General features: G+C 59.6%; 57 protein-coding genes (1 of these 57 only partly in view). 36 read left to right on the forward strand and 21 right to left on the reverse strand.

The genetic code is table 11. The features are described from left to right. The 6 genes in view from J7394_RS10180 to J7394_RS10205 are tightly spaced (at most 15 nt apart) and all read left to right on the forward strand, a layout consistent with a single transcriptional unit that may run on beyond the window. A protein-coding gene (locus J7394_RS10180) for a flagellar biosynthetic protein FliQ (RefSeq protein ID WP_209252788.1) crosses the window boundary here: on the forward strand, positions 1 to 4 show its end. The gene continues 269 nt to the left of window position 1, outside the view; the window shows 4 of its 273 coding nt (coding positions 270–273); the start codon falls outside the window, past its left edge; its stop codon occupies positions 2 to 4. Beyond that, positions 4 to 714 carry a flagellar hook-basal body complex protein gene (locus tag J7394_RS10185; RefSeq protein ID WP_170463001.1) on the forward strand — a complete coding sequence of 237 codons (711 nt, stop codon included), beginning with the start codon at positions 4 to 6 and terminating at the stop codon, positions 712 to 714. Before J7394_RS10180 ends, J7394_RS10185 begins: the two co-directional genes overlap by 1 nt. Positions 715 to 729: 15 nt before the next feature. After that, positions 730 to 1,515: a flagellar basal-body rod protein FlgG gene (flgG, locus tag J7394_RS10190; RefSeq protein ID WP_209252790.1), complete on the forward strand. Its 786-nt coding sequence runs from the start codon at positions 730 to 732 to the stop codon at positions 1,513 to 1,515. Beyond that, on the forward strand, positions 1,515 to 1,931 hold the full coding sequence (flgA, locus tag J7394_RS10195) for a flagellar basal body P-ring formation chaperone FlgA (protein ID WP_209252792.1): 417 nt from the start codon (positions 1,515 to 1,517) through the stop codon (positions 1,929 to 1,931). The genes flgG and flgA overlap by 1 nt, the downstream gene beginning before the upstream one ends. Beyond that, complete coding sequence (gene flgH / locus J7394_RS10200) at positions 1,931 to 2,662, forward strand: flagellar basal body L-ring protein FlgH (RefSeq protein ID WP_209252794.1); 732 nt, start codon at positions 1,931 to 1,933, stop codon at positions 2,660 to 2,662. The genes flgA and flgH overlap by 1 nt, the downstream gene beginning before the upstream one ends. A gap of 9 nt (positions 2,663 to 2,671) precedes the next feature. After that, positions 2,672 to 3,193 (forward strand): flagellar basal body-associated protein FliL, encoded by a 522-nt coding sequence (locus tag J7394_RS10205; RefSeq protein ID WP_209252796.1) that lies wholly within the window; start codon positions 2,672 to 2,674, stop codon positions 3,191 to 3,193. A gap of 5 nt (positions 3,194 to 3,198) precedes the next feature. On the opposite strand, the gene J7394_RS10210 is transcribed toward J7394_RS10205, so the two are convergent. The 8 genes from J7394_RS10210 to J7394_RS10245 all read right to left on the reverse strand — a co-directional run bounded on the left by J7394_RS10210 (position 3,199) and on the right by J7394_RS10245 (position 10,247). Continuing rightward, positions 3,199 to 3,579, reverse strand: coding sequence for a hypothetical protein (locus tag J7394_RS10210; protein ID WP_170491458.1), 381 nt, complete (start codon positions 3,577 to 3,579; stop codon positions 3,199 to 3,201). After that, the gene (gene flhB / locus J7394_RS10215; RefSeq protein WP_209252797.1) at positions 3,576 to 4,661 is read right to left on the reverse strand and encodes a flagellar type III secretion system protein FlhB; all 1,086 of its coding nucleotides are present in this window, start codon (positions 4,659 to 4,661) and stop codon (positions 3,576 to 3,578) included. Before flhB ends, J7394_RS10210 begins: the two co-directional genes overlap by 4 nt. After that, positions 4,658 to 5,431: a flagellar biosynthetic protein FliR gene (locus tag J7394_RS10220; protein ID WP_209252798.1), complete on the reverse strand. Its 774-nt coding sequence runs from the start codon at positions 5,429 to 5,431 to the stop codon at positions 4,658 to 4,660. The genes flhB and J7394_RS10220 overlap by 4 nt, the downstream gene beginning before the upstream one ends. After that, the gene (gene flhA, locus J7394_RS10225) at positions 5,428 to 7,455 is read right to left on the reverse strand and encodes a flagellar biosynthesis protein FlhA (protein ID WP_247748164.1); all 2,028 of its coding nucleotides are present in this window, start codon (positions 7,453 to 7,455) and stop codon (positions 5,428 to 5,430) included. The genes J7394_RS10220 and flhA overlap by 4 nt, the downstream gene beginning before the upstream one ends. A gap of 69 nt (positions 7,456 to 7,524) precedes the next feature. Continuing rightward, on the reverse strand, positions 7,525 to 8,223 hold the full coding sequence (locus J7394_RS10230; RefSeq protein WP_371811995.1) for a lytic transglycosylase domain-containing protein: 699 nt from the start codon (positions 8,221 to 8,223) through the stop codon (positions 7,525 to 7,527). A gap of 73 nt (positions 8,224 to 8,296) precedes the next feature. Then, the gene (locus J7394_RS10235; RefSeq protein WP_209252800.1) at positions 8,297 to 8,725 is read right to left on the reverse strand and encodes an Lrp/AsnC family transcriptional regulator; all 429 of its coding nucleotides are present in this window, start codon (positions 8,723 to 8,725) and stop codon (positions 8,297 to 8,299) included. Between the two features lie 49 nt (positions 8,726 to 8,774). Beyond that, entirely contained in the window at positions 8,775 to 9,989 is a 1,215-nt protein-coding gene (locus J7394_RS10240; RefSeq protein ID WP_209252801.1) for an MFS transporter, read from the reverse strand. Between the two features lie 3 nt (positions 9,990 to 9,992). Next, positions 9,993 to 10,247, reverse strand: a complete 255-nt coding sequence (locus J7394_RS10245; protein WP_209252802.1) for a metal-sensing transcriptional repressor — start codon at positions 10,245 to 10,247, stop codon at positions 9,993 to 9,995. A 133-nt stretch (positions 10,248 to 10,380) separates the two neighbouring features. Between J7394_RS10245 and J7394_RS10250 the strand changes: the two genes are divergently transcribed. The 7 genes from J7394_RS10250 (at position 10,381) to J7394_RS10280 (ending at position 15,159) form a co-directional block, all read left to right on the forward strand. Continuing rightward, complete coding sequence (locus tag J7394_RS10250) at positions 10,381 to 10,995, forward strand: ribonuclease D (RefSeq protein ID WP_209252804.1); 615 nt, start codon at positions 10,381 to 10,383, stop codon at positions 10,993 to 10,995. Continuing rightward, positions 10,992 to 11,954, forward strand: coding sequence for an SIS domain-containing protein (locus tag J7394_RS10255; RefSeq protein WP_209252806.1), 963 nt, complete (start codon positions 10,992 to 10,994; stop codon positions 11,952 to 11,954). The genes J7394_RS10250 and J7394_RS10255 overlap by 4 nt, the downstream gene beginning before the upstream one ends. Before the next feature lie 11 nt (positions 11,955 to 11,965). Further along, on the forward strand, positions 11,966 to 12,565 hold the full coding sequence (lptC, locus tag J7394_RS10260; protein ID WP_170720846.1) for an LPS export ABC transporter periplasmic protein LptC: 600 nt from the start codon (positions 11,966 to 11,968) through the stop codon (positions 12,563 to 12,565). Positions 12,566 to 12,598: 33 nt separating this feature from the next. Then, positions 12,599 to 13,063, forward strand: coding sequence for an LptA/OstA family protein (locus J7394_RS10265; RefSeq protein WP_209252807.1), 465 nt, complete (start codon positions 12,599 to 12,601; stop codon positions 13,061 to 13,063). After that, positions 13,063 to 13,821 carry an LPS export ABC transporter ATP-binding protein gene (gene lptB, locus J7394_RS10270; protein WP_170379956.1) on the forward strand — a complete coding sequence of 253 codons (759 nt, stop codon included), beginning with the start codon at positions 13,063 to 13,065 and terminating at the stop codon, positions 13,819 to 13,821. The genes J7394_RS10265 and lptB overlap by 1 nt, the downstream gene beginning before the upstream one ends. Before the next feature lie 252 nt (positions 13,822 to 14,073). Beyond that, positions 14,074 to 14,637 (forward strand): ribosome hibernation-promoting factor, HPF/YfiA family, encoded by a 564-nt coding sequence (gene hpf, locus J7394_RS10275; RefSeq protein WP_170379957.1) that lies wholly within the window; start codon positions 14,074 to 14,076, stop codon positions 14,635 to 14,637. 57 nt (positions 14,638 to 14,694) lie between these two features. Beyond that, positions 14,695 to 15,159: a PTS sugar transporter subunit IIA gene (locus tag J7394_RS10280; protein WP_170463062.1), complete on the forward strand. Its 465-nt coding sequence runs from the start codon at positions 14,695 to 14,697 to the stop codon at positions 15,157 to 15,159. Positions 15,160 to 15,228: 69 nt separating this feature from the next. Here J7394_RS10280 and J7394_RS10285 read toward each other — a convergent pair whose 3' ends face one another. Then, the gene (locus J7394_RS10285; protein ID WP_209252808.1) at positions 15,229 to 15,744 is read right to left on the reverse strand and encodes a CAP domain-containing protein; all 516 of its coding nucleotides are present in this window, start codon (positions 15,742 to 15,744) and stop codon (positions 15,229 to 15,231) included. A gap of 169 nt (positions 15,745 to 15,913) precedes the next feature. Here J7394_RS10285 and J7394_RS10290 point away from each other — a divergent pair, with 169 nt between their 5' ends. After that, positions 15,914 to 16,513, forward strand: a complete 600-nt coding sequence (locus J7394_RS10290) for a L,D-transpeptidase (protein ID WP_209252809.1) — start codon at positions 15,914 to 15,916, stop codon at positions 16,511 to 16,513. A 140-nt stretch (positions 16,514 to 16,653) separates the two neighbouring features. Beyond that, the gene (locus J7394_RS10295) at positions 16,654 to 16,836 is read left to right on the forward strand and encodes a hypothetical protein (RefSeq protein ID WP_209252810.1); all 183 of its coding nucleotides are present in this window, start codon (positions 16,654 to 16,656) and stop codon (positions 16,834 to 16,836) included. A gap of 177 nt (positions 16,837 to 17,013) precedes the next feature. On the opposite strand, the gene hemH is transcribed toward J7394_RS10295, so the two are convergent. Both hemH and J7394_RS10305 read right to left on the reverse strand, forming a co-directional pair. Further along, complete coding sequence (gene hemH / locus J7394_RS10300; RefSeq protein ID WP_209252811.1) at positions 17,014 to 18,063, reverse strand: ferrochelatase; 1,050 nt, start codon at positions 18,061 to 18,063, stop codon at positions 17,014 to 17,016. 56 nt (positions 18,064 to 18,119) lie between these two features. After that, positions 18,120 to 18,950, reverse strand: coding sequence for a class I SAM-dependent methyltransferase (locus J7394_RS10305; protein WP_209252812.1), 831 nt, complete (start codon positions 18,948 to 18,950; stop codon positions 18,120 to 18,122). Between J7394_RS10305 and J7394_RS10310 the strand changes: the two genes are divergently transcribed. The 5 genes from J7394_RS10310 to J7394_RS10330 all read left to right on the forward strand — a co-directional run bounded on the left by J7394_RS10310 (position 18,931) and on the right by J7394_RS10330 (position 22,018). Next, positions 18,931 to 19,695 carry a ComF family protein gene (locus J7394_RS10310; RefSeq protein ID WP_256439811.1) on the forward strand — a complete coding sequence of 255 codons (765 nt, stop codon included), beginning with the start codon at positions 18,931 to 18,933 and terminating at the stop codon, positions 19,693 to 19,695. The genes J7394_RS10305 and J7394_RS10310 overlap by 20 nt on opposite strands. A 38-nt stretch (positions 19,696 to 19,733) precedes the next feature. Then, complete coding sequence (grxC, locus tag J7394_RS10315) at positions 19,734 to 19,991, forward strand: glutaredoxin 3 (protein WP_170455778.1); 258 nt, start codon at positions 19,734 to 19,736, stop codon at positions 19,989 to 19,991. Next, entirely contained in the window at positions 19,991 to 20,821 is an 831-nt protein-coding gene (locus J7394_RS10320) for a carbon-nitrogen hydrolase family protein (RefSeq protein WP_209252816.1), read from the forward strand. Before grxC ends, J7394_RS10320 begins: the two co-directional genes overlap by 1 nt. 14 nt (positions 20,822 to 20,835) lie before the next feature. Next, entirely contained in the window at positions 20,836 to 21,276 is a 441-nt protein-coding gene (locus tag J7394_RS10325; protein WP_170379967.1) for a MarR family winged helix-turn-helix transcriptional regulator, read from the forward strand. A 130-nt stretch (positions 21,277 to 21,406) separates the two neighbouring features. Further along, positions 21,407 to 22,018, forward strand: coding sequence for an imm11 family protein (locus J7394_RS10330; RefSeq protein ID WP_209252818.1), 612 nt, complete (start codon positions 21,407 to 21,409; stop codon positions 22,016 to 22,018). Between the two features lie 28 nt (positions 22,019 to 22,046). Here J7394_RS10330 and ubiG read toward each other — a convergent pair whose 3' ends face one another. Further along, positions 22,047 to 22,793, reverse strand: a complete 747-nt coding sequence (gene ubiG, locus J7394_RS10335) for a bifunctional 2-polyprenyl-6-hydroxyphenol methylase/3-demethylubiquinol 3-O-methyltransferase UbiG (RefSeq protein ID WP_209252820.1) — start codon at positions 22,791 to 22,793, stop codon at positions 22,047 to 22,049. Between the two features lie 49 nt (positions 22,794 to 22,842). Between ubiG and pip the strand changes: the two genes are divergently transcribed. From pip to J7394_RS10370, 7 genes are all read left to right on the forward strand, one after another. Next, on the forward strand, positions 22,843 to 23,820 hold the full coding sequence (gene pip, locus J7394_RS10340; RefSeq protein WP_170470976.1) for a prolyl aminopeptidase: 978 nt from the start codon (positions 22,843 to 22,845) through the stop codon (positions 23,818 to 23,820). After that, positions 23,817 to 24,635 carry an ABC transporter substrate-binding protein gene (locus tag J7394_RS10345; protein ID WP_209252822.1) on the forward strand — a complete coding sequence of 273 codons (819 nt, stop codon included), beginning with the start codon at positions 23,817 to 23,819 and terminating at the stop codon, positions 24,633 to 24,635. The genes pip and J7394_RS10345 overlap by 4 nt, the downstream gene beginning before the upstream one ends. Before the next feature lie 160 nt (positions 24,636 to 24,795). Then, positions 24,796 to 25,386 carry a ribosome maturation factor RimP gene (rimP, locus tag J7394_RS10350; protein ID WP_170386826.1) on the forward strand — a complete coding sequence of 197 codons (591 nt, stop codon included), beginning with the start codon at positions 24,796 to 24,798 and terminating at the stop codon, positions 25,384 to 25,386. Continuing rightward, positions 25,386 to 26,996, forward strand: coding sequence for a transcription termination factor NusA (nusA, locus tag J7394_RS10355; protein ID WP_170463030.1), 1,611 nt, complete (start codon positions 25,386 to 25,388; stop codon positions 26,994 to 26,996). The genes rimP and nusA overlap by 1 nt, the downstream gene beginning before the upstream one ends. Positions 26,997 to 27,019: 23 nt before the next feature. Then, positions 27,020 to 27,643 (forward strand): RNA-binding protein, encoded by a 624-nt coding sequence (locus tag J7394_RS10360; RefSeq protein ID WP_170689643.1) that lies wholly within the window; start codon positions 27,020 to 27,022, stop codon positions 27,641 to 27,643. Positions 27,644 to 27,651: 8 nt separating this feature from the next. Further along, positions 27,652 to 30,126, forward strand: a complete 2,475-nt coding sequence (infB, locus tag J7394_RS10365) for a translation initiation factor IF-2 (RefSeq protein ID WP_209252824.1) — start codon at positions 27,652 to 27,654, stop codon at positions 30,124 to 30,126. 256 nt (positions 30,127 to 30,382) lie between these two features. Further along, positions 30,383 to 31,147, forward strand: coding sequence for a caspase family protein (locus J7394_RS10370; protein WP_209252826.1), 765 nt, complete (start codon positions 30,383 to 30,385; stop codon positions 31,145 to 31,147). 30 nt (positions 31,148 to 31,177) lie between these two features. Here J7394_RS10370 and J7394_RS10375 read toward each other — a convergent pair whose 3' ends face one another. The 6 genes from J7394_RS10375 to J7394_RS10400 all read right to left on the reverse strand — a co-directional run bounded on the left by J7394_RS10375 (position 31,178) and on the right by J7394_RS10400 (position 36,803). Further along, positions 31,178 to 32,017, reverse strand: coding sequence for an alpha/beta hydrolase (locus J7394_RS10375; RefSeq protein WP_209252828.1), 840 nt, complete (start codon positions 32,015 to 32,017; stop codon positions 31,178 to 31,180). Continuing rightward, positions 32,017 to 32,892 (reverse strand): tryptophan 2,3-dioxygenase, encoded by an 876-nt coding sequence (locus J7394_RS10380; protein ID WP_209252830.1) that lies wholly within the window; start codon positions 32,890 to 32,892, stop codon positions 32,017 to 32,019. Before J7394_RS10380 ends, J7394_RS10375 begins: the two co-directional genes overlap by 1 nt. 64 nt (positions 32,893 to 32,956) lie before the next feature. Then, positions 32,957 to 33,985: an L-threonine 3-dehydrogenase gene (tdh, locus tag J7394_RS10385; RefSeq protein WP_209252859.1), complete on the reverse strand. Its 1,029-nt coding sequence runs from the start codon at positions 33,983 to 33,985 to the stop codon at positions 32,957 to 32,959. Between the two features lie 19 nt (positions 33,986 to 34,004). Beyond that, positions 34,005 to 34,955 carry a PLP-dependent cysteine synthase family protein gene (locus tag J7394_RS10390; RefSeq protein ID WP_209252832.1) on the reverse strand — a complete coding sequence of 317 codons (951 nt, stop codon included), beginning with the start codon at positions 34,953 to 34,955 and terminating at the stop codon, positions 34,005 to 34,007. Continuing rightward, positions 34,952 to 36,139, reverse strand: a complete 1,188-nt coding sequence (locus J7394_RS10395; RefSeq protein ID WP_209252834.1) for a glycine C-acetyltransferase — start codon at positions 36,137 to 36,139, stop codon at positions 34,952 to 34,954. Before J7394_RS10395 ends, J7394_RS10390 begins: the two co-directional genes overlap by 4 nt. A 100-nt stretch (positions 36,140 to 36,239) precedes the next feature. Continuing rightward, positions 36,240 to 36,803: a helix-turn-helix domain-containing protein gene (locus J7394_RS10400; protein WP_170641901.1), complete on the reverse strand. Its 564-nt coding sequence runs from the start codon at positions 36,801 to 36,803 to the stop codon at positions 36,240 to 36,242. Between the two features lie 118 nt (positions 36,804 to 36,921). On the opposite strand from J7394_RS10400, the gene J7394_RS10405 reads away from it, so the two are divergent. Continuing rightward, the gene (locus tag J7394_RS10405; protein WP_209252836.1) at positions 36,922 to 38,097 is read left to right on the forward strand and encodes an acetyl-CoA C-acyltransferase family protein; all 1,176 of its coding nucleotides are present in this window, start codon (positions 36,922 to 36,924) and stop codon (positions 38,095 to 38,097) included. A 97-nt stretch (positions 38,098 to 38,194) separates the two neighbouring features. Here the strand turns inward: J7394_RS10405 and ubiB are convergent, their stop codons facing one another. Together ubiB and ubiE are read right to left on the reverse strand one after the other, a co-directional pair. After that, complete coding sequence (gene ubiB, locus J7394_RS10410; RefSeq protein ID WP_209252838.1) at positions 38,195 to 39,724, reverse strand: 2-polyprenylphenol 6-hydroxylase; 1,530 nt, start codon at positions 39,722 to 39,724, stop codon at positions 38,195 to 38,197. Next, entirely contained in the window at positions 39,725 to 40,477 is a 753-nt protein-coding gene (ubiE, locus tag J7394_RS10415; protein ID WP_170660828.1) for a bifunctional demethylmenaquinone methyltransferase/2-methoxy-6-polyprenyl-1,4-benzoquinol methylase UbiE, read from the reverse strand. It abuts the gene before it with no gap. An 86-nt stretch (positions 40,478 to 40,563) separates the two neighbouring features. Between ubiE and mutM the strand changes: the two genes are divergently transcribed. The 6 genes from mutM (at position 40,564) to recF (ending at position 47,158) form a co-directional block, all read left to right on the forward strand. Then, complete coding sequence (mutM, locus tag J7394_RS10420) at positions 40,564 to 41,415, forward strand: bifunctional DNA-formamidopyrimidine glycosylase/DNA-(apurinic or apyrimidinic site) lyase (protein WP_209252839.1); 852 nt, start codon at positions 40,564 to 40,566, stop codon at positions 41,413 to 41,415. A gap of 66 nt (positions 41,416 to 41,481) precedes the next feature. Then, positions 41,482 to 42,258: an enoyl-CoA hydratase gene (locus tag J7394_RS10425; protein ID WP_209252840.1), complete on the forward strand. Its 777-nt coding sequence runs from the start codon at positions 41,482 to 41,484 to the stop codon at positions 42,256 to 42,258. Positions 42,259 to 42,484: 226 nt separating this feature from the next. After that, positions 42,485 to 42,748, forward strand: coding sequence for a 30S ribosomal protein S20 (gene rpsT / locus J7394_RS10430; protein ID WP_142638226.1), 264 nt, complete (start codon positions 42,485 to 42,487; stop codon positions 42,746 to 42,748). A gap of 530 nt (positions 42,749 to 43,278) precedes the next feature. Then, the gene (gene dnaA, locus J7394_RS10435) at positions 43,279 to 44,655 is read left to right on the forward strand and encodes a chromosomal replication initiator protein DnaA (protein WP_247748146.1); all 1,377 of its coding nucleotides are present in this window, start codon (positions 43,279 to 43,281) and stop codon (positions 44,653 to 44,655) included. A 224-nt stretch (positions 44,656 to 44,879) separates the two neighbouring features. Beyond that, positions 44,880 to 46,001 carry a DNA polymerase III subunit beta gene (gene dnaN / locus J7394_RS10440; protein ID WP_170351930.1) on the forward strand — a complete coding sequence of 374 codons (1,122 nt, stop codon included), beginning with the start codon at positions 44,880 to 44,882 and terminating at the stop codon, positions 45,999 to 46,001. Between the two features lie 59 nt (positions 46,002 to 46,060). Further along, positions 46,061 to 47,158, forward strand: a complete 1,098-nt coding sequence (recF, locus tag J7394_RS10445) for a DNA replication/repair protein RecF (protein WP_209252842.1) — start codon at positions 46,061 to 46,063, stop codon at positions 47,156 to 47,158. On the opposite strand, the gene J7394_RS10450 is transcribed toward recF, so the two are convergent. Continuing rightward, positions 47,155 to 47,721: a carboxymuconolactone decarboxylase family protein gene (locus J7394_RS10450; RefSeq protein ID WP_209252843.1), complete on the reverse strand. Its 567-nt coding sequence runs from the start codon at positions 47,719 to 47,721 to the stop codon at positions 47,155 to 47,157. The two genes, recF and J7394_RS10450, sit on opposite strands and share 4 nt — an antisense overlap. A 100-nt stretch (positions 47,722 to 47,821) precedes the next feature. On the opposite strand from J7394_RS10450, the gene J7394_RS10455 reads away from it, so the two are divergent. Both J7394_RS10455 and gyrB read left to right on the forward strand, forming a co-directional pair. Beyond that, positions 47,822 to 48,394, forward strand: coding sequence for a TetR/AcrR family transcriptional regulator (locus J7394_RS10455; protein WP_209252844.1), 573 nt, complete (start codon positions 47,822 to 47,824; stop codon positions 48,392 to 48,394). Between the two features lie 102 nt (positions 48,395 to 48,496). Beyond that, positions 48,497 to 50,914 carry a DNA topoisomerase (ATP-hydrolyzing) subunit B gene (gene gyrB, locus J7394_RS10460; protein WP_170643552.1) on the forward strand — a complete coding sequence of 806 codons (2,418 nt, stop codon included), beginning with the start codon at positions 48,497 to 48,499 and terminating at the stop codon, positions 50,912 to 50,914. Positions 50,915 to 51,403 lie beyond the last annotated feature (489 nt).

Genomic DNA, 51,403 nt, shown 5'->3' on the forward strand with positions numbered 1-51,403 from the left:
CTGATGGATACCGCCTATGTCACCCTGTCCCGCCAATCCGGGCTGATGAATGAAATGCGGCTGGTGGCGAATAACATCGCCAATGCTAACACCACCGGCTACCGCGCGCAGGGGCTGGTGTTCTCGGAGTTCGTCCGCGACATGCCGGGCAATCCGTCTCTGTCCATGAGCCGGGCCGAGGCGCGCAATACCTCTCAGCAGCAAGGGGTCCTGACCGAAACCGGGGGGCAGTTCGACTTTGCCATCGAAGGCGATGGCTTCTTCATGGTGGAAACACCGGAAGGCAACCGCCTGACCCGTGCGGGCAGCTTCTCCCCCAATGCCGAGGGCGATTTGGTCGCCCCGGATGGCGCGCGGGTGTTGGACAGCAATGGCTCGCCGGTTTTCATCCCGCCGGATGCAGCCTCGATTGATGTGGGCAGCGACGGGACGCTCAGCGTCGAGGGGCAATTGCTGGGTCAGATCGGGGTGTACCGGGTCGAAGACCTCAAGGATTTGGTGCGCGAGGGCAATACGCGGTTCAGCGCGACAGGCAATATAGACCCTGTTGATGAGCCCGTTGTCCTGCACCGATTTCTCGAAGGTTCGAATGTCAACGCCATCGCTCAGGTGACCCGGCTGATCGAAATCCAGCGCGCCTACGAATTGGGTCAGAGCTTTCTCGAAACCGAACATGAACGGGTGCGCGGCGCGCTCAAAGCGCTGATGCGCTAAGAAAGGAGACATCCCATGCGGGCATTGAAAATCGCAGCGACAGGTATGACCGCGCAGCAAATGCGTGTCGAGACGATCTCGAACAACCTCGCGAATATGAACACCACCGGATACAACGCGCGCCGGGCCGAGTTCGCGGACCTGCACTACCAACAGATGGCGCGGGCCGGCGCGGTCAATGCCTCAGACGGGACGGTGCTGCCAACGGGTATTCAGCTGGGTCTGGGCGTGCGCCCTGCCGCTGTGACGGTGCAGCTGGCACAAGGGGCCGTGTCGGCGACGGGGAATGATCTGGACGTGGCCATCGAAGGACGCGGCTATCTTGAGGTGACGCTGCCAAACGGTCAGGCCGCCTTTACGCGCGATGGCAGCCTTAAACGCTCGGCCGAAGGGCTGATCGTGACATCGGACGGGTTCGCCGTGTCACCCGAGATCACAATTCCCGACGATGCGCGGTCCATCTCGATCAACGAGTCGGGCGAGGTCTACGCCTATTTCGACGATGCGCCCGAAGGCCAACGCCTGGGTGAGTTCACCTTGACCAGTTTCTCTAACGCCAAGGGTCTGGAGGCCATTGGCAACAATCTCTTCAAAGAGACCGAGGCCTCTGGTGCGCCGGTGCAGGGCGTACCGGGCGAGGACGGTTTGGGCACGTTGCGGCAGGGGTATCTTGAGGACAGCTCGGTCGATGCCGTGCGCGAGGTGACCGAACTGATCGAGGCCCAGCGGGGCTATGAAATGAACGCCAAGGTCATCACCGCCGTCGATCAGATGATGAGCGCAACGACGCAGGTGCGCTGATGCGTATGTTGCTGCTTGGTCTGACCCTGATAGCCCCGGTTGGGGCCTTTGCCGAGATTGTGGTGCCGACCCGGACGATCCGCGCGAAAGAGATCATCTCGCAAGCGGATCTTGAGACAAAGCCCCGTGACCTGCCGGGGGCTGTGACCGATCCGAGTGCGTTGATCGGGCAGGAGGCCCGCGTTGCGCTCTATCCTGGCCGCCCCATTCGCGCAGCGGATGTTGGTCCACCTGCGCTTGTGGATCGCAATGATCTGGTCGTTTTGGTGTTTATCAGCCAACCGCTGTCGATCACAACCGAAGGTCGTGCGTTGGGCCGGGGCGCGGTGGGGGACCGAATTCGCGTAATGAACCTGTCCTCGCGGACAACAGTGACGGGCCGGATACGGTCTGATGGTCAAATCGAGGTAAAATGATGTCTGGATTGTCAAAACCCCTTCTTCTTGCGGTACTTGCGATTTCGGCCTGCGGGCGATTGGATCACCTGGGCAAACCGCCCAGCTTCACCCCGACCGAGGATTCGCCGGAACAGGTAGCGATGCTGTGGCCGGGCCTTCCCTTACATACTCAACCGCAACGCACGGTGGATCGATCGTCGCTCTGGAGCGGCGGACAGCAGTCCCTGCTGGGTGACCAAAGGGCCATCAAGAAAGGCGATATCCTGACCGTCGTGATTGAGCTGGATGAAGAGGCCGAGATCTCCAACAACACCAACAGGTCGCGGTCAGGATCTGAAAACCTGTCCGTGCCGAACTTGCTTGGACTACCGCAAAGGGCACAGGACAAACTGCCCGAAGGGGCCTCGTTCGACGAGGCCGTTGGGATCGAATCTGAGGCCTCAAGTTCCGGCCGCGGATCGGTGCGGCGGAATGAGAAACTGACCCTGCGCGTGGCCGCAACGGTGATTGACGTGCTGCCGAACGGAGTTCTGTCGATCTCGGGCGCGCAAGAACTGCGCGTGAATTTCGAACTGCGAGAGCTGCTGGTGGCAGGTTATGTGCGCCCACAGGATATCTCGCGCAAGAATGAGATCACATATGACAAGATCGCCTCTGCACGGGTGTCCTATGGTGGTCGCGGGCAGATCACGGATGTGCAACAGCCGCGCTACGGCCAGCAGATCCTCGATACCGTTTTGCCGTTCTAAGGGGTTCTCATGATCAAGAAACTGCTTCCCGTGATCTTTCTGGTCATTGGCACCGGGGCTGGCATCGGCGCTGGGAAATTCCTTGGCGGTGGCGAGGCGAAGGTCGGGTTTGACAAGACCGAAAAGGTTGAAAAGACGGACAAAGAAACAAAAGAAAAACCCGCCAAATCAAAGGAAAAGGACAAGGGGAAAAAAAGTGAGGGGGGAGGCTTTGAATACCTGAAGCTCACCAAGCAATTTGTCGTGCCGATTGTGGAGGATGAGGAGATCTCAGCCCTCGTCACCATGTCCCTGAGCCTTGAGGCGAACTCGGCCATCACCGAAACCTTCTATGCGATCGAGCCAAAGCTACGGGACGGTTTTCTGCAAGTGTTATTCGATCACGCCAACACCGGTGGATTTGACGGAGCGTTCACGCATTCCGACAACCTAAGCACCTTGCGAAAGTCTCTGCTTGAGGTGGCGAAGAAAGACCTAGGCGATGATGTCTCGAAGGTCCTGATCATGAGTGTCAGTCGCCAGGATACCTGAGGCCGTCACGGTTTTGGCCGTGACCGCGCGCGCTTCTGTTCGGCCTTGAGGGTGTCATTCAAACGTTCAACCGCTTGTTTGCGCCCGAAGGCCTGACGCAGTTGCTGCATGGCTGCAAGTTTCTGTGCCCGGCATCGCGCCAGTTCCATGTTCAATTGCCGCCGAGTGGCGGCCTCCCACCCATTCCACAAAACATCGGTTCCGGTGATCTGATACCCATCGGTCACCGCACTGTCCTGGCGGGTCTGCACAACCTGAGCGTCAAGACGCGCCAACTGAGCCTGCACACGTGCTTCGGCCTCCAACACGGGGCGCAGTTTTTGATATTCGCTTTGATAGACCGCTTCGGTGACTGATTTCAGGGCGGGCAGTTCGTGGCGTTTCATCCAATCTGTCCTTTTGCGCGCTTTCGCATGGCTTCGGCAAAACGGATCGCAGCAGCGACCGGGCGATAGTGTTCTTCGGCGATCTCCTGCCCGATCTCGACGGTCGCGTGAATAGCGCGCGCCGTTGGCGGGTCCGAATGGATGGGAACGCCCGCCTCGCCGGCAGCCGACCGGATCGCGGCGGCTACCTCGTCGACACCCTTGGCCACACAGACGGGTGCCGCCCCAGCTGTCCGGGACCATTTCAAAGCGACTGCATAGTGGGTCGGGTTCACGATCACGACGTCGGCTTTCGGCACATCGGCCATCATCGGATTGGTCGCTATCTCCTGCGCCCGCGCGCGGCGCTGTTGTTTGACATGCGGGTCGCCTTCGGCGTCCTTGGTCTCATCCTGGATTTCCTTGCGTGACATCCGGTTCTTGCGCATGTGTTCGGCATATTGCCAAACGTAGTCGACGACCCCGATCGCAAGCGCGATGGCGATTACGATGAACAGAAAGCGAAACAGCAGGTTCATCATCAGCAGGATCGACCCATGGACCGGAGCAGCGCTGGCGGAAACGATCTCGGTCAAGTTGGCCTTGAGGAACAGGGCCAGACAGGTGCCGTAGATCAGCAGTTTGGCAAAGCTCTTGGCGAATTCGAACAGCCCGCCCCTCCCGAACTTGTTTTTGGCGTTGGATAGGAGCGAGATCCGCGAGAGTTTGGGTTGCAACTTGGTGGGCGCAAAAATCAACGCGCGCTGGGCGATGAGGCTCAGCAGAACCGCCGCCGTGGGAAGTGCAAACAGAAGGGCCACCGGCAAAAGTGCGCCCTTCAGCATTCCGGCGACCGGTGCTGTTGCAGGCCCCGATGTAACAAGCTGCGCGATGTCATCCGACTGGTCGATCAGAACCACAAACAATGTGCCCATCTGATCGACTGAAAACTTTCCGACCGTCAGTAGCGCGATCAGCAAACCGGTATAGGCGGCAACGACGGACAGATCGTTGGACTTTGCAACCTCACCTTTTTCGCGCGCTTTCTGCAGCTTCTGCGGCGTTGGATCAAAGGACTTTTCACTGTCGTCATCGGTACTCATCGACCGGAGTCCAGCGGGTTGAGGGTGAATGAAAACAGCGCGTCCGCCCAAATGGACAGGATCAGAGGTGCTCCGGCGAATAGCAGGAACAGCCCGGCAAAGGTGATCGCGGGGGCGCCGACAAAGGCAACCATCAACTGTGGCATCGCCCTGTTGATGACCCCAAGGGCGAGGTTGTAGATTAATGAGGCGATCACGAACGGAGTGGCCAGCGCAAAAGCCAACCCAAAGCTGTGGGCGATCTGCCTGACGCCCCATTGCGACAGATCAGGGGCCGAGAGGGTCTGGCCCATCGGGAACATCGCGTAGCTGTGGATCAGAAACTCGGCAACGCGGATGTGCAGTCCCATCAGCACCGCAAGGGCCAGCCCGGCCAAGGTTAGAAACATCCCCAAGGCAGGGGCCGGGTCAGCGGCCGCGCCTCCCAGAAGCTGAGACAGCGAGGTCGATTGCGCCGCGATTGACCCGGCGGTCTGCAAGGCCAGCACAAACAGGCGCAGCCCTATGCCCAAAACCATGCCGATCAGAACCTCGGTGCCGACCAGACGCGCCAGCGGCAGCAGGCCCGGATTGGATTGCGGGGAGGGCACCGCTGGCAGCACGATCAGGGTAAAGGCCACGGCGACCGCAAGCTTGACCCGGACCGGGATGCTGCGTTCGCCAAAAGCGGGCAAGAGGGTGACCACAGCGGACACCCTCAGAAAAACGGCAAACACATGCCACAGCCCCGTGCCGAGTTGTCCCAACAGCTCGGGCGGCAGGGCGATCATGCGGGTACGGTTCCGACCAGGGCGGGGCGAGCCTCAAGACCGATTTCTTCGAAGGAGAGAACCGGATTGGACACCCCGCGCGCCTGCATGATCGAGCGCAACAGGCGGCGCCGGCGGGTCGAGGTCACGACGGCCGGAAACAACCCGTGATCGGCGGATTGTGCGACGCTGTCTACCACACCGTCGGCGAGCTTGTTGAACAGATTGGGGGGCAGCGCCACGTCCAGCCCGGCGGCGGGGCCGTCGATCTGGTAGCTGGCAAACGTATCCTCCCATTCGGGGGCCAGTTGGATCAGCGGGATTGAGCCATCCTCACGTTTCATCTCGGCCACCAGTTGAAAGCCCAGCCGTTGGCGGACCAGCTCGCAAATGCCTTCGGGCTGGGTGGTGGTCAGACGCGCTTCGGCCACGCTTTCAAGGATCAGGGCCATGTTACGGATCGAAACACGCTCATCCAGCAGTAGCCTAAGAACCGCGTGCAGCGTGTCGATCGGCACCTTGTCGGGGATCAGTTCATCCAGCAGCTTGCGGTTTGCCTCGGCCCGGACAGGATCGCTGAGGCGGGTCATTTCGGACAACAGACGGCGCAGGGATTTCAATGTTAGCAGGCGTGAGAAGTTCTGCTTGATGATCTCCAGCAGATGGGTCGCCAGAATCTCTGGCGGTGAGACGATGGTCGCGCCGTTCAGGGCGGCATCCTCTTGATCTTTCGGCAGAATCCAGCGTGCGGGGGCACCGTAGACAGGCTCGGTCACGTCATTGCCTTCGGGCAGAAATTCGTGCCCGTCCTGCACCAGCGCCAATACCAGATCGGGGTTCAGCACGCCGCGCGCCTGTTCGACGCCCTGCACCTTGATGACATAGGTGCCGGTGGGCAGATCGGCGCGGTCGGTCAAGCGAATCTCGGGCAGGATGAGGCCAAAGGTCGAGGCCACATAGGTCCGCATATTCGCAATGCGCGCGTCCAGCCCGGTTCCGGGGTTCAGCACCATGCTGACAAGGTCGGGCGCGAACTCCAGATGCACGTCGTCCAGATCCAGAATATCGCCAATGGCTTGCGAAACAGGGGTTTCCGCCTCGGGGGCTGGGGTTTGGGCCTGAAGCGTCTCGGGCTTTTGTTTTTGATGGACCCTGTAGGCCGCGTATCCCAACACGCCCGCGCCCAGAATGAAGGGCAGGAAGGGCAGACCAGGGACGAGGGCGAAGAGAACCATCAACACAGCCACGGTGCCCAGCGCAGCCGGGTGCTTGCCCAGTTGCGAGAAGATGGCGTTGTCGGTCGCGCCCTGTGTGCCGCCGCGCGCCAGCAATAGCGCCGAAGCGATGGAGATGATCACCGCCGGGATTTGTGAGACCAGACCATCGCCCACGGTCAGAATAGCGTAGGTTTCAAAGGCGGATGTGACCGGCATGCCATGCACGATCACGCCCATGACCAGCCCCATCACAAGGTTCAGCAGCGTGATCAGCAGCCCGGCAACCGCATCGCCTTTGACGAATTTCGACGCGCCGTCGAGCGAGCCGAAAAAGGTCGTCTCTTGCTGTTCGCGTTCGCGCCGCTCTTTGGCTTGCTGGTGGTCGATGGCCCCGGCGGACATGTCGCTGTCGATGGCCAGTTGTTTGCCCGGCATTCCATCCAGAGCAAAGCGCGCGCCGACCTCGGCCATCCGCGCGGCGCCCTTGGTGATCACCATGAAGTTCACGATCAGCAGGACGCAGAACACCACGAGACCCAGAAAGATACTGCCGCCCATCACGAAATTGGCGAAGCCTTCGATGACGTTGCCTGCCGCATTTGGCCCGGTATGGCCCTGACCGATGATCAGTTTGGTCGATGAGACGTTGAGCGACAGCCTCAGCATCAGCGAGGCCAGCAGTATCGTCGGGAAGGATGAGAAATCCAGCGGGCGTTCGATGAACAGGGTCAGGGTGAAAATCAAAATGGCCAGCGCGAAGGAGGCGGCCAGCCCTACATCCAGCACCCAGGCCGGCATCGGCAGGATCATCATCACGATGACGGTCATCAGCGCCAGTGCCAACAGGACAGTGGGTGAGAACAGGGACCGGGCGTTTATGGTGGGCACGCTGACCTCCTAGTTGAATGCGATGAAGGCGGTGGCAGCACCCGCCGCTGGAACCAGAGACCCCAGAGACCCGCCTTTGGATTCAACCGGTTGTACCGGGATCAGCGGGGCTGCTGCGCCGGTGAAAGGGTCCCGCGATGCCACATGGGTATGCGGCGGAACGGACCCGTCCAGCTGGGCCAGAACGGTCTGGAACCGACCGCGATAGGCCTCGGCCAAAGAAGGCGTGCGCGAATGATAGGCCCCTGCGGCAGCGGGCCAGGATCCAAGCTCGGCATAGAGGTCTTTGAGAAACTTTGCGGCGTAGGTGGCGTTCTCCTGCGGGTCGAACATTGCGTCGATCGAGCGGAAGGCTTTGCCGTGCCAGCGGTAGTTGATTTGAAAGCACCCGATGTCAAAGCTGCGCTTGCCGGCTTTGAAAATCCGGAAAACATAGGTTTTGGCCTCAACCTCGGAGGTGAACCAATAGCCCTGCCCTTCGACATTGATAGTCCAGGGCCAGGGTTGCAACCGCCCGTCATGAGTTCGCCCCGTCTCAACCCGTGAAATGGCGCGCAGGATGTCCAGTGGTACGCCTTCGGACAGCGCGGCGCGGCGTGCGGCCTGATCGCAGATATCACCCGCTCGGGCATCCGGCATGGCACGCCCGGCCTGCGCAATCAGCGCAAGCGTCAGCACAAAGACAATCGAGACGAAACGATGGGGCATTCTGCCGGTCCGGGATTCGGGTCATTCCGGGCCAAGCTAGCCAGTCATCAGTTTACAGAGGGTTATCGCCCTATCATTTTCGGTCGATCCGACGCCCGAACACGACGCTGGTATTGGTGCGCAGAACACCGGGGATTTTGGCCAGTTCATCGACCAGAATATCCAGATCCTCGATCCGGGGAGCCTCGGCGGATAGCAGCAGGTCAAACTCGCCATTGATCGACAGGCAGCGTTTGACCTCGGGATAGGCCTCAAGCCGTTTGATGATGCGGGTGGTTTCCTTTTGCTGGACCTCAAGCATCACGATCACCTGCACGCGCGGGGTATCGTCACTGGCGTGCAATTGAACGGAATAGCCCGCGATCACGCCACGCTCTTCCATGCGCTTGATCCGCTCATGCACGGTAGTGCGGGCTACACCCAGCTTGGCCGCGATATTCGTGGTCGACTCACGGGCATTGTGCTGCAGCGCGGTGATGATGCGGCGGTCGAGCTGATCCATGGGGCCTCCGGCAGGGTCGCTTTGGTTTACGGTAGAAGCGCCCGGAGGCTCAAGGCTTCTGCGCCGAGGGGGCTTTGTCGGATCGCGGCCAGATGATCAGTGCAGCAGCGATCCCCAATGCGGAAGCGCAAGTTATCGTGGTCATGACCACGGTTGCGCCGAAACGGGTCATCAGCCACCCCGATAGCGGATAGAGGACCAGCCAGCAGGCATGGGACAGGGTGAACTGGGCGGCAAAAACGGCAGGTCGGTCCTCGGGCCGGGCCGAGCGGGTCAAAAGGCGGCCCGAAGGGGTCAGGGTCATCGAATAGCCAAAGCCCACGCAGGCCCAGAAGGCCGTAAGAAGCGGTAGGGAGAGTGCGCCGGATGTCAGGGCGGCTCCGGCCATACCCAACGTGCCGATGGTCGCCCCGGTCAGCATAACCCGGCGGTCCTCGACCCGATCCAGCAGAGAGGGCAGCAGGAAGGCCGCGATCATCGAGCCGCCTCCGAACCCGGCCAACGCAATGGCGACCGCACTTTCGGACAGGCCCAGATCCGCGCGCACGAGGACCACCGTATTGACGATCACCATGGAACTCAGCGAGGCGGCGGACCAGCTAAGCGCCAGCAAACCGCGCAACCGTGTGGTCGACAGATAGAGACGGATGCCCCGTGTCGTCCGGTCATAGATACCCCGTCGCGCTGCGGGTTTGGGTGAGGGCAGAATGACAGACACCACCAGCAAGGCCGAGGCGACAAAACCGGCGCTGGTGCCCCAGAACAGCGTGTCGAAGCTGACGAATAGCAGCAGTGCCGCCGCCAGCATCGGGCTGAGCAGGCTTTCCAGATCGACCGCCAACCGCGAGAGTGACAAGGCGCGGGTATAGTCGCGCTCATCCGTCAGGACGTCGGGAATCGTGGCCTGAAACGCGGGTGTGAACCCGGCGGAGGCCGATTGCAGGACGAAGATCAGCACATAGACCTGCCAGACCTCGGACACGAAGGGCAGGCACAGGGCGACCGCAGCCCGTATCAGATCCAGCACCACCAGCATCCTGCGCCGGTCGAGCTGTTCTGCAAACGCTGCCGCCAGTGGCGCAATCCCCACATAGGCGACCATCTTGATCGTCAGAGCCGTGCCCAACACCATCCCCGCAGCCTCGCCCGCCAGATCATACGCCAATAGGCCCAGCGCGATCGTCGCCAGCCCGGTCCCCGTCAACGCGACGACCTGAGCTGCCAGAAGGTGGCGGTAGGTGCGGTTTTGAAGGATGCTCAGCATGGGTCAGAGGTACTTTGTGATGGTTTTGAAATCTTCGATGGCCGATCCGTCCTCGGATGTCAGGCAATGGTCGATGTGATCGTGGATCAGAACCCGTTTGGCATTGGTGATTGCTTTTTCGACGGCGAACAGTTGCTGGGCAACGTCGGAGCAGGGCGCGTGATCTTCGAGCATGGCAATGACTTTCGCCAGATGCCCATGCGCCCGTTTCAGGCGGGCGGTGATTTGCGGGTGCGATTCATGCGTGAGATCGGTCATGATATATCCTTATCCCCCCCATGAGGATAATATCAAGCCCACCCAGCGACAGAATGCCCAGCTACAGGGTCAGCGTTGAGTTTGCCGGATAAACCGCCTATCTCGGGGTCGAGACCGCACAAAGGAAACCTCTGTGGCAAACCACCTGTATAAAAACGACCTGCCTGACGGGCTGGACCTTGGGCCGATCGTGGCCATTGACTGTGAAACCATGGGGCTGAATCCGCATCGGGATCGCTTGTGCGTGATCCAGATGTCTGGCGGCGACGGAAACAGCCATATCGTTCAGGTTGAAAAGGGGCAGACCGAGGCTCCGAACCTTTGCGCCATGTTGGAAGACCCCAACGTGCTGAAACTGTTCCATTTCGGGCGTTTCGATATCGCCGCTATGTACCACACCTTTGGGGCATTGGCTGCACCGGTGTATTGTACCAAGATCGCCAGCCGCCTTGTGCGCACCTATACCGACCGCCACGGGCTGAAAAACCTGTGTCAGGAGTTGATCGGCGTCGATATCTCGAAGCAACAGCAGATGAGCGATTGGGGGGCCGAGACCCTGTCTGAGGCCCAACTGGAATACGCGGCTTCGGACGTGTTGTACCTGCACCGCCTGCGGGATGAGCTGAACAAGCGGCTGGCCCGCGAAGGCCGGACCGAGATGGCGCAGGCCTGTTTTGACTTCCTGCCGATGCGTGCGAAACTCGACCTCGCAGGCTGGCCCGAAACTGATATTTTTGCGCACTCATGACCGATACCGAAGCATTCCTGAAAACCGCCCGTCAGGTTGTCACCGATGAGGCTCGCGCGCTGGACGCCCTGGCCGAAAGCCTGAACGAGGATTTTGCCGAAGCGGTGCAGCTGATCCTGCAGGCCACCGGTCGCATCATCATCAGCGGCATCGGCAAGTCGGGCCATATCGGCCACAAGATCGCGGCCACATTGGCCTCGACCGGCACGCCCGCCTATTTCGTCCACCCCGCCGAGGCGAGCCACGGTGATCTGGGCATGGTGTCCAAGGGCGATGTGGTTCTGGCGATCTCGAACTCCGGCGAGGCGCCGGAGCTGGTCAACCTGCTGGCCTTTACGCGCCGCTTTGGCATTCCGCTGATCGGCCTGTCCAGCAAGCCGGAAAGCACGCTGATGAAACAGGCCGACGTGCATCTGCTGATCCCTTCTTTGGGTGAGGCCTGCGGGTTCGGCATGGTGCCCTCGATCTCGACCACGCTGACGCTGGCCATGGGCGATGCGCTGGCGATCGCGCTGATGAAACACCGCGATTTCAAGCCCGAGGACTTCCGCGCCTTCCACCCAGGCGGCAAACTCGGCGCGCAGCTGTCCACGGTCCGCGACCTCATGCATGCTGATCTGCCCGTGGTGCGGTCTGGAACCTCCATGAGCGAGGCGCTGCTGGTCATGAGCCAGAAGAGCTTTGGTGTGGTGGGTGTGACAGATGATGCGGATCGCCTTTTGGGCATCGTCACCGATGGCGACTTGCGCCGCAATATGGACGGGCTTTTGAACAAGACCACGGATGAGGTCATGACCCGCGATCCTCTGACCATCGCACCCAACGCCATGGCGGAAGAGGCAGTCGGCATCATGAACGACCGCAAGATCACATCGCTGTTCGTGGTTGATCCCGACGCGGATGGGCAGGCGCAGGGTCTGCTGCATATCCACGACTGCCTGCGCGTCGGTCTGGGTTAGGGAGTGAAACGGTGGACCGCTATTCCCGCATGGTTCAGTTCCTCAAGGTGCTGTTGCCTCTGACGGCGATTGTCTTGCTGTCCACCGTTTTCCTTCTGTCGCGCAGCATCGAGACTGATGTCTCAGTGCCCTTCTCGCAGGAGGATATCGAAGATCGCCTGGCCGGGCAGGTTATTACGCAACCCAACTACCGCGGCACTACCAAAAAGGGCGAAGAGGTCCAGATTGAGTCGACCAGGGTGACCCAAGGGTCCGAAGGCGAAGAGCCGACGGCAGCGCAGTTTCGCGGGCGGTTCGGGATGCTGAACGGCGGTGAGATCAAGCTGGATTCCAACTCTGGCCTGATCCGGCCCGACAAGGGGACGGCGACCTTTGTTGGCGATGTGGTGATTACCACCTCGGACGGCATTCAGGTCACGACCGATCTGCTGAATACATCGCTGGAAGAAATACGTGGCGACACCCCCGGTCAGGTCGATGGCACCGGCGTCATTGGCACATTCTCGGCCGGTCGTATGCAATTTGGCACTGAAAAAAAGGACGGTCCGGTCCATATTCTTTTTACAGACGGCGTGAAGTTGGTATATGAGCCAACAAAAGCAGAAAGATAACCTGTGATCTATTTTCGATTTCTCTTTGTTTGCATGGCTCTGTTGACGGGTCCGGTTTCTGCCAACGCACAGGAAGCGCAGGTTGCATTTGGTTCGGTCAAGGCCGACCCCAGCCTGCCGGTCGAGGTGACCTCGGACTCACTGAACGTCAATCAAGAGGATGGATCGGCCGAGTTTCTCGGCAATGTGATCGTGATTCAGGGGGAAATGCGCCTGTCGGCTGAGCGGGTTCTGGTGATCTACAGTCAGGACCGCTCCTCCATCGAACGGATGGAAGCGACCGAGAATGTCGTTCTGGTCAGCCCTCCGGATGCCGCCGAAGGGGATCAGGCGGAATATACCATCGACACCGGCGTGATCGTGATGAAGGGTAACGTTCTGCTGACACAGGGGCCCAGCACGATCAGTGGCGATCAGATGGTTGCGAACCTGACCTCGGGCACTGCAACAATGACAGGCCGCGTTAAAACAATTCTTCAGCAGGGTGGCGGAAACTGATGGCTGCCCCAACCTTGTCTGTCGCGGAAGGAAGCGCAGGTCTGCGCATCGAGAAACTGCGCAAATCCTATCGGAAAAAAACCGTGATCCGGGACGTGTCCATGACGCTCGACCGGTCCGAGGTTGTAGCACTGCTGGGTCCGAACGGGTCGGGTAAGACCACGACCTTTTACTCGGTCGCCGGGCTGGTCTTTCCCGAAGCAGGGAAAGTCACGATAGACGGGCAGAATGTCACGACCTTGCCGATGTATCGGCGCGCGCGTCTTGGGATCGGCTACCTGCCGCAGGAGATGTCGATTTTCCGCGGCATGAGCGTCGAGGACAATATCGCCTCGGTTTTGGATATCACCGTCAAGCACGCCCATCGCCGGAAAGAGCGGTTGGAGGAGCTGCTGTCGGATTTCTCGATCGAACACCTACGCCGCGCGCCAGCGCTTGCTCTGTCGGGCGGTGAACGACGCCGGGTCGAGATCGCGCGCTGTCTGGCCGCCGATCCGAAATATCTGCTGCTCGACGAACCCTTTGCGGGCGTTGATCCGATCAGTGTGGGGGACATCCGGCATCTGGTGGCTGATCTGAAGAAACGCGGGATTGGCGTGTTAATCACCGACCACAACGTGCGCGAAACACTCGAGATCGTGGATCGCGCCTATATCCTGCATGACGGGCAGGTTCTGATGTCAGGTACACCTGACGAAGTGGTCGAGAACGAAAACGTGCGCCGGGTTTATCTGGGCGAAAACTTCCGTATTTCATAGGGTTGGGCGATTTTTCGCCGGAAGATTTGCGGAAATCGCGTATATACACCGCTGTTTTGATTGACTCTTCCGCCGCCTCTTGTCTCAATTGGGGTATGGCATTTATTCGGTTCCAGTCTGGATCTCGATACCCCTTCACGGAAGGGCAGGGACGGCAGCAACCGATCAAAATGTCGATATCCCCCACCCGATAAAAACAAGCATGTTGCGTGACGCGACGTCAGAATGGGTGTGAATTGTGAAGGAGACCACATGCGTTACCAAATCAGCGGAAAACAGATCGACATCGGTGCGGCCCTGCAGACCCACGTGCAGACCGAACTGGGCGAAGTTGTTGGCAAATATGCCCAGCGCCCGACCGACGCCAATGTCGTCTTTTCCCGTTCGGCGCATGAATATGTATGCGAAACGACTGTACATTTATCCACCGGCCTGACCGCTCAGGCCAAGGCCCACGCGACCGAGATCTATGCAGCGTTCGAGGCATGCTGTGACAAGATGGAAACACAGTTGCGCCGCTACAAGCGCCGCCTTAAGGACCATCACAAGGATCGTTCTGAGCCTGTTGAACTCTTTGGGGCGTCCTCTTATATCCTCGCCTCTGACGAATCGAACACGGCAGATGAACCCGAATCGCTACAGCCCATGATTGTGGCTGAGATGGAAACGAAGATCCCATCGCTCAGCGTTGGTGAGGCCGTAATGCAAATGGAACTTGCCGGTGCGCCGGTGTTGGTGTTCCGGAATGAGAACAAGGATGGGTTGAATGTCGTGTATCGCCGCGATGACGGCAATATCGGCTGGATCGATCCTTAAACAGGCAAGTTGAGAGAGATCGGCCTTAGCACGCAAAGGCCGCTATGGAGCATGATCATGGAGCTTTCGAGCATTTTAAAGCCCGAAGCAGTACGTGTGTTATCTGCCGCTTCTAGCAAGAAGCGGCTGTTTCAGGAAATCGGCGATGTTGCTGCCGGTGCTTTGGACCTGGATGCCCAGGTCGTCGTGGATTGCCTGCTGGAGCGCGAAAGCCTCGGGCCCACGGGTGTGGGGCATGGCGTGGCATTGCCACATGCGCGGCTGGGCGGGATCGAGTCGGTCTCGGGCGTTTTTGTGATGCTTGAAAAGCCGATCGACTTTAGCGCGGTTGACCGTCAGCCAGTGGATATCGCCTTTGCGCTGTTTGCCCCCGAAGAGGCGGGTGTGGATCACCTCAAGGCTTTGGCACTGGTGTCGCGCACCCTTCGTGACAGCGCTGTTTGCGCCAAGCTGCGGGCGAACCCCGATCCGGTCAAGCTATACGCGATCCTGACCGAAGCGCAGTCCATGCAAGCCGCCTAAAGCGCAGTTAAAAAACAAAAAAAGCCCGCAAATACTGCGGGCTTTTTTGTTGTTGGGAAGGGCTAAGTGTCAGCCGCCGGTTCCCATTTCCAGCGTCCACCAGATCTTACCGCCGTTTTCCTGATGCCACGCAAAACCCATCTGGGTGGCCTGGGGATCCAGGATCACGGAACGGGGGCCGGGTTCCTGCATCCAGGCGGCCAGTGTCTCGGTTTCCGTCTCATAAGTTTCCGAGATGGCCTCGCCCAGGAATGTCCCGAAATAGCCCACACGTGCTGCACGGTCGATCGGGGAAGAGCCATCCGATCCGAAGTGCCAGGGGCGATTCTGCCGGGCCATATCCTTGGAATGCGTCGCGGCCGCCGCGTTCAACTGAGAGTTCAGCTGTACGGACTGCAAGCCCTGCGCTTGCCGCAGTGCATTCACCGAATCGAGCATGCGGAACTGCAGCTTCTCGGGGTTGCCGCGGATTTTGTAAACTGAGGGCAAGGGGCGACCGTCGGCACCCAGCGCCGTGGTCCCCGTGTCGGTACATGCCGCCAAGGCGACAAGGCAAATCAACAGAAAAGAAAAGATACGCGTCATGATCGACCTGATTATTGTGTCGTTAACGGGCATAACGCGCTAGGCTGTCTTGAGCAAACGCACAATGACCAAACCCTGCATGATTCTGCCGGTTTGGTTTGCGACTGAAGCATTCTGGCAATAAAATGTGCCAGATTTTACATTTCGCCATAACGAAGGACCTTTTGTCATGGTTAAAAAGCACATTCCTCTTTCGACCCGCCGGGGGTTTCTGGTCGGAGCCTCGTCTCTGCTGGCCTCGCCTACGATCGCGCAGTATATCCCGGGCGACCCGCTGCGCCCGGCCCCTGAACCCGAAGCGCCGGTGCGGCGCAACGTCTCGGGTTTCCGTGCACAGGACTGGCGGCCTTATTTTTCGAGCACCAGAAACGGGGCCATTCTGGTCGACACCACGTCACGAGCGCTGCATTATTGGTCAAGTGATCAATCTGTGTACAAACTCTACCCCTCTTCGGTTCCTTTGACCGAAGAAATGACCCGTCGCGGGCGCACCAGTGTCATTCGCAAGGTTGAGGGGCCAAGTTGGTCTCCGACGCCGTCGATGAAGAAGCGAAACCCCGAATGGCCCGATTACATCCCGCCCGGCCCCGATAACCCATTGGGAACGCACGCTTTGTATCTGGGGTGGAAGTATTACCGCATCCACGGCACCCATGACACGCGCAAGATCGGGCGGAAATCTTCGAATGGCTGCATCGGCCTGTTCAACGAAGACATCGCCGAGCTGTTCTCAATGGCGAAGGTCGGCACGCAAGTGTTGCTAATTTGACGACATTTTCGCTCACCGACTCGATTAATCGGCAAGTTGCAATTGCATTCCAACCGCTTTGCTGATTAGAAAAATATCACGAGGTAAGTCTTAGATGTGCGGTTCCGCGGACTGGAGCCGTGCAGATTCTGGAGGTTAATATGAAAAAACTCGTTCTCGCCGCTGCACTGACCGCTGCTGCTTCGACCGCTTATGCCGGTAACCTGGAAGAGCCGGTTGTTGAGGCACCTGTAGTTGTTGAAGAGACCCAGGGCACGTCGCAGGGCATCGTCCTGCCGCTGATCCTGCTGGTTGTTGTTGCCGCAGCTATTGCAGCAAGCTAATTCAACGAGCATTATCCAGAGAAAAGGCGGTGGAGCTTTCCACCGCCTTTTTTCATGTCCAGCTATCGGCGCTGGTTATAGCGCTTCGAGTCTATTTTGTATCGCTAATTCGCTGCTTTTCTCTTCCGTCGAACGCGAAAAGCGATACAGGGCGCTTCAACGAAAACTCGAAACGCTTTAGTTCAGCCAGCCGTTGAGGTTGTCTTCGATGATCTTGCCCAAAGCGGCGATATGCGAATCATCGTCGTTGAGGCAGGGGATATAGGTGAAGTGTTCACCGCCGGCCTCTTCAAAGCTGTCCTTGATCTCTTCGTTGATCTCTTCCAGCGTCTCGATGCAATCGGCCGAGAACGCCGGCGCAATCACCGCGATGTTCTTTTTGCCCTGTTTCGCCAGATCGGCCACATGGTCGACCGTATAGGGTTTCAACCATTCCTCAGGGCCAAAGCGTGACTGGAAGGTTGAGACCAGCTGATCGTCCGACCAGCCGAGCCGCTCTTTCAGTAATCGTGAGGTCTTGACGCATTGGCAATGATAGGGATCGCCCTGTTGCAGATATCGTTCAGGCATCCCGTGGTAGGAGCAGACCAGCACATCCGGCTTGGTCTCCATCTTGGCATAGGCGCGTTCGACGGATTGGGCCAACGCCTCAATATAGGTGGGTTCGTCGTAATAGGCGGGCACCGTACGGCTCGCAGGTTGCCAGGGTTCCTCCATCAGGCAACGGAAGAACTGGTCATTGGCGGTTGCCGTCGTGGCCCCGGCATAGTGCGGATAGAGCGGGAAGAACAGGATACGGTCGCATCCCTCTGCCACCATATTCCGGACCTTGGATTTGGTCGACGGATTGCCGTAGCGCATGCAGAAATCGACCATCACCTGATCGCCATAGCGGGCCTGCATCGCATCGCGCAGCTTGGCGGTCTGGTCCTTGGTGATCGTCATCAGCGGGCTTTCACCCTTGTCGTGATTCCAGATCGACTTGTAGGCCTCGCCCGAGCTGAAGGGGCGTTTGGTCAGGATGATTGCCTGCAGAATCGGCTGCCATTTCCACGCCGGATAGTCGATCACGCGGCGGTCCGAGAGGAACTCGTTCAGATAACGGCGCATTGGCCAATAGCTGTAGTGATCGGGCGTGCCCAAATTGGCCAGCAGGATGCCCACGCGCCCCATTTTAACCTTGGGGTGGTCGGCTGGTGCATGCACGGGGCGTGTTGCGTCAAACATTTGGGTCTTCCTGCATTTTCTAGGTCTGGCCTGAGATAAGGGGAAATATCCGGTCGTCAATCGGACAGTTTGCCTTCATCTGTACCAAGGGCTTCGGCAAGGCGCATCCGGGCGGATCCTGGTCGCAGCGGTTTGGGTTGGCTGACGTCTGGTGACCAGCCGGTCAGGCAGATCATCTCGAACGTGGCGGGCAGGCGGCCTTGAGGCGTCGCGAAGTGTTCCGCGTAGATACTCTGCGCGCGTTCGAACACCTTGCGGCGGGTCGGGGATTTCAATCGGTTGGTCAGCACGTTGGTCTCGGCCATTGCGCGCAGGTCCTGCATCAGATGGGTCAGGTCGCGATATTCCGCCGTCATAGGTACCGCATCCGCCACCGGCAGCGCCAACCCCGCGCGTTGCAGCAGAGCGCCCAGATCCCGCAGCTCTCCCATCGGAGCGATTCGGGGGCTGAGGCCACCGGTCACCTCGATTTCGGCCTGCCCCACGGCGGCGCGCAGCTGATGCAGGGTTTCTCCGCCGAGACAGACGGTCAGAAGCAACCCGTCCGGGCGTAAGGCGCGGTGGCATTGGATCAGCTGGCCGACCGGGTCATTGGCCCAATGCAGGGCCATCGCGTGAACCACGAGATCATGCGTGCCGGGCGTAAGCGCCAGCGTTTCCTCATCCGCCACGAGTGTCGCGCCGGTCAGGGTATCCTGCCAGATATGCGCAAACGGGGTCACAATCGCGGGCGCTGTAAAGGTTCTGTTAACCATGCCCAGCCGATCCTGCACCTCGTCCACAGCGGCGCGGTGCAGAAACAGGGCCTCATCCTGAACCCGCGCGCGGCGGTGGCGCAGGGTGGCTCGGTCGAACAGGGGGGGTGCATTGGACGCAGGCATTTTCATACCCCGCAGGTATCGCATTTGGCCCCGAGTTCAAACAGCGTTGCACCTGATCTATCCCCCGCGATGCATGAGCTGCGGAGAGCTGACCGAATCCGACTTTGGCCTCTGTGCAACATGTTGGCGGGACACGCCGTTCATCGGCGGAACGGTCTGCGACAGTTGCGGCATGCCCGTCCCCGGCGAAAGGGACGGCTTTCGGATCGACTGTGACGATTGCCGAATAACGCTGCGTCCGTGGCAGGACGGGCGCGCAGCGCTGCTGTACAAGGGGCGGGCGAAATCCCTGGTCCTGGCCTTGAAACATGGCGATCGGCCCGAGCTGGCCAAACCCGCCGCGCGCTGGATGGCGCAGGCAGGCCGAGAGGTTCTGAAGCCCGACATGCTGATCGCTCCGGTTCCCCTGCACTGGTCCCGCCTGGTGAAACGGCGGTACAACCAATCGGCGCTTCTGGCGCAGCATCTGGGGCGCGAGACAGGGTTGGAGGTCTGCCCGGACCTGCTGGTGCGCACGGCGCGCACCCCGGTTCTGGACGGCAAGACCGCCGTCCAACGGGCCGAGGCACTGGATGGGGTCATTGCACCGCATCCCAAACGGCATCAGCGCATTAAAGGGCGCGATATCCTGTTGGTGGATGACGTGATGACTTCGGGTGCCACGCTGGCGGCCTGTACGCGGGCGTGTCTTGCCGCAGGGGCAAATCATATTTTCGTGTTGGTGCTGGCGCGCGTTGCCAAGGATGCCTAATTCGCACAAGATCGTGTGAAACCCGAAGGGACGGATTTATGAAACCTGTTGAAATCTACACATCGCCTCTGTGCGGCTTCTGCCACGCGGCCAAGCGCCTGCTGAAGCAAAAAGGGGTCGAGTTCAAGGAAATCGACGTCTTGCTGCACCCCAAGCGCAAGCCCGAGATGATCAAGCGCGCCGGTGGCAAACGCACCGTGCCGCAGATCTTCATCGGCCCCGATCACGTGGGCGGCTGTGATGACCTCTATGAGCTGGACCGTCAGGGCAAGCTGGACCGTCTTCTGGCGGCGTGATGAAGACTGCTCTGCTGCAAATCACCTCGTCGGACGATCCGGCTGCGAATCTGCAAATGGTGCGCGCCATGATGGCCGAGGCCGCCGAGCAGGGCGCGCAGTTCATCCTGACCCCCGAGGTCACGAATTGCGTGTCCAACAGCACCACGCGGCAGCGCGAGGTGTTGCAGCATGAGGAAGACGACACAACTCTGGCCGGTCTGCGGGCGCAGGCGGCCGAGTGGGGTGTTTGGTTGCTGATCGGATCATTGGGGATCAAGACCCATGATGCGGATGGCCGTTTTGCCAACCGGTGCTTCATGATCGACCCCAAGGGGCAGATCGTGGCGCGTTATGACAAGATCCACATGTTCGATGTGCAGGTGACCGAGACCGAAACCTTCCGCGAATCGGCCAATTACCGCCCCGGCAACAAGGCCGTCATTGCCGAGACGGAATTCGGCAAGGTCGGCCTGACCATCTGCTATGACATCCGCTTTCCGCATCTGCATGCCGCGCTGGCGCAGGCCGGGGCGCGGATTTTGACGGTTCCGGCGGCGTTTTCGCCTGTCACAGGGGCCGCGCATTGGGAAGCGCTGCTGCGCGCCCGCGCGATTGAGACCGGCTGCTGGGTTCTGGCCCCTGCGCAAACCGGCACCCATCCCAAAACGCGGGGCAAAACCCGACACACCCATGGTCACAGCATGGTCGTCGCCCCTTGGGGAGAGGTTCTGATCGACGCAGGGACCGATCCGGGCATTCACTTTTTCGAATTGAATGATAGTTCTGTGTCCGAGGCGCGCCGTCGCGTGCCCTCATTGACCCATGTGCGGGCTTTTGACGGCCCCTGAACCAGAACCGGACCATGACAGACGACACCAATGCCCTTGCGGTCACGCTGTTTAGCGAGATCCTGACCGCCGACCAGCTATTGCGCAACCGGCTGAGCCGGGTGCTGCCCAAGGGCATGGAAATCTCGCATTTCTCGGTACTGAACCATCTGGCCTATGCCGGAGGGGAACGGACGCCCGCGCAACTGGCCAGCACCTTTCACGTCACACGCGGGGCGATGACCAACACCTTGGCCAAGCTGGAATGGGCCGGATACATCCACATCCGCCCCGACTGGGACGACGCCCGCCGCAAGATGGTCGCCATCAGCCCCGCCGGTCGCCGCGCGCGGGATCAGGCGATTTCCTCGATCGCCCCGTTGATCAACCGTGTGGTCGGAGAGCTGGGGTTGGAGCGGGTGCGCAGCACGCTGCCGGTGCTGCGGGATTTGCGGTTGCAGTTGGAGGGGGAGTAGGGGTGATAAACTGTGATTTGTGCTCAAACGAGGACAGGATTTTTTCGAAATAGTGGATTCCTCATTCGTCAATTGACTGGGTGATTAGAAAATTAACGCGGGTATTTCTTGGGCGAAAAGGACAGGTAAGTTGCCATATCTGCTTAAAGTGCATCGTTTTGTTCCCGGAGAATTTTTCTGGGAAGACGTTTGGCCTCGCGACAAACAACCAGAAAACTACGCAAGGGTTGGTCACGACCACGGTAATGCTCCCCTGATCAAGACCCCGATTCCTTACAAACAACAAAAAGGTAAACTCTTACCGGGTGGAGTGCTTCCAGACCTAATGCCGGGGCGCTGGTCCGGTGACTTACTAGTAAGCCATCGCGTGAAAAAGCTAATCGATGATTCTGACATAGTTCAGCACCAGTTCTTACCCGTCGACCTGACATTAAAAGACAAATCTACGGTAACCGGACAGTATTTTCTGTTCGTCGCAGGCGATCTGACGGACGGCATCGTACCCGAAGCATCGAACAAAATTGTACCCCAGTATTTTGACGGTGAGCTGGGGTACTACTCATGTGAGGGAGACCCTGAAATCGCATGGAACGAAGATTCAGTTAGAGGTCGTCAGATTTGGGTAAACAAATATTTGCCCCGAAAGATCTTCATCTCGGATTCGTTGCACAATGAACTTGAAACGCTCAAGTTGAAGGCGTTTACGGCTTTGCCGTCAGCCGTTGTTTTGCAACAGTCGTAAAGCGAGTGGGTGGTTCCACCCACCCATCTTACCCCGGTTTCACACTTGCCGTTACATAATTCACGCTCAAATCCCGTTCCGAGATCGACCAGCTCCACAGGATCGGGTTGAAGACAAAGCCCTTGCGGTCCACCGGCTCCAGCCCGGCTTGGCGCAGCAGGTCGAACAGCTCATCGGGGGTGATGAACTTGTTCCACTCATGCGTGCCGCGGGGTAGCCAGCGCATGACGACCTCGGCCCCGAAAATGGCCATGGCATAGGATTTCGGGTTGCGGTTGATGGTCGAGCAAATCTCCAGACCGCCGGGTTTCAGTAATTGTTGCGTGGCGGTCAGGTAGCTTAACGGGTCGGCGACATGCTCGACCACCTCCATGTTCAGCACCACGTCGAATTGCTCGCCCGCGGCGGCCATGTCCTCGGCGGTGGTATGGCGGTAGTCGATCTCAAGCCCCGATTGCTCGGCATGAATGCGGGCGACGGGTAGGTTGCCCTCGGCGGCGTCGGCACCGACGACCTCGGCCCCCAAACGCGCCATTGGTTCGCTCAGCAGGCCGCCGCCGCAGCCGATGTCCAGCAGGCGCAGGCCCTCAAACGGTTTTTCGGCCTTCAGATCACGGTCAAATTCGCCCGCGATCTGCTGTGTGATATAGTCCAGACGGCACGGATTGAGCATGTGCAGAGGTTTGAATTTCCCATGCGGGTCCCACCATTCGGCGGCCATCGCCTCGAATTTAGCGATCTCGGATGGGTCGACCGTGTTCGGATGCGCTTGCATTCCTGTCTCCGTATGCTCTTTTACGTCTTAAGGACTATATAGGGCCATAATGGACAAGTACCCGGACCAAAAGCGCGCAGTGCAATATCTCTATCCGCCGATCGATCCTTTCGATCAGCGGTTGGTCAGTGTGGGCGATGGGCACCAGATTTATATGGAGCAAAGCGGCAATCCCGACGGGGTGCCGGTGGTTGTGCTGCATGGAGGGCCGGGCGGTGGATGCAGCCCTGCGATGCGGCGCTACTTCGATCCACGTGTCTTCCGTGTGATTCTGTTCGATCAGCGCGGATGCGGGAAATCGCGGCCTCATGCCTCGGTCGAGGACAACACGACGTGGCATCTGGTTGAGGACATCGAGCGGCTGCGGTCGCTGCTGGATATCGACGAATGGACCGTGTTTGGCGGTAGCTGGGGGGCGACTCTGGCGTTGATCTATGCGCAGGCGCATCCGGATCGGGTCAGCCGTCTGGTTCTGCGCGGGGTGTTTCTGGCCACGCAGGCCGAACTGGATTGGTTCTATGGCGGCGGCGCGGGCAAGTTCTGGCCCGAGCAGTGGGCAAAATTCACCGCCCTGCTGTCCGAGGAAGAGCTGTCAGATACGATCGCGGCCTACAACAAGCGCCTGTTCTCGGGCGACCGGGCAACCGAAGTCCTGTACGGGCGCGCTTGGTCCGCGTGGGAGAACGCCTTGGCGTCGATCCATTCGAACGGATCGACCGGCGAAAGCCCCGGTGAATACGCGCGGGCTTTTGCGCGGCTCGAGAATCACTATTTCACCAACAATGCCTTTCTGCAGAAGGATGGGCAGATTCTGGATCAGATGGATCGCATCGCGCATATCCCCGGACATATCGTGCAGGGGCGCTATGACATGATCTGCCCGCCTCAGGCGGCGTGGTCGCTGGCTGAGCGCTGGCCCAATGCCGAGCTGAAGATGGTCCGCCATGCAGGCCACGCCCTGTCGGAACCCGGAATAAGTGCCGAGCTGGTTCGCATCATGGACCGCGTGGCCGAGGGGGTTGCATGACCCGGATGGACCGTCGTGCTCTGTTTGCATCGGGTGCCGCCGCTGCGTTGCTTGCGGCCACGGGGGCGTCTCTGGCCGATACTCCGAAGAAAGGTGGCGCGCTGCGGCTGGCAGTTCCGCGCGATGACAGTTTGGAGCAGTTGGCGCGTGGGGCCGTGTTCGACACCCTGACCGAGATCGCGCCGGATGGCACGTTGCGCGGAGAGTTGGCGACAGGGTGGCAGACCGAAGACAACGCGCGCATCTGGCGGTTTGATCTGCGCCAGGACGTCTCGTTCCACGATGGAACGGTGCTGAACGCTGATGATGTTGTGGCCGTGCTGACCGAATTTGGGCAGGCCGAAGCCCTGGCCGCTGATCTCGTGCGGCTGGAACTGGCCGAGGCCAATCCCGGTCTTCCCTTCCTACTGGCCAATAGCCGGTTTGTCGTAGCCCGCGATGGGCAGGCGGTTACGCCTTTGCACGCGGCAAACGGGACCGGTTGCTACCGGGTCGAGCGGGCCGAGGATGGGCGTCATTTCCTGGGTCGCAAAGTTGCCGGGCATTACAAGGACGGTCAGGCCGGTTGGGCCGATACGGTCGAAATCATAGTGATCCCGGATGCACGCGTCCGCGCCGAAGCCTTGCGCGACGGGTATGTGGACATTGCCGCCCTGCCCGAGAGCGGCGAGCTGAAAACCCAGCGGGGGCTGCGCTACCACCCAAGCGAATCGGATATGGCGCTGGCCGTGGCGCCTCAAGTCGGGATGCCGAGGCAGATCGGCAAAGCGACGCTGGATGATGGCCGCATCGCCGAACGGTGGTGGTTGGCGTAATTCCGATCACGAATTGCGCCGGGGGTTGCAGACTCGGGAACTCCTGCGTATATGCAGTTGCAACAGCGGCGCGTTGGACTTCCGGTCCAAGGCTCCACCGGAAAATTCGACGGGCCGCGCGCCCGTTTTTTTGTGCCCGATCGATAGGGTAGAGAACCTGATGACAAACGACCTGATAGCCAAAGCGGCCATTGACCGGCGACTGGCCGAGATCATCACCCCCGTGATTGAGGATCTGGGGTATGAACTCGTCCGCATCCGTTTGATGAGCGGCAAGCAAACCACGCTGCAGATCATGGCTGACAAGCCCGATGGCGGTATCGAAGTGGACGACTGCGCCGAGATTTCAAACGCGGTCAGCGCCACGCTGGATGTCGAGGATCCGATCCTTGACGCCTATACGCTGGAGGTCTCGAGCCCTGGTATTGACCGCCCTCTGACCCGTCTCAAGGACTTTGAGACCTTCGAAGGGTATGAAGCCAAGATCGAAACTGCCGAGCTGATCGACGGTCGCCGCCGCTTCAAGGGTGAATTGGCCGGGATCGAAGGGGATGAGGTTCTCATCAACATCCCCGAAGGGTCCGAGACGATCACCATCGGTCTACAATTCGACTGGCTGAGCGACGCCAAGCTGGTCCTGACCGATGACCTGATCAAGGAAATGCTGCGCCAGCGCAAAGACGCGGGTGCCCTGAACGAAAACGCTTTCGACGAGATTGAGACCGAAGGGTCAGAAGAGGAGACGAACTGATGGCAATCACCTCAGCCAACCAGCTGGAGCTGCTGCAGACCGCCGAGGCCGTGGCCCGCGAAAAGATGATCGACCCCGGTCTGGTTGTCGAAGCGATGGAGGAATCGCTCGCCCGTGCCGCCAAGAGCCGTTATGGCGCCGAAATGGACATCCGCGTGTCCATCGATCGCAAGACCGGCAAGGCCACCTTTACCCGCGTCCGCACCGTGGTCGAGGAAGAGGAGCTGGAAAACTACCAGGCCGAGATGACCGTCGAGCAGGCGCGTCAGTACATGGAATCGCCCGAGGTTGGCGACGTCTTCGTTGAGGAAGTGCCGCCGGTTGAGATGGGCCGTATCGCGGCTCAGTCCGCCAAGCAGGTGATCCTGCAGAAGGTTCGCGAAGCCGAGCGGGATCGTCAGTACGAAGAATTCAAGGATCGTGCAGGCACCATCATCAACGGCGCGGTCAAGCGTGAAGAATTCGGCAATGTCATCGTCGATCTGGGTGGTGCCGAGGCCGTTCTGCGCCGTAATGACAAGATCGGCCGCGAAAGCTATCGCCCGAATGACCGTGTGCGCGCCTACATTAAAGAGGTTCGCCGCGAGGTTCGTGGCCACCAGATCTTCCTGTCGCGCACCGCGCCGGAATTCATGGCCGAGCTGTTCAAAATGGAAGTGCCGGAAATCTATGATGGCATCATTGAGGTCAAGGCCGTGGCCCGTGACCCCGGCTCGCGCGCCAAGATTGCCGTGATCTCGTATGACGGTTCGATTGACCCTGTGGGCGCCTGCGTTGGTATGCGCGGTAGCCGCGTGCAGGCCGTTGTGAACGAACTGCAGGGCGAAAAGATCGACATCATCCCGTGGAACGAAGATCAGCCGACCTTCCTGGTGAACGCGCTTCAGCCCGCCGAGGTCTCCAAGGTGGTTCTGGATGAAGAAGCCGGCAAGATCGAAGTTGTTGTTCCTGAAGAACAGCTGTCGCTGGCAATTGGCCGCCGTGGTCAGAACGTGCGTCTGGCCAGCCAGCTGACAAATCTGGACATCGACATCATGACCGAGGCCGAGGAATCAGCGCGTCGTCAGAAAGAATTCGAAGCCCGCACCCAGCTGTTCATGGACAGCTTGGATCTGGACGAATTCTTCGCCCAACTGCTGGTTTCCGAAGGCTTCACCAACCTCGAAGAGGTTGCCTATGTTGAGCTGGACGAACTGCTGGTCATCGACGGCGTCGACGAAGGCACCGCGCAGGAACTGCAAGCGCGCGCCCGTGATTTCCTTGAGGCGCAGGCTAAAGCCGCGCTGGATGCTGCGCGCGCTCTGGGTGCCGAGGACAGCCTTATTGAATTCGAAGGCCTGACACCCCAGATGGTAGAAGCGCTGGCCAAGGATGATGTGAAGACGCTCGAAGACTTTGCAACCTGTGCCGACTGGGAACTGGCCGGTGGCTGGACCACGGTCGATGGTGAGCGTATCAAGGATGACGGTGTGCTTGAGCCGTTCGGCGTAACGCTGGAAGAGGCGCAGGATCTGGTCATGACTGCTCGGATCATGTTGGGCTGGGTTGATCCGGCCGAGCTGGAGCAGGCAGAAGAAGACGTTGAAGCCGAAGAGGAGGCCGAGGCCTGATCTCAGGGCCTCGGGTGGCTGAGATGGGTCGCGGTGGCGTCCATAAGGATCGGTCTGAGGGACCTGAGCGCAAGTGCATCGCCACGGGCGAGGTTCAGCCCAAATACGGGTTGATCCGCTTTGTGACGGGGCCGGATGGTCAGGTCTATCCCGATGTCGCGGCGAAATTGCCGGGTCGTGGGGTCTATGTGGCGGCAGATCGCGCGGCCTTGGACAAGGCGGTCAGCAAAAAGCTGTTCTCGCGCGGGTTCAAGGCGCAAGTCTCGGCCCAAGCGGACCTGGCCGATGAGGTCGAAAAACAAGTCGCGCGTCGTGTGGTTGAGCTTCTCAGCCTGGCGCGTAAGTCCGGCGATGCGGTCGCCGGATACGAAAAGGTCAAGACGTGGCTGGACCGGGAAGAGGCTCAGGTACTGATTCAGGCCAGCGATGGATCGGGGCGCGGCAAGTCGAAACTCAGCACGCCGCACTTCGGAAAATACATCGGATGGCTCACTGCGGACGAGTTAGGGGCGGCATTTGGGCGCCAAACCGTGATTCATGCGGCGCTGGCCTCTGGCGGACTCGCCAAACGTGTTGTAGAGGAAGCGCAGCGCCTGCGTGGCTTGCGCGAAACGGATGACGGCGGCAGGGGCCGCGCGGAAGGGTAAGAAGCTTTATGAGCGATAATGACGGCAAAAAGACATTGGGTCTTCGTGGCGGGGCACGCCCCGGAAATGTGAAACAGAGTTTCAGCCACGGACGCACCAAGAATGTCGTGGTGGAAACCAAACGCAAACGCGTGGTGGTCCCCAAGCCGGGTGCCGGAAAGCCGGGTGGCGGAGCAACGCCTTCGGGTGATCCGTCGCGCCGTCCTGCCGGGATCTCCGACGCGGAAATGGCCCGCCGGATGAAGGCATTGCAGGCCGCCAAAGCGCGCGAGGTCGAAGAGGCCGCCGCCCGTGAGGCAGCTGAAAAGGCGCGTGAAGAAGAACGCGCCCGTCGCCGTGCGGAACAAGAGGCCAAGGAACGCGAACAGCGCGAGGCCGAAGAGAAAGCCCGCGCCAAGGCCGAAGAGGAAGAGCGCAAGCGCAAAGAGGCAGAAGAAGCTGCCAAACGCGCTGCGGCCGCCCCGGCCCCGGAAGAGCCCAAAGCGGCCCGTAGCCCGGCCAGCAAGCCTGCGCCTGCAGCTGCTCCGCGCAAACAGGATCGTGAGCGTGAACAGCGTGGTCGTGGCAAAGGCCGCGACGACAACCGCCGTTCGGGCAAGCTGACACTGGGTCAGGCCACCGGTGGCGAAGGCAACCGCCAACGTTCGATGGCTGCGATGAAGCGCAAGCAAGAGCGTGCGCGTCAGAAAGCCATGGGTGGTTCGGTCGAACGCGAAAAGGTCATTCGTGACGTTCAGCTGCCCGAGGCCATCATGGTCTCTGAGCTCGCCAACCGTATGGCCGAGCGTGTGGCTGACGTGGTTAAGTCGCTGATGCAGATGGGCATGATGGTCACTCAGAACCAGACCATCGACGCGGACACTGCGGAACTGATCATCGAAGAGTTTGGCCACAAGGTCACTCGTGTCTCCGATTCGGATGTTGAAGACGTCATTAAAGAGGTCGAAGACAGCGATGACGATCTGCAACCGCGTCCGCCGGTCATCACTATCATGGGTCACGTTGACCATGGTAAGACCTCGCTGCTGGATGCAATCCGCGACGCGCGCGTTGTGGCAGGCGAGGCCGGTGGCATCACCCAGCACATTGGTGCGTATCAGGTGAAAACCGACGGTGGCACCACACTGACCTTCCTGGATACTCCGGGCCACGCGGCGTTTACGTCGATGCGCTCGCGCGGTGCTCAGGTCACGGATATCGTTGTTCTGGTTGTTGCGGCTGACGACGCTGTGATGCCGCAGACCATCGAGGCGATCAACCACGCCAAAGCGGCCGGAGTGCCGATGATCGTGGCGATCAACAAGGTCGATAAGCCCGATGCAAATCCGGACAAGGTACGGACCGATCTGCTTCAGCATGAAGTGATCGTCGAGAAAATGTCGGGTGAGGTTCAGGACGTCGAAGTCTCCGCCATCACCGGTCAAGGTCTGGACGAACTGCTGGAAGCCATCGCGCTGCAGGCCGAAATTCTGGAACTTAAAGCCAACCCCGACCGCGCCGCCCAAGGTGCCGTGATCGAGGCGCAGCTGGATGTGGGCCGTGGCCCCGTCGCCACCGTTCTGGTTCAGAACGGCACGCTGCGCCAAGGCGATATCTTCGTCGTGGGTGAGCAATACGGTAAGGTCCGTGCGCTGATCAACGACAAGGGTGATCGCGTGAAGGAAGCCGGCCCCTCGGTTCCGGTCGAGGTTCTGGGTCTCAACGGTACGCCCGAAGCCGGTGACGTTCTGAACGTGACCGAGACCGAAGCGCAGGCCCGTGAGATTGCTGCCTATCGTGAGCAAGCCGCCAAGGACAAACGTGCCGCCGCCGGTGCCGCGACTACCCTTGAGCAGCTGATGCAGAAGGCCAAGGAAGACGAAAACGTCACCGAGCTGCCGATTCTGATGAAGGCGGACGTACAAGGTTCGGCCGAAGCCATCGTTCAGGCGATGGAGAAGATCGGCAACGACGAAGTGCGCGTGCGCGTTCTGCACTCGGGCGTGGGTGCGATCACCGAAACGGATGTCGGTCTGGCCGAAGCCTCCGGCGCGCCGATCTTCGGGTTCAACGTCCGTGCCAACGCATCGGCGCGGAACACCGCGAACCAGAAGGGTGTCGAGATCCGCTATTACTCGGTGATCTATGACCTCGTGGATGACGTGAAAGCGGCCGCATCGGGCCTGCTGAGCGCCGAGATCCGCGAGAAGTTCATCGGTTACGCCGAGATCCGCGAAGTCTTCAAGGTTACCGGCGTCGGCAAGGTTGCTGGCTGTCTGGTCACCGAAGGCGTTGCCCGCCGCTCTGCAGGCGTCCGTCTGCTGCGCGACAACGTGGTGATCCACGAAGGTACGCTGAAGACGCTGAAGCGCTTCAAGGACGAAGTGGCTGAGGTCCAGTCGGGTCAGGAATGCGGTATGGCGTTCGAAAACTACGACGATATCCGCGCAGGCGACGTGATCGAAATCTTCGAGCGCGAAGAAGTCACCCGCACGCTGGATTAATCCGGTTCTACAAGTAGGTTTGAAAACAGCGGCTCAACTTGGGCCGCTGTTTTTTTGGCACATCGCGATCTATCTCATTTTTTGGTCAACGTGTTCCGTGTCACATGCAAACTCTGCAGGGGCTGGCATAAGTTTAAATATAGACTTTCGAGGCCCGGTCTTGATTTACTGTTGGTCGTGATTGACCGGACCCGCAGTACTTAAGGACCAAACGAAGAGACCTGCTTCTCTCGCTCGACAGGATTTGGAGATAGATTTGACGCGTATTTTTACAGCACTCTGCTTTGTCATCACCTTGATCGCTGGGCCCGCATTGGCGCATGAGCGGTTCGCCCTCGTGATCGGGAATGCTGGGTACACAACTGTCCCGGCCCTCGACAACCCTGTGAACGACGCGCGCTTGATGAGCGAAGAGCTGCGCGGCGCGGGATTTGCGGTCACGACTCTGACGGATGCAAGCCGCGCAGAGATGGAGCAGGAGGTCGAGACTTTTGCCCGCACCGTGCGTGCGGCGGGGTCCGAGGCTTTGGCGGTGTTCTATTTTGCCGGGCACGGAGTGCGCAGTGATGAGTTCAACTACCTACTTCCGCTCGGCGTGAACATCCAGTCCGAGGCTGATATTGCGGATCAGGCTGTCCCGGCCGAGTGGGTTCTGGATCGCGTTCATACGCCTCAGGCCGTGAGTGTCATGATTCTGGACGCTTGCCGCGACAATCCATTTGGCAGTGAAACGGACGGTGCACTGGATGTCGGCGACGGGCTTGCGCGTATGACAGCCCGCACCAACAACCTGATCGCCTATGCCACCGGACCCGGCGACGTCGCACTGGACGGGACCGGAGCCAACAGCCCCTACACAGCAGCCATCGCGCGCGCGATCGGAACCCAAGGTCTGACCCTTGAGCAGATGTTTGATCAAGTCCGCACGGATGTGATCGGCGAAACGGACGGAGTGCAATCCCCTTGGGCAAGGTCATCCTTGAACATACGGATTGGCATCAAGGACCCGAGTTTGAATTGACAGGGGCCACAGCCCCGTGCAACGCGAAGGCTAGGGCGTTCCCGACTGCTTTGAAGCTGTGAACGTCCTGGGATGCATGATGATGTCGAAGTGCTGCATCCCTTTTTTCAGATCGAAGCTGACAGAATGTCCGGCCTTGCGCAGGTGCTCGGCGTAGTCACGGCTTTGGCGGATGAATTCCGGTGTGTCCCTCTCGGCCACGGTCACGTGGTAGCGCGGTCCGGGGCGGGGTACGTGGCGGATGGGGGACAGGTCGTTGACCTCAACCGGTGTCAGTTGCAGCGGATCGTTGACCGAGGTCAGGCTGATCGGTTCCAGATCGTAAACCCCGCTGATCAGGATCACATCTCGCACCCGCAACCCGGCGCGGGCTAGAGCGTTTGCAGATTGCGCCATAACCATGCTGGCCAGTTGCGCCCCGGCGCTGTGCCCTGACAAGGTGATCCTGCTGGGGTCAAACCCGAGAGATTCGGCCTGCGACGCCAGCCAGAGCAGCGCATCGCGGCACTCATCGATCATGTCCGCGATGCGGGCATCTGGGGCCAGGGTGTAGTTCAACGTTGCAAAAGCATGGCCCGCTTCAATCAGCGCTGGCGCCATCATGGCGGACTCGCGCTGGCTAAGGGCCTGCCAATAGCCGCCATGGATAAACACATGCAGCGGCGCACCTGTCTCGGCCGCTGGGAAGTAGTCCAGAACCTGTGCGGGGCCTGCGCCATAGGCCAGATTTTCCTGAACCGTCAAACTGCCCCGCGCCCGAGCGCTGAGGGCACTATAGCTGGCAATGTATGGCGTCAGATCACCGCCGATCATAGATCTCGGCGAATATTCCTGTTCCAGTTCAGCCTGTGAAAACCCGCGATACAGCATCAGTCCCCCGCATAGATCAGTTCTGTGCGCATATCATACAAATCGTGGAAGAAGCGCAATTCCAATGCTTTGCGTAAGAAGCCGACGCCACTGGAACCCCCTGTTCCCGGCTGCATCCCGATGACACGTTCAACGGCGGTTGCGTGATCGAACCGCCACCGCTGGAACAGGCATTCCACATCCATCAGCTTCTCTGCCAGCGCATAAAGCTCCCAGTGTTTTTCGGTGTCGCGAAAGACTTCAACCCAGATTTTCACCACCCGAGGATCGCCGGAGTAGGGCTGCGCATAGTCCCGCTCCAGCAGGTCCTGAGGCACGTCGAAGCCCTGACGGGCCAGCATGTGCAGCACCTCGTCATAGAGCGACGGCTTGGTAAGGGCCGCGTTCAACATCTCCATCACTTCGGGATCATGGGCGTGAACCTTCAGGGTCGAGGGGTCCTTGTTGCCCAGAATGAATTCGATCTGGCGGTAGCCATAGCTTTGGAACCCGGAGGAACTGCCCAAAGCGTTGCGGAAGGTCATGTAGTCGGCGGGTGTCATGGTCAGCAGAGTTTCCCATGCCGCAATCAACTGATGTTGGATGGCTTTGATGCGGTCGAGGTTTTTCATCGCCGGGCCAAACGCGTCCTGTTGCAGGAAGCGGCGCACCTCGACCAGTTGATGGTGCATCAGTTTCAGCCACAGCTCGCTGACCTGATGGATGATGATGAACAACATCTCATCGGGCTGGGCGGGGTCCTGAAACGTCTTCTGCAGGTTCAGCAGCGTCTTGAGTTGCAGAAAATCGCCATAGCTTTTGCGATGGGTTTCCGTGAAATCGGTGACCAGAGAGTCTTCGATCCCGCGTTCCAGATACCTGTCAGTGTCGCTCATTTGCTCCTCCAAACGCCTGAGGTTCCCCGATGTGTAAGGGGTCAGCCCGCGCAGCGCCAGAGGGTCAGGTCCAGTCGAGAACCACCTTGCCGGATTGGCCGGATTTCATGGCGGCAAACCCTTCGGCAAAATCGTCGACCTTCATCTGGTGGGTGATCACGCGGCTGACATCCAGACCGTTTTGCAGCATGGCGATCATCTTGTACCAGGTCTCGAACATCTCACGCCCGTAGACGCCTTTGATGGTGATGGCCTTGAACACGATGCGGGACCAATCGACCGGGGATTTGCCGGGCGGAATACCCAGCAGAGCGATCTTACCGCCCATCACCAGCGCCTCGACCATCTGGTCCAGGGCGATTTGCGAGCCGGACATTTCAAGCCCCACATCGAAGCCTTCCTTCAATCCCAGCTCGGCGATGACATCCTGCAGGTCCTCTTTCGACACGTCGACTGCGCGGACCGTTGGCACCACATGTTCGGCCAGTTTCAGGCGGTCAGGGTTGATGTCGGTGATGACCACATTGCGCGCGCCAGCGTGGCGGGCGACGGCTGCGGCCATGATACCAATCGGTCCCGCGCCCGTGATCAGCACATCCTCTCCCAGCAGATCAAAGCTGAGCGCGGTGTGAACGGCATTTCCCAGCGGATCGAGGATGGCTCCGATTTCGTCTGGCACGTCATCGGGCAGGGGGACGACGTTGAAGGCAGGCAGTTTCAGATATTGCGCAAACGCGCCTTGTTCGTTGACGCCTATTCCGCGCGTTCCGGGGTCGAGGTGGAACTTGCCCGCGCGGCTCTGACGGCTGTCTGTTCCGATCAGGTGCCCCTCGCCCGAGCAGCGCTGCCCGATCTCAAGCCCGGTTACATTGCGGCCGATCTCAACGATCTCACCCGCGAACTCATGGCCGGTGATCATCGGAACGGGCACGGTGGCCGCCGCCCAGTCGTCCCAGTTCCAGATATGAATGTCGGTCCCGCAGATGCCGGTCTTGTTGATCCGGATCAGCACCTCATCCGGGTCGATCTCGGGCACCGGGGCCTGTACCATCCACAGGCCTTCCTTGGGTTCGGATTTTTCAAGTGCTTTCATTGTGTTGGGATGCATTGCACTACTCCCATAAATCGGTGGACAGGTATTTCAGGCCGCTGTCGCAAATGACGATCGCGACGCAGCCGCCACGCTCCGGGCCGCGCAGCAGATCGATCGCTGCGGCAAGGTTCGCGCCGGCTGAGTATCCGGCAAAGATCCCTTCGCTGCGTGCGAGCAACCGGGCGCAATCTCGGGCCGCGCTGCCTGACACCGAAAGGTGCCCCGCGAGGGGGACGCCGTTCACATGGGTCAGGTCAGCCATGGCATAGCCGCCGCCCTGTATCGGATGGTCGGGCGTGTCGACGACTTCACCAGCCAAGGCCCGTGCGCCCTCGGGTTCGATGGCGTAACACCGCACGCCATGCGGCGCGAAGAATGCCGCTGCTCCGGCCAAGGTGCCGCCTGAACCGGCGAAATCACAGAAGGCCGTGACCGCACCGCCAGACTGCTCCCAGATTTCCGGCCCGGTCCCTGTTGAATGCGCTATTGGGTTACCCGAATGACCGAACTGATCCGCGCGAAACGCGCCGCGTTCTGCTGTGACTTTCTGCGCCGCCTCATCCACCAGCGCCAGATCGGCGCCCGAAACCTCACCCGGTTTGCTGCCCTCGGCCTGCGGCACGATGATCACCTCTGCCCCCAGCGCCCGCATCATACGCGCGCGCTCGACCGAGTTTCCGGCGCTCATCACGGCGACAAACGGATGGCCCATGATTCCGCAGACAATCGCCAGACCGGTTCCCATATTGCCCGAGGTCAGCTCGACAACAGTTTGCCCTGGCGCAAGCGTTCCATCGGCGCAGGCCATTTCGATGATGGATTTTGCCGCGCGGTCCTTTTTCGAGAAGCCGGGCAACAGATAATCCAGCTTGGCCAGAATGCGACCGTCCAACTGAAGCTGCTGACAGATGCGCGACAGGTCCACCAGAGGGGTGTTGCCAATAGCGTCGATGACAGAGGCAAGGGTCATTTGATGACTCCAAGCTCTTTGCCGACTTTCTCAAAAGCGGCAAGCGCCTGGTCAAGCTCCTGCCGTGTCAGTGCGGCGTTCATCTGGGTTCTGATCCGGGCCTGCCCGCGCGGGACCACAGGGAAGAAGAAGCCTGATACATAGACACCTTCGTCAAACAACCGAGCGGCCATGTCCTGCGCCAATGTCGCATCGCCCAGCATGACGGGAATGATCGGATGTTCACCCGGCAGAAGGTCAAAGCCCAACTTCTCCAGCCCCGCCCGCCAGTATTTGGCGTTTCCGAACAGCTGCGCGCGCAGCATGTCGCCTTGTTGGACCAGACGGATAGCCTCAATCCCGGCGGCGACGATGGATGGCGGCAGCGAGTTCGAGAACAGATAGGGCCGCGCCCGCTGCCGCAGCAGGTCGATCACTGGCTGCGGCCCGGCGATATAACCGCCGATTGCCCCCCCAAGTGCCTTTCCCAGGGTTCCCGTCAGGATGTCGACATCGACACCGAAATGATCTGGTGTGCCCGCGCCGTTCGGTCCCATAAACCCAGTGGCGTGGCAGTCATCGACCATGACGATGGCGTCATATTTGTCGGCCAGCTCACGGATTTTCGGAAGGTTGGCGAGGTAGCCATCCATCGAGAACACGCCATCAGTCGCGATCATGATATGCCGCGCCCCATCCTCGCGCGCTTGCTTGAGCCAGGCCTCAAGGTCGTTCATGTCGTTGTTCAGATAGCGATAGCGCTTGGCCTTGCACAACCGTACCCCGTCGATGATCGAGGCGTGGTTCAGACTGTCCGAGATGATGGCATCCTCGGGTCCCAAAAGGGGTTCGAACAGCCCCCCGTTCGCGTCGAAACAGGCGGCGAACAGGATCGAGTCATCCTTGTTCAGGAACTCGGCCAGCTTCTGTTCCAGCTTGCGGTGAATGTCTTGCGTGCCGCAGATAAACCGGACCGAGGCCATGCCGAACCCTTTGGGGCCCATTGCATCTGTGGCGGCGTCGATCAACGCGGGATGATCGGCCAGCCCGAGATAGTTGTTGGCGCACAGATTGATGACCTGCTTGTCGCCCACCGTGATTTCGCCGCCCTGAGGCGATGTAATCATGCGTTCGCGTTTATACAGACCTTCGGATTCGATCTGCGCGAGGATGTCCGTGATATGGGACAGGAATGCATCTGCCATGGCGACCTCCGTTCATCTGAGTCGAATGTCTAACATAACGGATACAATTCCCAAATAGGAGAATTACACTATACGGGAAAAATTTCCGTGAAGGCGGAATTTAAGCGTTTTTGACTATCAGAAAGACCCGCGCGGGGCCTTTCGAAGCAATGGAATGGGTCACATCAGCTGCATATCGGGCGGTGTCGCCCTGTTGCATCTCAGATATCGCAGTGCCCGAGGTGACGCGCACCGCGCCTTCCAGAACCGTCAACTGTTCACGTGTGCCGCGGGCATGCGGCTGGCTGTTCAGTGTCCCGTCGTGGTCAAAGCGGATGTCGTAGACCTCATGCCCTCCGGCCTCTTCCGGGGGGGACAGGATGCGAATCCGACAGTTTGTGCCCATGTTGTCGATGCTGGGCACCTCGGCCTGGCGCAGAACCTCGATCTGATCTGAGGTCTTGGTCTCTTCCAGCAGCCCTGCGAAATCCACCTGCAAGGCCCGCGTCAGGTTCCACAGGGTTGAGATGGTCGGGCTGCTTTCGCCCCGTTCGATCTGACTGACCATTGATCGAGATACGCCGCTGAGATTGGCAACAGCTTCCAGCGACAGGCCCTTGGCGCGACGCGCCTCTTTCAGGCGGGCGGGCAGAAGGGTCAGGATATCGTCTGTGTTTTCCGTCATGACGGAATCTGATGCGCTTTTCCCGATGGGTTGTCAATTCTGCTTGTGACGGTACGTCGTATAGGACAACGCGCCAACTGGGCGTAATAGTGCCGCCAAATCCAAGAGGAGAAGAGACATGAAAGATATCGTCATTCTGGATGGGGCCCGTACGGCGGTTGGAACGTTTGGGGGCGCTCTGGCCTCGACCGCACCGATTGACCTAGCGACCGTTGTGACCGAAGCCGCGATGGAGAAATCGGGCGTCGAAGGCGGCCAGATTGGCAATGTTGTTTTTGGTCATGTGATCAACACCGAACCGCGCGACATGTATCTGTCGCGTGCGGCGGCCAAACAGGCAGGTATCCCGGTCGAAACCCCCGCGATGAACGTGAACCGTCTGTGCGGTTCAGGGGCGCAGGCGATTGTGTCGGCGGTACAGTCTCTGATGCTGGGTGATGCCGAATTTGCTGTGGCTGGTGGGGCTGAGAGCATGTCGCGGAGCCCCTATATCCTGCAGCAGGCGCGCTGGGGTGCCAAGATGGGCGATATCAAATCGCTCGACATGATGCTGGGTGCGCTGAACTGCCCCTTTGGCACCGGCCATATGGGTGTGACGGCTGAGAACGTCGCCGATGAGCATCAGGTCACACGCGAGCAGATGGATGAGTTTGCTCTAACCAGCCAGACACGTGCCGCGGCGGCCATTGAGGCAGGATTTTTCCAGAGCCAGATCGCGCCAGTTCAGGTCAAGGTTAAGCGCGACATGGTTGATTTCATGGTCGATGAGCATCCCAAGGCGACCTCGATCGAGGCGCTGGCGGGTCTGCGTCCTGCGTTCAAGAAGGATGGCCGGGTGACGGCGGGCAACGCCTCTGGCATCAATGATGGTGCGGCGGCGATGGTTCTTGCTACGGCAGACGCGGCCGAAAAGGCTGGTCTGAAGCCGAAAGCGCGTATTCTGGGTTATGGCCACGCCGGTGTCCGCCCCGAGGTGATGGGCATTGGTCCAGTGCCTGCGGTTCAGAATCTGCTGGCGCGCACCGGTCTGTCGGTTGAAGATTTTGACGTGATCGAAAGCAACGAGGCCTTTGCCTCGCAGGCGCTGGCTGTGAATAAAGAGCTGGGTCTGGACGCGGCCAAGGTTAACCCGAATGGCGGTGCCATCGCGCTGGGCCACCCCGTTGGTGCAACCGGAGCGATCATCACGTTGAAGGCTTTGTATGAGCTGGAACGCACCGGCGGCTCTAAAGGTCTGGTGACAATGTGCATCGGTGGCGGCCAGGGAATCGCCATTGCCTTTGAGCTTCTCTGATTGCAGATGTTGGTGGGGGGCTGTCTGCCCCCCATCGCGCCTTAAGCGCAATTCCCCCCGAGGATATTTTCAGCCAGATGAAGCAGGCGGCTGGCGCCTAGCTGAGCGCTGTTAGCAACATGACCAAAGCAGCGCCTGCTACGGCTCCGAGCGTGGCGGGAAGGGCTTTAGACCACAGGCGGGAGTTGGTCTGATCGTCTTTTTGGGTTTGAGCGATCAGGGCGTCTTCCACAAGCGCGGGCAGACGTGGGCCGAACCGGGCCAGAACCAAAGCGGTTTTGCCAAAGTCGCGGAGCGCCGCGCGCGGGCCGATGGATTTCTTGATGTAATCCTCAACGACCGGGCGCGCGACCTCCCATATATTGATATGCGGATCGAGTGAGCGGGCGACGCCTTCAACCACAACCATGGTGCGCTGAAGCAGAATCAACTCGGTTCGGGTTTCCATGCCGAAGCGTTCGGTGACTTCGAACAGGTAGTTCAGCAGGCGGCCCATCGAGATATGGGTGGCGTCCATGCCGAAGATGGGCTCGCCCACAGCGCGCAGGGCGCGGGCGAATTCGTCGACGTCCTGATTGGCAGGGACATATCCGGCTTCGAAATGAACCTCGGCCACGCGTTTATAGTCGCGGCGGATGAAACCAAAAAGAATCTCTGCATAGACCCGGCGGGTGTATTCGTCGATATGGCCCATGATGCCGTAGTCATAGGCGATGATATCGCTGTTGGCGGCGACCTTGAGGTTGCCCTGGTGCATGTCAGCGTGGAAATAGCCGTCGCGCAGGGCGTGCAGTAGGAACAGGCGCAGGACACGCTCACCCAGATCGCGGCGGTTATGGCCCGCGGCGTCCAGAGCGTCGTTGTCCCCCAACGGGATGCCATCCGCCCAGCTGAGCGTCATCACCCGGCGCGCGGACAGAGACCACACGACCGGAGGCAGCCAGAATCCTCCATCATCCTTGGTGTTGGCAGCGTATTCCGAGGCTGCCGAGCTTTCCAGACGCAAGTCCAGCTCACCCCGTACTACGCCATCGAAATGTTCGATCACTTCCATTGGACGGAGGCGGCGCGCGCCCGGGGCGCAGAGTTGTACCATGCGGGCGGCGAAATAGAATGCGTCGACATCCTTGCGGAAGGCGCGCTCGATACCTGGGCGCAGGACTTTGACAGCGACGTCCTCGCCTGTGCTGGTCAGCTTGGCCTTGTGAACCTGAGCGATCGAGGCTGCAGCGATCGGTTCGCTGAACTCACTGAACATTTCCGAGATCGGCTGGCCCAGCTCCTTCTCGACCTCAGCCATGGCCTCGGCCTTCGGGAACGGGGGTAGCTTGTCCTGCAATACGCGCAGTTGCTCGGCCAGTTCGTTGCCAACCACGTCGGGGCGGGTCGAAAGGACCTGTCCGAATTTGATGTACGCCGGGCCCAGCGCCGTCAGGGCGCGTGTGGCAGGGGGCATCTCTGGATCGCCCTTGTACCCAAGCCATTGAAACGGTTTGCCGAGCGCGTGGGCGACAAAGCGGACCGCGCGGGGGGCTTCGAACGCGTCCAATACGACATTCATCGCGCCCGTACGCTCTAGCGTGGCGCCTGTGCGGATCAGACGTATGATGTTGTGAGGGCCACGCATTTAGATCTTCCAGCCGGAATGCAGTGCGGCGATTCCCATGCTCAGGTTACGGTACTTGGCGTTTTCGAACCCGGCGGCGCGAACCATGCCCAGAAACGTCTCTTGATCGGGGAACTTGCGGATCGATTCCACGAGGTACTGATAGCTGTCGTAGTCATTCGCGATCAGCTTGCCCATGCGCGGGATAACGTTGAAGCTGTAAAGATCATAGAGCTTTTGCAGACCGTCATTGGGCAATTGGCTGAACTCCAGCACCATCAGGCGGCCGCCGGGTTTCAACACGCGGTAGGCCTCGTTCAGCGCCTCTTGCGGGCGAGTGACGTTCCGAATGCCGAAGGAGATCGTGTAGACGTCGAAGGTGTTGTCCTCGAACGGTAGGGACATCGCATCGCCGACGACCCAGTTCAGGCTCTCCGACATTTGGTCGGCCTCAGCCCGTTGGCGGCCTTCGACCAGCATTGGTTCGGTCAGGTCAAGAACGGTGGCGTGGCCATAGCCCGCGCGTTTCAGGAAACGGAACGAGATGTCTCCGGTGCCGCCGGCGACGTCCAGCAGTCGCTGACCGGGGCGCGGGGCAAGCCAGTCCATCATCGCGTCTTTCCAGACCCGGTGGATGCCCATCGACATGACATCATTCATCACGTCGTATTTCGAGGCCACCGAGTTGAACACGCCCTGTACGCGCCCGGCCTTGTCGGCCTCGCGGACGGTTTCGAACCCGAAATGAGTGGTCTTGTCGCTGTTGTCGGACATTTGCCTTGCCGTTTGTCGAATTTCGCCTCTGTTATAGGGCCATCAGAGACGGGCACAATGCGGCCCTTTGGAATAGGAGCCATCTAATGCCCGAATTGCCTGAGGTCGAGACAGTAAGACGCGGCCTGACCCCTGCGATGGAGGGGGTGGTGATCGAGCGGGCCGATGTGAACCGTCCTGATCTGCGCTGGCCCTTCCCGGAGCGTATGGCCGAGCGGTTGACGGGTCAGGCGGTTCAGCGCCTGCGGCGGCGCTCAAAATACATTTTGGCTGATCTCAGCAGTGGCGAGACGTTGTTGATTCACTTGGGTATGTCGGGGCGTATGACGGTATCAGGGGACCCGTTGGGGCAGTTCGTCCATGACCATCCGATGCCCGAAAAGCATGACCATGTCGTGTTCCACATGGCCAATGGTGCCCGCGTGACGTTCAATGACCCGCGCCGGTTCGGAGCCATGGATTTACTGCCAACAGCAACCGCAGAAGACCACAAACTGCTGTCCGTTCTGGGGCCAGAGCCATTGGGCAATGATTTTCACGAACAGCACCTGATTGACACGTTCAAGGGCAAGAACACGCCGGTCAAATCGGCACTTCTGGATCAGGGAATCGTTGCCGGGTTGGGGAATATTTACGTTTGCGAAGCGCTTTATCGCGGCAAGGTGTCGCCACGTCGCAAGGCCGGGCAGATTTCTGCGGCGCGTGTCGCAGCCCTTGTGCCGATCATTCGGCAGGTGTTGCAGGACGCGATCGAGGCAGGGGGATCGTCACTGAAAGATTTCCGTCAAGCCGATGGAGAACTTGGATATTTTCAGCACAGCTTTGATGTCTATGGCCGCGAAGGCGAACCCTGCCGAACCCAGGGCTGTGGGGCCGAAATCAAGAGAATCACCCAGTCCGGTCGCTCATCCTTCTATTGTGCGCAATGCCAAAGATAGCTTGATCCAGCGAAATCGCGTGTTAAGGAATCGTACCTGAACGGAACAACCGGAAGCTTATACCTCATGGCTTTTGAGACGATCATCGTCGAAATCGAAGACCACGTCGCCCTTATCAAACTCGACCGACCAGATGCGATGAACGCGCTGAACACCCAATTGGTGGGTGAGCTGTGCGCCGCGCTGGAAGAGGCGGATCAGAACGACAAGGTGCGCTGCATCGTGCTGACCGGCTCGGACAAGGCGTTTGCCGCGGGTGCGGACATCAAGGAAATGTCCGAGATGAGCTTTGTCGATGTGTTCAGCGCCGACCTGTTTGCCTCGGTCAACGAGCGTGTCTCGGCCATTCGCAAGCCGATCATCGCGGCGGTTGCGGGCTACGCGCTGGGCGGCGGCTGCGAAGTCGCCATGATGTGCGATTTCATCATCGCCGCAGACACCGCCAAGTTCGGCCAGCCCGAGATCAATCTGGGCGTTATCGCGGGCATCGGCGGCACTCAGCGCCTGACGCGTTTTGTCGGCAAGTCCAAGGCGATGGACATGAACCTGACCGGTCGCTTCATGGACGCAGAAGAGGCTGAGCGCGCAGGCCTTGTCAGCCGCGTGGTTCCCGCGAAAAAACTGATCGAAGAAGCCGTGGGTGCAGCCCAAAAGATTGCTGAGAAATCTCTGCTGACGGCGGCAGCCGCCAAAGAGGCGGTGAATCGCAGCTATGAACTGCCGCTGAGCGAAGGTCTGTTGTTCGAGCGTCGCGTCTTTCATTCGATGTTCGCGACCGAAGACCAGAAAGAGGGCATGGCGGCGTTTCTGGAAAAACGCGCCGCGCAATTCCGCGATAAGTAAGGTCGCGACAAAGAACTCCGAAAGGGCGGGCCGTGGCCTGCCTTTTTTGTTGGGCGTACCGGGTAAGAATCGGCTTGGCAAACCTGTAAAACTTGGGTAGAGACCGCCGTCATACATGCGCGTGCGGCCCGCTTGGCCCGACTCACACTCGTGATTTCTGATCCGGTGCGGATAATTCCGTGGCGCGCAACCCTAGATAACCGTACCGAACAAAGGTCAGAGACACATGGCAAATTCGCCCCAGGCAAAGAAACGCGCCCGTCAGAACGAAAAGCGTTTCGCCGTAAACAAAGCACGCCGTTCGCGCATCCGCACCTACCTGCGCAAAGTTGAAGAAGCGATCGCATCTGGCGACAAAGACGCTGCAACCGCAGCTTTGCGCGCAGCTCAGCCTGAACTGATGCGCGGCGTCACCAAAGGCGTTTTCCACAAGAACACCGCATCGCGTAAAATGTCGCGCCTGTCGGCACGCGTCAAAGCGCTGGGTTGATTCCCGCCGGGACGCGTCAAGCGGTTTCCTACGTAAAGGCGTCGCGTATTGCGGCGCCTTTTGTGTTTGTTGCCGGAAAGCCGCGACCTCACGAAGTCGAGAGATTCTTTCGCCCCGAACCCCGAGTCAATATCAGAGTTTCGTTGCTGCGACAGGCAACATCTTGCTACCACTGAGTCAGCGATTCACTCGCTTGGGGGGACAGGCTGTTCCAGCCATCTGACTGACGGGCATCAGTCAGACAGCAGGAACTAACGTTCGAAAACCGGCCTTGGCCGGTAAAACGATCTGCTCTGGGTCTCGGGTTTTCCGATGATCTCAGCCCTGTCAAACAATTGGGTTACGACGCGTGCCCCGGTTTTCCGGGATCCTGCTGCGGGATACGATTTGTGCATGCTGAGTGTTCATTTACCCGCCGGATGGGACAGTCCGGCGCAGGGTACCCTTGTGTGTGAACGCCAATGACCGGGCAACCGGCGACGATTGATAAGACCGACAGGTCAAAAAAAATGGGATGCGTGAGGCGCTTGATGACACAAGAGAAATGGGGACAACTGCGTAACAAACTATTGAAGGCCGTTGGCAAGAACAACTTCACCACCTGGATTGAGCCTCTGGAATTTCAGGAGCTGCAGGATGGTGTAGCCGTGTTCTCGGTTCCAACAAACTTCATGGGGAATTACGTCAGTCAGAATTTCGCAGATTTGATTCTGTATGAACTGAATACCGCGGGTGAGACGGTCCAACGTCTTGCGTTCAAGGCGGCTGCCAATTCGACCACCCGACCGGCCTCTGTCACGGATGAGCCCAAGCTGGCCGCGGCTGCCGCACCGGTTGCGGAATCCGCCAATGCGGCGCTTGAGGATCTGCAAGCCGCACCCTTGGATACGCGCTTTACCTTCGACAGCTTTGTTGTCGGCAAGCCCAACGAGCTGGCCCATGCCGCCGCGCGCCGCGTGGCCGAAGGTGGCCCGGTCACGTTCAATCCGCTGGTTCTCTATGGTGGTGTTGGGCTGGGTAAAACCCACCTGATGCACGCCATCGCATGGGAGCTGAAGACCAAAAGCCCAGAGCTGAACGTGCTTTACCTGTCGGCGGAACAGTTCATGTATCGCTTCGTTCAGGCTCTGCGCGAACGCCGGATGATGGATTTCAAACATCTGTTCCGCTCGGTCGATGTGCTGATGGTGGACGATGTGCAATTCATCGCGGGCAAGGACTCGACCCAGGAAGAGTTCTTTCACACCTTCAATGCGCTGGTGGACCAGAACAAACAGATCATCATCTCGGCCGACCGCGCCCCGGGTGAGATCAAGGATCTGGAAGATCGCGTGAAATCGCGCCTGCAATGCGGTCTGGTCGTTGATCTGCATCCCACCGACTACGAATTGCGTCTGGGCATTCTGCAGAACAAAGTCCAGCAGCACATCGCCACCTATCCCGATCTTGTCATCGCCGATGGCGTGCTGGAGTTTCTGGCGCATCGCATCTCGACCAATGTACGCGTTCTCGAAGGCGCTCTGACCCGTCTGTTCGCCTTTGCCTCGCTGGTGGGGCGTGAGATCGACATGGAGCTGACGCAGGACTGTCTGGCGGATGTGCTGCGCGCCTCAGAGCGCAAAATCACCGTTGAGGAAATCCAGCGCAAAGTGTCGGACTACTACAACATTCGCCTGTCGGACATTATCGGCCCCAAGCGCCTGCGGTCTTATGCCCGTCCGCGTCAGGTGGCCATGTATCTGTGCAAGCAGCTGACCAGCCGCTCTCTGCCTGAGATAGGCCGCCGTTTCGGAGGGCGCGACCACACAACCGTCATGCACGGGGTCAAGCGCATCGAAGAGCTGAAGACGACCGATGGTCAGATCGCAGAAGACGTGGAAATGCTGCGCCGCTCGCTAGAGGCCTGAGCCGCACCCATTGTCAGTAAATGCCCCGGGCCAGTGCGTCCGGGGCGTTTTCTTGTGCGCTAATCTCCACGGTTGCGGAGGAATGGACGCGTTTCGCGCGCGTACCTCTTGACCACCGGGGTATTCCCACCCAGAAATCGGTAAAAAATCCTTGTGCCTCAGGGCTGAGACGCTAACGTGCCAGTCCCGCCCATGTAGGCACGCAAGTCAGAGGAACAAAGGGTATGAAGATCAGCATCGAACGCGGCACCCTTCTCAAGGCCGTTTCCCAGGCCCAATCCGTTGTGGAACGTCGCAACACGATCCCGATCCTTGCCAATGTGCTGATCGAGGCCGAAGGCGACCAAGCCCTGTTCCGAGCTACCGATCTGGATATCGAGGTTGTCGACAAAGCGCCTGCGCAAGTTGAAAAGGCCGGTGCGACGACTGTGGCCGCTACGACCCTGCATGAAATCGTGCGTAAACTGCCGGATGGCGCGCTGGTCACCTTAACGGCCGACAGCGCCGCAGGTCGTCTGACGGTTGAGGCGGGACGGTCGAACTTCTCTCTGGCGACCTTGCCGAAAGAGGACTTCCCGGTCATGGCGTCCTCGGAATATCAGTCGAATTTCACCGCGTCGGCGGCGTTACTGCGTCGGTTGTTCGACAAATCGAAATTCGCCATCTCGACCGAAGAGACGCGGTACTATCTGAACGGTGTCTACATGCACGTCGCGGACGGGTCCGAAGGCGGCAAGGTTCTGCGCTGTGTGGCCACCGACGGTCACCGCCTAGCGCGGATTGATGCGGACCTGCCGGATGGCGCTGCGGACATGCCGGGTGTGATCGTGCCGCGTAAAACCGTGGGTGAGCTGCGCAAATTGCTGGACGATGACGAGATGGATATCGCAGTGTCTGTCAGCGAAACCAAGGTACGCTTCGCCACGCCAGATATCACGCTGACCTCGAAAGTTATCGACGGGACTTTCCCCGATTACACACGCGTTATTCCGCAAGGCAACACGCGCCAGTTGGAAGTGGACGCAGCCGAGTTCGCACAAGCCGTGGACCGGGTTGCAACTGTTTCGTCAGAGCGTTCGCGCGCTGTGAAGCTGCAACTGGATGCGGATAAGCTGGTGCTGTCGGTCAATGCCCCGGATAGCGGCGCGGCTGAGGAAGAGCTGGCCGTTGCTTATGGTGATGAACGTCTCGAGATTGGGTTCAACGCGAAATACCTGCTCGAGATTGCTTCGCAGGTGGATCGTGAGAACGCGGTATTCCTGTTTAACTCGGCCGGTGACCCGACTTTGATGCGCGAAGGCAATGATCTGAGCGCGGTTTACGTCGTCATGCCGATGCGCGTCTGATCGCGCTGGCGCACGATGCCTCCGGCGGAGGTATTTTTGAACAGAAGAAGGGAGGGGTCATGGGATTGGCCCTGACCGAGCTTACGGTCTCGCATTTTCGGTCTCATAAATTGGCGCGTTTGTCTTTGGATGGGCGCCCGGTTGCCATCCATGGGCCGAACGGGGCCGGGAAAACCAATATCCTTGAAGCGGTGTCTCTGTTCTCGCCCGGTCGCGGGATGCGGCGGGCCAGTGCGGCGGAGATGACCCGGCGGCCTGAGGCCTTGGGCTGGAAACTGTCCGGCCTGTTGAGCGCCCAGGGAGGGCGATACGAGATCGAGACATGGTCCGAAGGTGGTGCGGCGCGTCAGGTTCGGATAGATGACAAGGCCGCCAGTCAGATTGATCTGGGCAAGCTTGCACGCGTGGTGTGGTTGATCCCGTCGATGGATCGGCTGTGGATCGAAGGGGCCGAGGGGCGGCGGCGGTTTCTGGACCGCATCGCGCTGAGCTTTGATCCCGCGCATGCCGAGGCGTCGCTGACCTACGAGAAAGCCATGCGTGAGCGGAACCGGTTGCTGAAAGATCAGGTCCGGGATGCCCATTGGTACACGGCCTTGGAAGGTCAGATGGCCGAGACAGGGTACCGGATACACGCGGCACGTCTTGCAGCATTGGATCATTTGCGTGCCGCGCAGGATCAGGCCGAAACGGCGTTTCCTTCAGCCGAGTTGGAGTTGATTCAGTCGGAAGGTGTGATGCCCGAGACCCCGGAAGACCTGCGCAAGGCGTTGGGCGAAAGCCGTTTCCGCGATCTTGCAGCAGGTCGGACCCTGGTCGGGCCGCATCGCTCGGACCTGTACGGGGTGTTCGCGGCCAAGGGGGTTCCCGCCAAGGATTGTTCCACGGGAGAGCAGAAGGCGCTGCTGGTGTCCCTGATCCTGTCGAATGCACGGGCGCTGGCGGGAATGGTTGACGCGCCGCCGATTGTATTGCTGGACGAGGTGGCCGCGCATCTGGATGCCGGGCGACGTGCGGCGCTTTATGATGAGATTTGTGCGCTGGGCGCTCAGGCCTGGATGACGGGCACCGGGCCTGAGCTGTTTGCGGAATTGGGCGACCGGGCCCAAACGCTGGTTGTTACCGAAGGCGATGAGGGCTCGGTCGTGTCGGTTTAGGCTGGTTCGCCCACTTTGCGTTCCCACAAGAAGCCGCGCATGACTTCGTCGACCGGAGTTTTGGCCATGTGGTTGACGTAGTTCGACATGGTTTTCTGTGCGAGGCCCAGAACAACATCCAGAACGGCGCGGTGCGAATAGCCTGCGTCAAAGAACGCTTGCAATTGCTCTTCGGTCGGGTTGCCGCGGGTTTCCATCACTTGCAGGGTGAAGGTGCGCAGGGCCTCCAGCTTGGCAGTCGGCAGCGGGGTTTCGTTGCGCAGAGCCTCGGTGATCTCGTCTGAGACCTTCATCATTTTGGCGATGCCGGTATGGGCGGGGACACAGTAGTGGCATTCGTTTTCAACGTTGATGGTCTGCCAAACCACGGTTTTCTCATCATTGTCGAAATCGGTTTGCAGGAAGAGGCCGTGCAGAACCTGATAGGCCTCGAGATGCTGCGGGCTTTCCGCCATCACCTTGTGCAGACCGGGCAGGCGGCCAAAAGCGGCTTGCGATTTCTCCAGCAGCGGTTTGGACCCTTCAGGGGCGGATTCGAGGTCGTGAGACGGGAAGTTGGCCATGTCAAAACTCCTGATTTCTGGCGCGATGAGTCGTATTTAGGGTTTCTTGAACGATCACTCAAGTATATATTTGAGCAAACGCTCAAGAATTGGTGATCCAATGCCCCGCAAACCCGCATATGACCGAGACGCGCTGATCGCGCAGGCGCGTGATATCTTCTGGCGTCACGGTTGGGCGGGGACGTCGCTGAAGGACCTTGAGCGCGAGTTGAAGCTGAAGCCGGGTAGTTTCTATGCGGCGTTTGGCTCGAAAGATGCCCTCTATGCGCTGGCGCTGGAGCGCTACGCCCAGGACGGGGTTGCCAGTATGCTGACCTTGGCTGAGGAGCTGGGGCCGCTCGGGGCGCTCAAGGCGCAGCCCTATCGCGTGATTGCTGCCTCTGACCTGCCGACCAAAGCTTGCATGCTGGCCAAGACCTATGCCGAGTTGCAGGCAAAGGATCACGATTTGGCTGGTCAGGCAGGCGCGCACATGATCGCTATGAAATCCTGTTTTGCAGATCTGTTCCGCCGCGCCCAAAAGGCCGGAGAGATAAGCCCCGATCACGATCCCGAACGCCTTGCTGCGCGCTATCAGTCGGATCTCTTGGGCCTGCGATTGACGGCCGAACGGGACGACGTCAACGCCGCCGAAATTGCAGCTGATATCGCGGCAGACCTCGATCGGCTTTGATTCGCGGATAAATCGGATCTCAACCACAAAATCTTGGGGGAGCGCGTGACAATCCCCACCAGAAAACGTATAAGTTACCAAAATAATATAGGTACTAACGGCATGTCCGAAGACGCACAGGCACCCCAGGAATACGGCGCAGATTCCATCAAAGTTCTCAAAGGCTTAGAGGCGGTTCGCAAACGTCCCGGTATGTATATCGGGGATACGGATGATGGCTCGGGTCTGCACCATATGGTGTATGAGGTCGTGGACAACGGAATTGATGAGGCTCTGGCCGGTCATGCTGACCATGTGACCGTGAAAATTCACGCCGATTCCAGCGTCTCGGTCAGTGACAACGGGCGCGGTATTCCGGTCGATATTCACCCCGAAGAGGGCGTCTCGGCGGCCGAGGTTATCATGACCCAGCTGCATGCGGGCGGTAAGTTCGACAGCAACTCGTACAAGGTCTCGGGCGGTCTGCACGGCGTGGGCGTTTCGGTTGTGAATGCGCTGTCCGAATGGCTGGAGCTGCGCATCTGGCGCGCGGGCAAAGAGCACGTAGCGCGTTTTGAGCGTGGCGAGACCGCTGAGCACCTGAAAGTCGTCGGCGAGTGCGGGGATCGCACCGGGACCGAAGTGCGCTTTCTGGCCTCGACCGACACGTTCTCGAACCTCGAATACTCGTTTGAGACGCTGGAAAAGCGCCTGCGTGAGCTGGCCTTCCTGAACTCGGGCGTGCGGATCATTCTGATCGATGAGCGCCCGGCGGAACGGTTGGAAACCGAACTGTTCTATGAAGGTGGCGTTAAGGAATTCGTCAAATACCTGGATCGCTCAAAATCCCCTGCCATGCCCGAGCCAATCTATATCAAGGGCGAGCGGGACGATATCGGTGTCGAAATCGCGATGTGGTGGAATGATAGCTACCACGAGACAGTTCTGCCCTTTACCAACAACATCCCACAGCGGGATGGCGGGACCCATGTGGCCGGTTTCCGAGGCGCTCTGACCCGGACGATCAACAACTACGCGCAGTCCAGCGGGATCGCGAAGAAGGAAAAGGTCAGCTTTACCGGCGACGACGCGCGCGAAGGTCTGACCTGCGTGCTGTCGGTCAAAGTACCGGACCCGAAATTCTCGTCGCAAACGAAAGACAAGCTGGTGTCGTCCGAAGTCCGCCCTGCGGTTGAAGGTTTGATGAACGAAAAGCTGGCCGAGTGGTTCGAAGAAAATCCCAATGAGGCCAAAGGGATCGTCGGCAAGATCATCGAGGCCGCATTGGCACGTGAGGCCGCCCGCAAGGCGCGCGAACTGACACGCCGCAAGACGGCAATGGACGTGAACTATCTGGCCGGTAAGCTGAAGGACTGTTCCGAGAAAGACCCGTCCAAAACCGAAGTTTTCCTGGTCGAGGGTGACTCGGCGGGCGGCTCCGCCCAAACAGGCCGGGATCGTCTGACTCAGGCCGTTCTGCCCTTGCGCGGGAAAATCCTGAATGTCGAGCGTGCGCGGTTTGACCGGATGCTGTCGTCTCAGGAAATCGGGAACCTCGTGATGGCGTTGGGCACCGGCATTGGCCGCGATGAGTTCAACATCGAAAAGCTGCGCTACCACAAGATCGTCATCATGACCGATGCGGATGTCGATGGCGCGCACATCCGAACCCTGCTGCTGACCTTCTTCTACCGCCAGATGCCGGAACTGATCGAGGGCGGGTACCTCTACATCGCGCAGCCGCCGCTCTATAAGGTTTCGCGTGGTAAATCAGAGGTTTACCTGAAGGACCAGGCCGCGCTGGATGACTATCTGATCAATCAGGGGGTCGAGGGTGCCGTTCTGAAGCTGGGCTCTGGCGAAGAAATCGTCGGCCAGGACCTGACCCGCGTCGTCGACGAAGCGCGCCAGTTGAAACGCGTGTTGGATGCCTTTCCAACCCACTACCCGCGTCACATTCTGGAACAGGCCGCTGTGGCCGGTGCCTTTGTGCCCGGTGCCGTCGATGCCGACCTGCAAGGCGTGGCCGACAAGGTTGCCGCCCGTCTGGACCTGATCGCGCTTGAATATGAGCGCGGCTGGCAGGGCCGCATTACGCAAGATCACGGCATCCGTCTGGCACGCATCCTCCGCGGCGTCGAAGAGGTCCGCACACTGGACGGCCCCATGCTGCGCTCGGGTGAGGCGCGCAAGACCGGCAGCTTCACACAAAGCCTGCAAGAGGTTTACAACACCCCGGCGACCCTGATCCGCCGCGACCGGATGCAGGCGATCCACGGCCCGCTAGACCTTTTGCGCGCCATTCTGGAAGAAGGCGAAAAGGGCCTTTCGCTTCAGCGCTACAAGGGCTTGGGCGAGATGAACCCCGATCAACTATGGGAAACCACGCTGGACCCGGACGCGCGCACCCTGTTGCAGGTGCGTGTGGATGACATGGTCGAGGCCGACGATCTGTTCACCAAACTGATGGGAGACGTGGTCGAACCCCGCCGCGAGTTCATTCAGCAAAACGCCCTGAGCGTGGAGAATCTGGATTTCTGATGAATTTGTAGGATCACCCATAATCGTTCGCGACGCCCATAATCGTTCGCGAGCGACTCGACCTTCTTCGCTCCGACTTATCAACCCAGACAAACATGGTTGTCCATTTTCAGAACTGCAATCTGAGAGAATCTCAAGAAATGAAGAAGCAGATGGTCAGCCGATTGGCCATCACCGGCTTCAATACTGAGCTGAACTTGGAATGGGACTCATAAAAGACTTGGGAAAAAATTCGTGGGCGCACTGAATGATGGCCGATTAGTCGACCCTTAGTCGGTCTCCGACCTGACTATCCGCGTCAACTGACTACTTGGTGGTGCAACCCTTAGTTTATTTTCACGCATTGCAACGGTCCTGTTTACTAGGGTCAGGATGCATTGATTTTCGCCGCGCTGCATGATTCACGGCTCCGAAAACGGAGCGGTAACATGAGCGATCTTTTCTGGTTGAGCGATGCGCAGATGGCGCGTCTTGAGCCCTTCTTTCCAA

The organism is Ruegeria sp. R13_0 (genome assembly GCF_017743995.1).
GTDB lineage: Bacteria > Pseudomonadota > Alphaproteobacteria > Rhodobacterales > Rhodobacteraceae > Ruegeria.

Coding starts and splice junctions, on each gene's coding strand:
- J7394_RS10185 (WP_170463001.1), top strand. CDS start 4: ATGGATACCGCCTATGTCACCCTGTCCCGCCAATCCGGGCTGATGAAT.
- flgG (WP_209252790.1), top strand. CDS start 730: ATGCGGGCATTGAAAATCGCAGCGACAGGTATGACCGCGCAGCAAATG.
- flgA (WP_209252792.1), top strand. CDS start 1,515: ATGCGTATGTTGCTGCTTGGTCTGACCCTGATAGCCCCGGTTGGGGCC.
- flgH (WP_209252794.1), top strand. CDS start 1,931: ATGTCTGGATTGTCAAAACCCCTTCTTCTTGCGGTACTTGCGATTTCG.
- J7394_RS10205 (WP_209252796.1), top strand. CDS start 2,672: ATGATCAAGAAACTGCTTCCCGTGATCTTTCTGGTCATTGGCACCGGG.
- J7394_RS10210 (WP_170491458.1), bottom strand. CDS start 3,579: ATGAAACGCCACGAACTGCCCGCCCTGAAATCAGTCACCGAAGCGGTC.
- flhB (WP_209252797.1), bottom strand. CDS start 4,661: ATGAGTACCGATGACGACAGTGAAAAGTCCTTTGATCCAACGCCGCAG.
- J7394_RS10220 (WP_209252798.1), bottom strand. CDS start 5,431: ATGATCGCCCTGCCGCCCGAGCTGTTGGGACAACTCGGCACGGGGCTG.
- flhA (WP_247748164.1), bottom strand. CDS start 7,455: ATGACCGTCATCGTGATGATGATCCTGCCGATGCCGGCCTGGGTGCTG.
- J7394_RS10230 (WP_371811995.1), bottom strand. CDS start 8,223: ATGCCCCATCGTTTCGTCTCGATTGTCTTTGTGCTGACGCTTGCGCTG.
- J7394_RS10235 (WP_209252800.1), bottom strand. CDS start 8,725: ATGGATCAGCTCGACCGCCGCATCATCACCGCGCTGCAGCACAATGCC.
- J7394_RS10240 (WP_209252801.1), bottom strand. CDS start 9,989: ATGCTGAGCATCCTTCAAAACCGCACCTACCGCCACCTTCTGGCAGCT.
- J7394_RS10245 (WP_209252802.1), bottom strand. CDS start 10,247: ATGACCGATCTCACGCATGAATCGCACCCGCAAATCACCGCCCGCCTG.
- J7394_RS10255 (WP_209252806.1), top strand. CDS start 10,992: ATGACCGATACCGAAGCATTCCTGAAAACCGCCCGTCAGGTTGTCACC.
- J7394_RS10265 (WP_209252807.1), top strand. CDS start 12,599: ATGGCTCTGTTGACGGGTCCGGTTTCTGCCAACGCACAGGAAGCGCAG.
- lptB (WP_170379956.1), top strand. CDS start 13,063: ATGGCTGCCCCAACCTTGTCTGTCGCGGAAGGAAGCGCAGGTCTGCGC.
- hpf (WP_170379957.1), top strand. CDS start 14,074: ATGCGTTACCAAATCAGCGGAAAACAGATCGACATCGGTGCGGCCCTG.
- J7394_RS10280 (WP_170463062.1), top strand. CDS start 14,695: ATGGAGCTTTCGAGCATTTTAAAGCCCGAAGCAGTACGTGTGTTATCT.
- J7394_RS10285 (WP_209252808.1), bottom strand. CDS start 15,744: ATGACGCGTATCTTTTCTTTTCTGTTGATTTGCCTTGTCGCCTTGGCG.
- J7394_RS10290 (WP_209252809.1), top strand. CDS start 15,914: ATGGTTAAAAAGCACATTCCTCTTTCGACCCGCCGGGGGTTTCTGGTC.
- J7394_RS10295 (WP_209252810.1), top strand. CDS start 16,654: ATGAAAAAACTCGTTCTCGCCGCTGCACTGACCGCTGCTGCTTCGACC.
- hemH (WP_209252811.1), bottom strand. CDS start 18,063: ATGTTTGACGCAACACGCCCCGTGCATGCACCAGCCGACCACCCCAAG.
- J7394_RS10305 (WP_209252812.1), bottom strand. CDS start 18,950: ATGAAAATGCCTGCGTCCAATGCACCCCCCCTGTTCGACCGAGCCACC.
- grxC (WP_170455778.1), top strand. CDS start 19,734: ATGAAACCTGTTGAAATCTACACATCGCCTCTGTGCGGCTTCTGCCAC.
- J7394_RS10320 (WP_209252816.1), top strand. CDS start 19,991: ATGAAGACTGCTCTGCTGCAAATCACCTCGTCGGACGATCCGGCTGCG.
- J7394_RS10325 (WP_170379967.1), top strand. CDS start 20,836: ATGACAGACGACACCAATGCCCTTGCGGTCACGCTGTTTAGCGAGATC.
- ubiG (WP_209252820.1), bottom strand. CDS start 22,793: ATGCAAGCGCATCCGAACACGGTCGACCCATCCGAGATCGCTAAATTC.
- pip (WP_170470976.1), top strand. CDS start 22,843: ATGGACAAGTACCCGGACCAAAAGCGCGCAGTGCAATATCTCTATCCG.
- J7394_RS10345 (WP_209252822.1), top strand. CDS start 23,817: ATGACCCGGATGGACCGTCGTGCTCTGTTTGCATCGGGTGCCGCCGCT.
- rimP (WP_170386826.1), top strand. CDS start 24,796: ATGACAAACGACCTGATAGCCAAAGCGGCCATTGACCGGCGACTGGCC.
- nusA (WP_170463030.1), top strand. CDS start 25,386: ATGGCAATCACCTCAGCCAACCAGCTGGAGCTGCTGCAGACCGCCGAG.
- J7394_RS10360 (WP_170689643.1), top strand. CDS start 27,020: ATGGGTCGCGGTGGCGTCCATAAGGATCGGTCTGAGGGACCTGAGCGC.
- infB (WP_209252824.1), top strand. CDS start 27,652: ATGAGCGATAATGACGGCAAAAAGACATTGGGTCTTCGTGGCGGGGCA.
- J7394_RS10375 (WP_209252828.1), bottom strand. CDS start 32,017: ATGCTGTATCGCGGGTTTTCACAGGCTGAACTGGAACAGGAATATTCG.
- J7394_RS10380 (WP_209252830.1), bottom strand. CDS start 32,892: ATGAGCGACACTGACAGGTATCTGGAACGCGGGATCGAAGACTCTCTG.
- tdh (WP_209252859.1), bottom strand. CDS start 33,985: ATGAAAGCACTTGAAAAATCCGAACCCAAGGAAGGCCTGTGGATGGTA.
- J7394_RS10390 (WP_209252832.1), bottom strand. CDS start 34,955: ATGACCCTTGCCTCTGTCATCGACGCTATTGGCAACACCCCTCTGGTG.
- J7394_RS10395 (WP_209252834.1), bottom strand. CDS start 36,139: ATGGCAGATGCATTCCTGTCCCATATCACGGACATCCTCGCGCAGATC.
- J7394_RS10400 (WP_170641901.1), bottom strand. CDS start 36,803: ATGACGGAAAACACAGACGATATCCTGACCCTTCTGCCCGCCCGCCTG.
- J7394_RS10405 (WP_209252836.1), top strand. CDS start 36,922: ATGAAAGATATCGTCATTCTGGATGGGGCCCGTACGGCGGTTGGAACG.
- ubiB (WP_209252838.1), bottom strand. CDS start 39,724: ATGCGTGGCCCTCACAACATCATACGTCTGATCCGCACAGGCGCCACG.
- ubiE (WP_170660828.1), bottom strand. CDS start 40,477: ATGTCCGACAACAGCGACAAGACCACTCATTTCGGGTTCGAAACCGTC.
- mutM (WP_209252839.1), top strand. CDS start 40,564: ATGCCCGAATTGCCTGAGGTCGAGACAGTAAGACGCGGCCTGACCCCT.
- J7394_RS10425 (WP_209252840.1), top strand. CDS start 41,482: ATGGCTTTTGAGACGATCATCGTCGAAATCGAAGACCACGTCGCCCTT.
- rpsT (WP_142638226.1), top strand. CDS start 42,485: ATGGCAAATTCGCCCCAGGCAAAGAAACGCGCCCGTCAGAACGAAAAG.
- dnaA (WP_247748146.1), top strand. CDS start 43,279: ATGACACAAGAGAAATGGGGACAACTGCGTAACAAACTATTGAAGGCC.
- dnaN (WP_170351930.1), top strand. CDS start 44,880: ATGAAGATCAGCATCGAACGCGGCACCCTTCTCAAGGCCGTTTCCCAG.
- recF (WP_209252842.1), top strand. CDS start 46,061: ATGGGATTGGCCCTGACCGAGCTTACGGTCTCGCATTTTCGGTCTCAT.
- J7394_RS10450 (WP_209252843.1), bottom strand. CDS start 47,721: ATGGCCAACTTCCCGTCTCACGACCTCGAATCCGCCCCTGAAGGGTCC.
- J7394_RS10455 (WP_209252844.1), top strand. CDS start 47,822: ATGCCCCGCAAACCCGCATATGACCGAGACGCGCTGATCGCGCAGGCG.
- gyrB (WP_170643552.1), top strand. CDS start 48,497: ATGTCCGAAGACGCACAGGCACCCCAGGAATACGGCGCAGATTCCATC.